Below are 44,244 nucleotides of genomic sequence, written 5' to 3'. Positions count from 1 at the left end.
CCGTTCCGGTGAAGGTCCGGGTCGAGGCATTGAAACTCAGCCAGGCAGGCAGCGCCGTGCCGTCGGCAGACGTTGCCGCATAGGTGAGGGTCTCGCCGCTATCGACATCGGTGAAGGTCGTCGTCGGCAGCGTGAACGAGAAGGCAGAGCCGACGGTGGCGTTCTGGCTAGCCGTCTGGACCGCCAGCACCGGCGCGTCGTTGGCGCCATGGATGGTGATGGTCAGGTTTGCCGTGGCTGTCGCGCCGGCCGTGTCACGCATCGTATAGCTGAAGACATCGCTCAGCGTGTTGCTCGATTGCCGCAATGCCTGGACGGCGGCATTGGTCTCGTTGACGGCATAGCTATAGACGCCCGATGCACTGAGCACGAGACTGCCGTAGGTACCATTCAGTGCCGTGCCGAGCGTGCCTGATGTAGCGCCGAAGCGGATCGCCGTGACCGTCTTGGTATCACCGGCATCCGCATCCGTATCGTTGGTCAGCACATTGCCGCTGGCAACGACGCCGCCCGAACCATTGGCCACGCCACCCTTCTCGGTCGCATCCCCCGCATCGGCAACCGCCGTCGGCGTCGTGTTCGAGGCCGACGGATTGAACATGACATCGACCCAGTAATTCGTCCCATCGAAGGTGGCCGTAGGGTACAGGCTGGTGCTTCCGTATCTATATACGCCATTACCGCTCGCTGGTGCCGTCAGCGGCCCACTCGTCACATTGGAGACAAAGTAGTTGGCGGTGGTCGAGTAACGACCGGCATTCGTATGGTAGGACGCCGTGTAGGTCTGCCCGACCGTCAATGCCACAGGACTGGAGAAATACGCGGTCTGCCAGCCGCTGGCGGTCTCGTTCGTGAAGGTGAGGGTCGCGAGCTGCGTACCAGTGCTCGACCAAAGCGAACCGGTATGGGTACCCGTATCCTGGCTGCCCTTGTAAAAGCGGATGCCGGTGATGGTCCCTGCCGCAGAGGTCTGGAAGCGGACCCCGAGCTCGACAGCCGACGTATCGTTTGTGTTGACGACGGCTGGCGTCGCCGCGCCGAAGAGGGACGTATAACTCGGCCCGCCGACGGTGACCGTGCGTCCTGCCGAGGGCGTTTCAAGGTTGATGTTATCGTCAACGGCGCGGGACCGGATCGTGTAGCTGCCGGCGACCTGCGGCGACCAGGTATAAGTCCAGTTCTCATCGCCTGTCGCCGGATGCCAGCTCGCCCCGTTGTCGGTGGAAACTTCGACGCCGGCGATGACCCCGCCGCCCGTGTCGGCAGCGGTGCCTGTAATCGTCACGGTGGATCCAACGGCCACCGTCGCGGGTACGGTGATGACGGACGTCGGTGCAACAAGGTCCGTGGAACTGGTTGCAGCGACGAGTCCGGATTGCAGTGTTCCCGGCTGAATGCCCATGTCGGCAAGCAGATTGACCATCGCCTGCTGCACGCGGGGATCGGTCGGAGTCGCCTCCTTGTCGTGATTGTCGCTGAGGCCCCATGTCCAGTAGACGGTACCGGCGCCGAACACCAGCGCACCGCTCGGCGCACGATAGAGCGTCAGATTGTGGGTCGAGGTCGCATTTCCGGTCGTGTTTCCGTAGTCGAGCAAGTAGGTGCTGACCGGAACCGTCGTCGACGACAGCTTGACAAGGCCAGCCGGATCGAAGCCATTATCGACCGCTTCGTCCCATTCGTAACCAAGATAGTTCTTGGTGAGCGTTGCCGTCTGGCCAGGCTGAAGATTGGCAACGCTCGTATTGCGCCAGAAGCGCAGGTTGGCGTCGTCATATCCGACCTTGATCGCCTGGAGATTGCTGCCGACATCATCGACCTTGAACAACTGTCCGGTCAGCGAGTTTTCCGGGTTTCCACCGCCGACGGCGGGTGGGCTGAGGCGCGGATCACGGAATGTGCCTGTCCATTCGTTGGAAGGGTCAATGCTCGCGCTGGGCGACCATGTCTCCTTGTACGAGATCAGAGTGCGATAAGGCGTGCCGTCGGCGCTATAGGCATTGCCCCAACGGGTGCGCCAATAGACCTCGTTACCGCTCCAGAACATCAGGTTGACGCCCGCATCGCGCGCGGCTTCGACATTTGTCCGCTGCTGCCCAGACCAGTATTCATCGTGCCCGGCATCAATATAAGTCTTGTGATTGAGCAACAGGCTGCCATAACGGTCGGCGTCGACACCCGACAGGTAGGACACGTCGTAGCCGTTCTGTTCCAGCCAATAGATACCCGCATATTCGGCGCCGAACAGGTAATCCTGCGGACCGGCAAAAGTGCCAACCCCGCCGCGGGTCGCAATCGGTCTGTTGTAGCTGACCGCATAGGCGCGACCAGCACCCTGCCCCGTCGCCGGACCGTTGCCGCCATAGAAGTTTGCGCCGCCCCAGCCGTTGTAAGCTTGCCAGGTCTGATCTGCGGTCTGGAAGACGATGTCGCTCTGGCTGTCGTCGTCGCGCACGATGAACGGGATATGATTTTGGCCGGAGGTGCCATCCTGACGCACGAGCTTGGCGATATAGACACCCGAGACGGAGTCCTCCGGTACAGTCCACGAGGCCGACACGGCCCAGTTGCCGGCATCCACCGTGCCGGTCGAGGCGTTGCGCAACGGATTTGGCTGTGTCTGCAATCCGGTATGCTGAATGGTGTCGACCTTGCGGGCGCCCATGCCGCCATAATAGCCGAGCCGGTATATGTCGATCCGATAATTGGTGGAATTGGTATTGATCTTGAAGCTGATCGTCTTGCCGTTGTCGACGCTGATGTCGGTCGCAAATCCCTCGATGTTGGAGCTACCGGCACCGTCGATGCCCCACTCGCTCTCCGGGTTACCCTGCTTCTGGTTTTCCAGCACGATCAGGTTGCTGGCCGCAGCCGCGGCCGCCAGATTTTGCGTCGTCAACGACCGCTGCGTAGAAGGTGGCGTCGTCACCGAGCCGGAAAGGATGCCGATGCCCTTGGAACCGGCGGTGCCCGTTCCGATCTCACCGCCGCCTGGCAACGCTCCGTTCAAGATCGCCGAGTCCGTCCACGTCGCGGTTCCGCGCCAGCCCGAGAGGGGGGACAAGTCACGATCGAGAAGCGGGTCGCTGATCGAGGCGCCTATGGCCCGCTTGATCGTCGATACATAGTCCGGCCCCTCGGTCAGCCTGGTTCCCGGCAATTGACCGTCCTCTTGAAGCATGGCGCCGCCATGGGCCCAATCGAGAATCCGCGTGGGGGACGTAAAATAGCCGCATCCGCACACACCAAAGGGCATGCCAAACGCCAGTGAGTTAACTCCATCATGCTGCGCGGTCGCCTGCGCTGACGGGCTCGATTCGAGAATGACGACATTGCCCGAATGAGAACGCTCGCCCGTTACCACAGTAGAACCTTGCTCCGAAGCTGTCGGTGCAGGGCTTTGCGGCAGATACGGCGCCAAAGGATCGTCGCCTATGAGGCTCATTCCAGCGTAGGTGCGATAAAGGGACGACTGAGCCCCGAATGCAACTCCATCCGCGTCCCGCTCGGAATCTGCAAAACCACGCATGTGGGCGAACAACCGAGGCGCGGCAGTGTCACCGCTCCGAATCCCCGTCTCGCGATTTGCTGCGAAAGCGTCAGGCGAGGACGGCGCTGGGTGGTTGATATGCGCCCGACCGTGCGCGTCACCGATCACGCCCGCACTCTGTCCAACATCATGCTCATTGAGCGCCGCGTTGTTCTCGGGATTGTCGACAAGCGTACCATAATGCTTGTTTCCATCCGCCGTTTGCACGGATGTCGCAAGTTGAGCACTATCCTCGCGCTTATCGGCAGGCGTGCGAGGCTTTCCCTTTCCGCCGACGGTCAACCATCGGGGAACCAACGAATCCAGCAGGAGTGAGCGTGATGTCCACCGGCGAGCATTGCGATACATGGCAGGCCCTCTCTCGCGAGATTATCGGGATCGAATCTACGGGGATCGTTTGCTACGAAGCCCTGAATGATAGCCCAAAAATAAGCGAGTAGGTCCTACGCCTTTCGCTCTACGGGCGGCATCCTTTGGGCAAACGGCAGTGTTGGCATGGACCACGTGATGGGCGAGACACGCGAAGTGTTCGTTTCGAGGCCTTTTTTTCTTTGCGCCGACCGTTAAGGCGACGCCGCCGGTCAATATCATCGTCTCGCAACATCGACGATCCAAACAACGGCTCTGCCGCAAGGGATCGCTGTGCTTCGCGGCGAGCGCGCCTCTTGCTGCGCGCATGACCGCCTGCCGATGCCTCTGTGCCGCGCCGAGGGTAGATGTTCCTGCTCGATTTAGGCTAAGCACCCTCCCCCCACCTCATCAATAGTGATAAGGCGAAGCAAACAACCGCCACCTTCCTCAAGGCTTCGCCAGATTGCACACTAGCACTACGGCTTCGGACCTCGCGCCCGACGCTCGCGTAGCGCGTAAGGCGTTGAACCAGTGTCCGTTTAAGGATGCTCTTGCAGGCTGGACATGTAAATGAAGCTATCGTATCGCGTTCTCAACGTGTTTTTTCCGGCGACGCTTGTTATCAGTACACTCGTCTTTCTTGCCGGAACTGTACTGCCGGCTCTCGCCGATGACACTCCTTTTGCTCCGCAAACGAAAATCCGTCTGACGATTGTCCAATGGATGCAGTCCAAAGGCCAATATGAACGATGGGATGCGCTTGGCGGCGAATACACCGTCTCGGATGATGGCGCTGTCTTTTTGCCCTTTCTTGGATCCCTTTCCGTCGGCAATCGCGATAACGCCAGCCTCACAACCGAGATTGCCAAGCGTCTGCAAGAAAAAATCGGATTGGTTCAGCCACCCGCGGTCACCATCGAAATTCTCGAATACCCGCCAATCTATGTCGTCGGAGACGTAACCACGCCCGGGGAGTACAAATTCCGCTCCGGACTTACCGTCCTGCAATCCCTGGCAATGAGCGGTGGCCCATTCCGCGCCACAAGTCAGCAGCAATCGCAGACGATCAAACTCGCAGGCGAATTGCGCGACATCGACCACTCGCTGTTGCGCAGCACTGCCAAATTAGCACGGCTCAAAGCAGAGATGACCGGGGCGACGGAGATAACGTTCGATCAGACGCTCGGCGTCGATCAGCCATACGCTGCGGGAATATACAACGAGGAACGGGTCATTTTTCAGGCTCGAGCAAATGCGCTGGAGAGGCAGTCGAAGGCGCTCACGGAATTGCGTGATCTTTTGAACAGTGAAGTCGGCATGCTGGGCGAGAAGGTGCAGGGCTCGGAGGACAATATCAAATCGATCGAGGAGCAGCTGACCAGCGTCAAAACGCTGGTCTCGAAAGGCCTCACACTCTCGTCGCGTCAATTGGATCTGGAACGGTTGCTCACCACCTACCGCTCCGATCGGCTCGACCTTGTCACCGCCATCATGCGGGGCCGTCAGGCGATCAGTGAGACAACGCGAAATCTTGAGGGGCTTTATGATACGCGGCGAAGCGAAGTCGCTTCCGAATTGCAGTCGGAACAGGCAAGCCTCGATCAGTTCAAATTGAAGCGCGAGATGACGCAAAAACTGCTTCTCGATGATCTCGCGGCAGGGGGAGGCTCGACTACCACCGACGAGGCGCTCCCGCTGACCTTTACAGTGAGCCGGCGAAGCAAAGGGCAAATCAGGCAGTTCCAGGCCTCCGAAACAACGGCGCTGATCCCGGGTGATGTCGTGAGGGTCGTTCGAACCCCAATTGCGGATCGGGTGTCTCAGGCCGCGCCCGCCGACCTGCCGCGTAAAACTGAGACACACGCCAGTCAGGCAAGCCAGTGACCCGCGAAAAGCATGTATTGCAACCGAACTCGCAGCGGACGATTGAGCAGCGCCGAGGCGCTCAGACCACCAGCGCCAGAGACGTTGCTCTTGATATAGGCTGGCGTGAATCCGACCAGATCTTTAAGTGCGCGTCCTTCCCCATCAAGACTGCCTGTGCCGCATATCTTCCAGACAGCGTTGGGCAACATGCCGGCGACAGTGCGCCGGAGATCCTGCCCCACAGGATAGCGGCGAAGGATAATTGATGACTTTGCGCATGATCCCAACCAGTGGGGAGACTTATACCCAGATCCTCAAGTCGACGATGCTGATGGGCGGTTCCTCGCTCGTGAACGTCGCTCTGAGCATCATTCGCAACAAGGCCCTGGCCGTTCTGCTTGGGCCAGAAGGCGTGGGGCTCATGGGCCTCTACCAGTCAATCGTCGATATCGCGCAAACGGCCGCTGGTCTGGGACTGGGCGGCAGCGGGGTGCGGCAGGTCGCCGAGGCTGCCGGTACCGGCGACGAAGCGAGGATCGCACAGTCGGCGAAGGCGTTGAGATGCATATCGATGATACTCGGCTTGCTTGGCGCGCTCCTTCTTGCGGCGCTGGCATTTCCGGTCTCGGATTTCACCTTCGGCGACTACCAGCACGCCGGTGGCATTGCGCTGCTCTCGCTCGCCGTATTCTTCCGGATAGTGTCGTCCGGGCAGACTGCGTTGATCCAGGGCTTACGTGGCATTGCAGATCTTGCCCGCATCAATGTGCTCACAGGTTTTTTCGGCACGGTGATCACCGTCCCGCTGATTTACCTGTTCGGCACGCAGGCGATCGCACCCTCGGTCGTGGCGATTGCGGCCGCCACAACGCTCTCCACCTGGTGGTACAGCAGACGGATAGGCGCACACCCGCCGCGAATGTCGGTTCGCCAATTTGGTCAAGAGTGGGCACCTCTGCTGAGACTCGGCGCCGTGTTCATGGCGAGCGGACTTATGACCTTCGGTGCGGCCTATGTCATCCGCATCATCATATTGAAGGACGGAGGCGTAATGGCCGCAGGATTGTATCAGGCGGCCTGGGGGTTGGGCGGTCTCTATGCCGGCTTCATTTTGCAGGCGATGGGAACGGACTTCTATCCGCGCTTGACCGCAACCGCGGACAATCATGTCGAATGCAACCGCCTGGTCAATGAACAGACGGAGATCAGCGTCCTTCTGGCCGGCCCTGGTCTGCTCGCGACGTTGACGCTGGCGCCGCTCATGATGAGCCTATTCTATTCTTCGGAGTTTCATGGGGCGGTGGATCTCTTGCGCTGGATCTGCCTTGGCATGATGCTCAGGATCATCGCGTGGCCGATGGGTTTCATCATCGTGGCGAAGCGTGCCCAGGCTATTTTCTTCTGGACGGAGGTAGCGGCCACGCTGGTGCATGTAGGGCTGGCATGGCACTTTGTATCGAAGTTCGGTACGCCAGGAGCCGGCATGGCGTTTTTCGGCCTCTACGTCTGGCATAGCATCCTCATTTACGTGATCGTGCGGCGGCTTACCGGCTTCCGCTGGTCCGCAGCCAACCGTAGGCACGTGCTGCTTTTCCTACCTGCATCGGTGTTGGTATTCTCGGCGTTTTGGGTCTTGCCGCTATGGCCGGCGATAGGGATCGGCGCCTTGGCCGTAGCTCTGACGGGGATCTACTCGCTGCGCATGCTGGTCCAGCTTCTTCCGCCCGAGATGATGCCCGCAGTGATCAGAGGATGGATCGCGAAATTCGCCTAAAAAAATAATGCGCATCGAGGCGATGCGCATCAGGCCCTGCGGCACAGCAAAGATTGCATCACGCAATCAAGACATCACACAAGAGCGATGTCCCGACCGTGCTGTACGGCGGCGGGTATGCTGGCCGCCTCAGCCAATGCGCTTCGAAGTGCTTCGACAACCCTGACGATGTCGAGATCCGTCATCTGAGCATAAAGAGGCAGGATTATTGTTTGCCGCTGCGCTGCCACGCTTCGCTTCAGGCTTGTGGCAGCACGATGAGAATTCTGGTCGGAATAGGCACCTTCCAGATGAATGTTCATCACGCCGCGCCGGGTCGAGATCCCTTGGTCGAGCAGAGTCTGCATGACGGTCCGCTGGTCGACGGCATCAGGCAGCCTCACGCAAAAGCTCTGCCAGTTGCTACGGGCCCAATGCGGCTCGACCGGTGAGAGTCCAGGGATCGTAGACAGGCGCTCACGATATTGCTCGGCGAGCCGCCTGCGCTGCGCAATCAGCCCCGGCAGCCGCCGCAACTGTTCCCTTCCGACGGCAGCCTGAAGGTCGGTCATACGGTAGTTGTAGCCCAATTCGTCATAGTCTTCGAAAATCACCTGTTTCGAGCCATGGCGAACAGCATCGGTGACGCTCATGCCATGCTGACGCCACAGCCGGAATTTTCGATCATATTCGGGATTGGCGGTGGTCAACATGCCACCATCACCTGTCGTGACGACCTTTCGGGGATGGAAGGAGAAACAGGCAATGTCGCCATGCGGCTTGCCGATCTTTTCCCAACGCCCGTCCCACAAGATTTCGCTTCCCGTCGCGCATGCCGCATCTTCGATGACCGGGAGCTGACGGCGCTTGCCGATCTCCACGATCGACCGGAGATCGCAAGACATGCCAAGCTGATGCACACATAGGATTGCCTTGGTGCGGGGCGTGATGGCTGCTTCGATCAGGCTGGGGTCGATATTGTAACCATCTGCTTCGATGTCGACGAAGACAGGCACCGCATTGCAGTATCGAACAGCATTCGCGGTGGCGATGAACGAATGGCTGACCGTGATGACTTCATCGCCGGCGCCGACATCGACCGCCATCAAGGCGAGATGCAGTGCGGTCGTGCAGTTTGAAACGGCGCAGGCATGTGCAGCGCCGACAAAGGCCGCGAATTCGCCCTCGAAGGCCACGACTTCCGGCCCCTGCGTTACCCATCCTGACATAATAACGCGGCGCGCGGCCTCAGCCTCCTCTTCTCCGAGGACGGGCTTGGCGACCGGAATCGTTGATAGAGACGGGCTCATGCAGCTTGCCCTCCTGCCGCAGCGGTCTTCATCTGCCACCATGCGACAAGGTCGCGAAGCCCTTGCTCCATCGATATTTCCGCCTTGAAGCCCAGAAGCTTCTCGGCCTTGCTGATATCGGCAAGACGACGGGTCACGCCGTTGACCGTGCGGGCTTCCTTATGCTGCGGTTCGAGTGAGACACCCATGATGCTGCTCAGCATCTGCGCAAGTTGCAGGAGGCTTATTTCCTCGCCGCTCGCGACATTGAACACTTCATCCGTGACATCGCTCTTCGCAGCCAGCAGGTTTGCCCGGGCGATGTCACGTGCATCGACGAAGTCCATCGTCTGGCTGCCATCGCCATAGACAAGGGGTGGCATTCCGGTCGCCAGGCGTTCCATCCAGCGGATCAACACTTCGGTATAGGCGCCGTAAACGTCCATTCGCGGCCCGTATACGTTGAAATAGCGCAGCGCCACATAGCGCAGACCGTACATCTCCGCAAAGCTGCGAAGCAGCCCCTCGTTAAACGTCTTGGCCGCCCCGTAGATCGTCCTGTTATTATAGGGATGATGCGCTTCGGTGGTCGGAAAGCTCTCGGCCAAGCCCAGCACAGAGGCCGAAGAGGCAGCGACGACCTTCGACACACCTGCCTTTACGGCAGCTTCGAGAACATTGAACGTGCCTTCGGCCAGTACATCGAAGGCAAGCCGTGGGTCTTCGGCGCACTGCGTGATGCGGATAGCCGCCTGGTGAAAGACGATGTCCACGCCCTCGAAGGTTTTCGCCAACAAGGCTCTGTCACGGATATCTCCCTCGATGATGTTTACGGACCCGCCAGCTATTGCCGTGCTGAGGTTGTCCCGGCGTCCACGCACGAAGTTGTCGAGGATGATAATCTCGCGCGGCTTCTCCAATGCGACGAGATCGGCGATATGCGACCCGATCAGGCCGGCTCCGCCGGTAATGAGTACCCGTTGATTTCTCACGATCTTCCTCCATGCGATATATCCAGCACAGGATCGGCTTCCGTGCGCCAGCGTATGAACTTCGCCGGCACACCCGCCACGACTGAAAACGGTTCGACATCGGAAACAACGACTGCGCCCGCTCCGACGATCGCTCCCTTTCCGATGCTCACGCCGGGAAGAATTGTTGCGTTCGTTCCAATATCGGCCCATGCGCCGATGCGGACCGGCTTGATTTCGAGATCCGTGCGAATGATCGGCACATCTACCGGCAGTGCGGTGTGGGTCGACCCAAGCACTTTGGCGCCCGGCCCCCAGCCGACACAATCCTCGATAACCAGGTCGCGTGCGTCGAAATAGGCCATCGGGCCGATCCAGACATTGTCGCCGATCACGCAAGTGCCGTCGAAGCGGCCCTGGATATAGACCTGGGCGCCGATGAACACGCCATTGCCGATTTCAAACGTTTCCGGATGTTTGAAACCGGCGCCGCCCGCAACCTGCAGTCCCGCGCCGCAGCTCCGCGCGATCGCTTGCCAAATGGCTTTCCGCATCAGTGTGTCGACGACACCGTCGCCTGTGGCGAAACGACCATAGAGGTCTATCAGGCCAGCGCGCCCGTATGATTGTCTGAGCTCTTCGACCAACCCGGTTTGGTAGCCAGGATCTGCCGGTCTTTCATGGCGACCATGGACCGCCTGCACCAGTCGAGCCTCGCCTGCGCCGTTAACTGACATAGGCGTACTCCAACGCGGCGACCACCTGGTCAACGTGTCGTACAGGCATCTCTGGATAGATCGGCAGCGAGAGGACCTCCCGTGCCGCAGCTTCCGAGACCGGGAAATCCCCGGCCTGGTAACCAAGGTCGGCATGGGCCTTCTGCAGATGAACAGGGATAGGATAATGGAGCCCGGACGGAATGCCTTCCGCGCTGAGCAGGCGTTGAAGCCCTTCGCGATCGTGGCTTCTTATGGCATAGACATGATAGACGTGACGCCGGTCGGCTGCTTCAACAGGAGTCGTCAAATCCGTCGATCCGGCAAGCAGCGAAGAGTAGCGGCGCGCATGGCTGCGACGTGCCTCGGTCCAGTCTTCAAGGTGCCGGAGCTTGACACGCAGGATCGCGCCTTGAATGGCGTCCATGCGATAGTTAAAGCCTTTCAGCAGATGGTGATAGCGTTGCTCCTGACCCCAGTCACGCAGCATGCGCATCGTCTTGGCCTGATCATCGTCATTGGTAACGACTATACCCCCCTCGCCGCAGGCGCCGAGGTTTTTGCCCGGATAGAAGCTGAAGCAGCCGGATACGCCGATACTGCCGGCGCGGTGGCCTTTGTATTGCGCCCCATGGGCCTGGCAGGCGTCTTCGATGACGGGTATCCCGTGGCGGTCGGCAATTGCCTTGATCGCATCCATATCGGCCATTTGACCGTAGAGATGGACGGGGACAATGGCCTTGGTCCGGGGAGTAATCTTTGCCTCGACCTCAGCCGGATCCATCGTGAGTGTCACGGGCTCAACATCGATGAATACGGGTTGTGCGCCCGTATAGCAGATCGCCGACACGGTTGCGACGAACGTGAATGGCACGGTAATGACCTCATCGCCGGGGCCAACGCCCGACGCAAGGAGGGCAAGATGCAAGGCACTCGTTCCGGTGTTGACGGCTATCGCATGCTTGACGTTGCAATAGTCGGCGAATTCCTGCTCGAAACGCGCGACCTCGTCGCCCAATACGTACTGTCCCGAGGCAAGGACGCCCAGCACGGCGGCGTCAATCTCGCCCTTGATCGACGCATATTGCGCTTTGATGTCGAGGAATGGGATCATGCGATGCGCCTCGCCTCTTCGAGCTCGACGATGCGACCGCGCTGGGCGAGCGACCGGCTTGCTGCTTCAAGGATGCGAACGACACGCAGGCCGGCATGGCCGTCCGTAATGGGTCGCGAATTCTGCTCGATGCACTCGACGAATTGATCCAGTTCGCGCTTCAATGCTTCGGTCATATCGAGCTTGGGCGCCCACATGTCGCCGCTGCGGTAGCCGACCATCATCTGATGCACCTTCTCGCCATAGGCCTGAGAATTGGGGTTTAGCGTAATGCCCTTGTCGTAGACCTTGATTTTTTCGCTGGGCTCCAGATCGTCGTAGACGACCATCTTGTTGCTGCCGCCGATCAGCGTGCGGCGCACCTTGACGGGAGCCAGCCAATTGACGTGGATATGTGCGATGAGCTTGCTTTCGAAGAAGAGCGTCAGATAGGCGATGTTTTCCGGCTCGCCGAGTACATGGCTCATGCCGGTCGCTGAAACAGCCACCGGCCTTTCCTGCACGACATGGTCCAGGATGGAGAGATCATGCACCGCGAGGTCCCAGATGACGCTGACATCGTGCTGGAAGAGCCCCAGATTGACCCGAACCGAGTCATAGTAATACATGTCACCTAAGCCGCTTTCGACCAGTTCGCGCATCTTGCGGACGGCGCCGGTGTGGACGAAGGTATGATCTACCGCCAGCACCAGGCGTCGGCGTGTGGCCTCTTCGACCATCCGCGAGGCTTCCTCCGTCGTCGATGCCATCGGCTTTTCGACGAAGACATGCTTTCCAGCCATCATAGCCTGCATTGCGAGCTTGAAATGGGTGAAGACCGGCGTCGCGATAGCGATGGCATCCACTCTTGGATCGCGCAGGACTTCCTCGAAATCATCGGTGATCGTCACTGCGGGATACCGGCTTTTAACAGCCGCCAACCGTTCGACATTGAGATCACAGACAGAAATGAGCTGAGCTCCGGCCGCCTCCGAGATGTTGCGAACCAGATTCGGACCCCAATACCCGTACCCGACAACAGCAATGCCGATCATTTCATTCCTCCCAACGCATACATGTCGACTGGCCCGTCATTGACGCGACCGATCACCCTGGCCGGAACGCCAGCGACAATGGCGCCATCGGGCACATCCTTTGTTACAACCGCTCCGGCGCCGACCTGGGCAGCCTCTCCGATGGTCACGCCAGGCAGAATGGTGGCGTTGCTGCCGATCGACGCATGGCGCTTGACCAGGGTCGGGACGACAATCCAGTCGGCCTCCGTCTGAAGGCTGCTATCCGGATTGACGGCGCGCGGGTATATGTCGTTCGTAAACATGACCCCGTGGCCTATGAAAACGCCGTCTTCCAGCGTGACGCCCTCGCAGAGGAAGGAATGGCTTGAGATCTTGCAGCTTTTTCCGACCAGGACGTTTTTCTGAATCTCGACGAAGGTGCCAATACGCGTTCCCGCGCCGATCGTGCAGCCGTAAAGATTCACAAGGTCCGGATGGTGGATAATGGTGCCGTCATCCAGCTTGACGTTTGATGCAATCATCCCTGCAAAACCCCCTACTCTTGAACAGGTCCAGACTTTTCAGTTGAAACAAACAATCGCTTGATTGCACCCGAGGTTTCACACCGACAGGACTAATATTTTTCTACAGTCCAAAGAGAATTGTTTTCTGCATCTGAGTAAAGAAACAAAACGTTTAAGGTTATTCACCTAAAGGCGTATCTACCTATGACGACTTACGCCCTTAATCATACAGCGATCAACGTTGGTGGCGGGCTCACCTGCCGCATCCGTTGCCGGTCCTACGCTGTAGACTGCGATTGTTTCCATGCATTTAGTGGCCTGTCGCAGACTACGGTGTAACGATGAAGTTTATCCTGCAAACTATCTAGTAACACTCAAGACTACTTCAGATTTATCTTTCTATTTCCGACTTATGATGGAAGTTGTGCGCTACTTAGCCTATATTAGCTACTGTAACGTTCCGCGAACTGTGGTATTCGATTCCTACTTTAGAGTTTCCTAAACCCCCGTATTGAGAGGGGTTGGTACTCGGGGCGTAGTTGAGCGTAACGTGTTAGGGGAGGGTGAAGCTGTGAATTCAGCACTTATACCGAATTTGGACCTCAGGCAGGAGAACGTAGCTTTTCCGCTCAGGATGGAAAATAATTCGAACCCACCTGCCGTCCCGGGAGGACACACGCATTCGCTTGTGATTCTCGATAATCGTGAGCTCGATCGTCAATGCCTGGCGCAATGCATGGCTGCCCAAAAAGCGGACTTGCAGATTCTGGCATTTGGAACAATTGAGGAGTGGAAGCAGAAGCGCGATGAATATCCTCCGCTTTCGGCAATCCTCTTGAACGTCGGCGGCAAAAAGATAGATGAACCGGCCGTTTCGGAGCAAATCCGGAAACTTTCATCGGAATTCGTATCAACGCCCCTCATCGTATTGGCTGATAGCGACGATTTCGGTCAAATCGTTAGGGCGCTTGAGTACGGAGCCAAAGGGTTCATACCCGCCTCAGTCAGCGTCAGTGTCTGTATGGAGTTGATCGCGCTGTCAGTGGCGGGGGGAATTTTTGTGCCTGCAAGCGCCCTGTTCGCCATGCGTCACTTGCTGGACTCGAGCACTTCGACCGCACGCCCGCTAGCCGGCATATTCACGGATCGTCAGGTCGAAGTCGTGGAGGCGCTCCGACGCGGAAAGGCGAATAAAATTATCGCCTATGAGCTTAATCTGCGAGAAAGTACTGTAAAGGTGCATGTTCGCAATATTATGAAAAAGGTCAAAGCAACGAACAGGACGGAAGTTGTGTTCAAGCTCAACGATCTTTTTCTTTCGAGCGGCTCTGCAGCAAACAGCCTGTGCTGATGCGGTCGACCGATCAGATCTTGCGTCGCATCACGAGCGCGTTCTCGCTCTAAACATCCTCGGTGGCTGCGCCGCAAATACGCCACCGAGTCCGCGATTTGATGCCAGAACGCCTCAGTTGGAGCACCTTCAGCCTCACCTGGGGCGTAGTCATGCGCGCCTCTCCAGGTGAGGCTGCCTGGACGTGCGATTTCTCCACAGCTAGAGAGCCTTTTCGGGTTAGATTGAAGCATTCTACCGGAGCAGGTTTTCGTCAGGGCAAAGGCGATTGGCGACGGGCATACCCCAAGGTACGTCCGAGCCGTTCGCCTTTGCCCTGGCGGAAAGATGCCCGGCCCACCGGCCGCACTGCTTCGCCATGCGAAGCAATAGGTGCGTCCGGCGATTCTAAGTCTTGCAGATTTGCCAGGCAAATCTGCGGGAAGGTTGGCTGAAACGGGCCGGTCGACCATCCGACTCCGTTTGAGCCAACAGAATGCTTCAATCTAACCCGGAAAGGCTTTAATTGCCGGTGCCCGCAGGAGGCCTGGAAAGCGCCATTCGAATCCTGCGCAACGGGCCTCTCTGCGAATGAGGGACCAGCCCCCGCGCAAGATGCCAGAGATATCGGAACTCCGGCAGAGGCGGTACATTCGGCCTCAGGCCATTCAGGCGCAGTTTGATCATGAGGCCATCGACGCCTGAATATAGTCGCAGGCGCCAGCCAGCATCACGTTTGAAGTGTAGAGACGCTACAGCCCCGCTTCCGCCAACGGGAGCGTGACGAAGAACATTAGCAAGATCTGGCTGCTGACAGCGCTCAAGGATGTCGGAGAACCATGCAAGCCACTCGGAATCGCTCCGATCGGGGATCTGGTGAATACTCTTTCGATCCCTGCCATACCGTCCCGAGACGACCCCATCGCCTGAGCGACCGAGTTGCGCAATGACGAGGCGCGCGCGCCTGAATTCGTCGTGGGATAGCGATGGATAGAAATCTTGCAGCCTCCGCGCCCGCTCGAACTGGCCCCTGCAGATCAAAGAGAGAAGGAAGTACGCCCACTCGACCGGATCCGGGTCGATTGCCCCATATTCGGTCATGGTCACCTTGACCAGGTCCACCAGAAGGCCATAGGCGCGATCGGCGTCACCCTCCTGCAATGCACAGATGGCAAGGCGGAATTTGGCTTCGGGCAGGTAGGATACATAATCCAGGCAGCGTGCGTAGCGTTGCTTGGCGTCCTCCACCCTGCCCTGCTCGAGAAGCAAGTCACCCTGCTTCAGCAAAACGCGATCGCTCGCTTCCCCCACGATATGGACGCTCTCTTGCTTGGAGATACGTTTGACCTTTGTAAGATCGCCGAAGGGGCCGGACTGGATGATCTTTTCGCCGAACTGCAGGCCCTTGCTTAGCATGAACCATCGATATATTTGCGGCCTGTGGTTCAGTGTATGACGCGAATGGATCAAACTGTAACCGGCTGTCGTGATACGCTGTATTTCGTCGGGATGGGCAAAAAGGTAATCTAGTCGCTCGACCACGTTGTGGCCGTCAACAAAGACACAGTTCTCCATGTCGACAAAGCCGGCTGCTTCCACTGCTGCCGTGCGTTCGGTCACGAGACAGGCCTTTGCCCCGGGAATCTCAAAGTGCTTGCGAACGACCTCCCCGCCCATGGTGCCGCATGTGGGGACGACGAGGCTCGCGTTGAGTGCGCGTGCATAAGCCTCTCCAGACAGGAGCTGGGAAGCCAGCTTGCTCTCATAGGCGTGTTGCGGCGAGACCAGGCAGGGGTAACGGTCGCGGATCATCGGAAAGACCGTCTGTCGCCAGGGATAAAGGCCATAAGCTTGACCTGTGAGCATGGCCGGGATGACCTTTTGCTGGCCATAGTCGTGGTAGACTTCGGGATCGATGAAATTTGGCCAGACGAACAGATTCTCCTTCACCGCTGGCATATATTCCGGAGTCATCGTTGCGATCGCGAAATACGTCTCGATGCCCCACTGCTCCATATCGGAAAGGAAGCCCGCGCGTCGATCACACCATGCGTCGGCGTTATGCAGGCCAAGCTTCGGAACGGCGATATGGGTATTGGTGTTGGTGATTTTTATTCGACGTGAGCCATGCGACCGATAACCGCTTTCAAACAGGGTCAGATCCGGCTCGTACCTGTCGCATATCTCTGCATAATCGCAGTCGCGGTTAATGACGACGACATCGAAATGTGTTGCGAGGCATTTGACCTGCTGCTGCATGTGCAGCAGCAGGTAACTGGCCGCGTTCGCATTGGGCTGATGGTCCCATTGAAAAAAAACGAGCCGTGGTTTTCGATGATCAACGTTGCTATTCATGTCCCTATCGAATGGCTTCAGGAGCAGCGAGTTCGACGTTCGCAGACGCCAGATGCGGATAAGCCTCTTGCGAGGACTTGGCGCTAAGCCTGTTCCTTACGCCGCCGGAAAGCTTCCACTCGAAATAAGCGATCGTCCTCTCAAGCCCCTCACGAAGGTTCACCTTCGGCTGCCAGCCCAGTTGTTGCGTTGCGCGGCTGATATCCGGCTTGCGCTGTGTCGGATCGTCAATTGGCAGATCCTTGAAGACGATGCCGGACTTCGATCCGGTCATTTCGACTACCATTTCTGCCAATTCACGGACCTGGAACTCTCCGGGGTTGCCGAGATTAATGGGGCCTGTAACCCCAGCGGGCGCCCCCATCAAACGGATAAAACCGTCGATCAGGTCGTCCACATAGCAGAACGAGCGCGTTTGCGTGCCGTTGCCGAAGATGGTGATCGGCTCGTTTCGAAGCGCCTGAACGATGAAATTGGAGACGACGCGGCCGTCATTTGTCTGCATGCGTGGCCCATATGTGTTGAAGATCCGCGCCACCCGGATTTCCACGCCATACTGACGATGATAGTCGAAGAACAATGTTTCGGCACACCGCTTGCCTTCATCATAGCATGCCCGCGGGCCTATGGGATTGACACTGCCCCGATACTCCTCCGGCTGCGGGTGGACTGCCGGATCGCCATAAACTTCGCTCGTGGATGCCTGGAAGATCTTCGCCTTGGTGCGTTTGGCCAGACCGAGCATATTGATGGCCCCGTGCACATTGGTCTTCACGGTCTGCACGGGATCGAATTGATAGTGAACCGGAGATGCCGGGCAGGCGAGGTTGTAGATCTCGTCGACCTCCACATAAAGCGGGAAGGTGATGTCGTGGCGAAGAATCTCAAAGCGGGGATCGTCGAGAAGGTGCAGTACATTGTCGCGCGAACCGGTGTAGTAATTGTCCACGCAGAGAACGTCATTGCCCTCTCGCAAAAGCCTTTCACACAGGAATGATCCCAGAAATCCGGTGCCGCCGGTTACCATAACTCGCTTTTGTCCGTGCATGAGTATGCTCCGTTGTTGATGGTTGCCTCGCGGAAGCGAGGATCGTCAGTAGGCTCCCCTGCGCTTAAAGAGCGCAGGGATTGTGCTGAGAAGAATTTGGCAGTCGAACCACAGGGACCGGTTGTCGATGTAGAACTCGTCGAGTTGCTGCTGCAGCTCGATATCCGCATTGCTTCGTTCGGATATTTGCCAAAGGCCCGTGAGCCCCGGCGTGACGGAACGGCGCTTGTCTCGAAATTCGCCGTCCATAGCCAGGAGGTGATATTCAGGAAACGGACGCGGTCCGACGATGGCCATCTCGCCCGCAATGATGTTCACCAATTGCGGGAGCTCATCGATGCTCGAAGAGCGCAGCATATGCCCTATAACCGGAAGGACGCGCGGATCCTCCTTGAGCTTGAAGTGGCTCAACCACTCGGCGCGCATGTTAGGGCTGTCTCGGAACACTGCTTCAAGGCGCTGTTCTGCATCCTGATACATCGTCCTCAATTTCAGAACGTGCACCGGCTTGCCGGAGCGCCCCTCCCTGGTGTGCCGGAAGAAGACGGGGCCTGGATCAATGGCATAGATTGCGGCCGCGGCAAACGCGATGAATGGCGCCACCACGATGATTGCAGGGATGGCGATTGCGAGATCGAGGATCCGGCGAACCAGATCCGAGTTCACTGAATTCCCACCAGTGGCGAGGCGAATACCGATCTCTCCGCCGACATCCGCAGGTCGCAATCCGCTTACCTTGAAGCTCGGCGTATCGGACAGCAATATGACTTCAGCGAACTTCCGACGCATCGCCGCCAAATCGGGTATAAGCGAGCCCGTGTCGCCCGCAACCACGGCAATGGAGGGCCCGCCATCGGGCAATGCCTCCAAACTATCGGGGAAATAGGGCTCCGGCCTGATGCCATACTGCCAGTGGTCCTTGAAATGGGCCACGAGCGCGGGAGTAAGGTTGCCTGCCCCTATGACAACCGCGCGCTCCCCCCAGACTCCAAGCTTCCAGCACAGGCCCCGTGCAAGCCAATGCACAAATGACTGAACAATCAGCCCGACAGCGAGGAACCCAATGACGGCAAGCAGCAGTCCTTCCCCCTCCGTCAGGATAATTGCTCCGAACGCCGCCAGGACAGCCACCTTGACGGCAGCTATGGTGCGCCGCCGCAGATGTTCGTGGTCATGCAACCGATATCCGGGATAGAGGCCGGCCGATGCGTAAAGAATGATCGCGGCGAGTGCTGCGATCGTGAACGTACGCTCCGCTAGCGTGCCCTCCAAACCACTGGGGAAAAAGGACAGGAGAACAAAATAGGCAATCAAATAGCCCGCAATGTCGCCGGCGACTAGGAAGGACGAGGTTGCAAGCCGAGCAAGCCGACGCCGTAGTGCGACGGGCATATTCGGCCCTGCCCGGTCAAAGGGATCGGCGGTCTTAGCTGCTATGGGCGGCACGGAACCTGCCGCAATCGCCCGCGCCGTCATATCATTTGATGTGGCTGCCTTCGACGGACGCGGTGTCATTGCTGTCGACGCAAATAAGGACATGATGGCTACACCTTTACAGCTGCTGCTTTTGGCGCGCTTGATCCAAAAACCGCGTCTTCGATCGGAAACTTCCGAAGCCCCAGTCTCTGGAATGCCGTCAGTGAGATGAAGGTCGGCACGACGAGCGCATAGCGCCGCCACAGCCGTCGTGGCTCGCATAAAAGACGAAACGCCCATTCGAAGCCGCTTCTTTGAATGATCCTCGGAGCCTGCCGCTTGAGGCCCGCGTGGAAATCGAATGCGGCTCCGACACCGATGAGCATCGATGCTTCCAGGCGATCGCGCATGCGAGCCATCCAGAGTTCCTGCTTGGGACTGCTCAGCCCGACCCAGATGATATCGGCGCCTGATCGATTGAGCCGGTCAGCAATCTCCGTTTCCTCCCGCGTCGACAATTTGCGAAAAGGTGGCGCATAGGAGCCGACGATCCGTGCTTGCGGAAATTTTGCGAGAAGGCGCGCTTGCAGTTGTTCGAGCGTTTCGGCCGTTGCGCCATAGAGGAAGTGGCGCAAGCCCTTGGAGCAGCCGGAATCGAAAACGGATAACATGAGATCCGGTCCATAGACCCTGTCGCTTTCGGCATGACCAGCACGCTTCAATGCCCATACCAACGGCATGCCGTCGGGAGTTACGAGGAAAGCCCGGTTATGTATCGACCGGAGCTCGGGATCATCCTGACATCGGACGACGCCGTGTGCGTCGCGAACGCAAACATATTCCTTCCTGCCGTCTTCGATCGCTTTTTGAATAAATCCAGTCGCACTTTTGAGATTAACTGCCGAAATGCGAACACCAAGGACATTAATCCATTCCAAAGAACTCGTTCGATTGAGAACTGAATCTTGGCTGCTGTCTGCTGATTGCTTTCTCATGACCTACGCTTTCGCGATCTAAACTGTCATCAGAATATGCTTCCAGGACGATTGCCTCCATACTTGCGGCTCCAACTATTGGACGTAGAAGAGACTTCATGTTTCTACGTCTTATGCCGAGATAGGTTACATGTTCGAAGTAAGGCAACGTACCCCCACGGCTTGCCCCGTTGCTCTTTTTGATGAGCGCTGTCCCGAAAGAGCGGTTTGACCTCCTCAAAGCCGCAGAAGATAGTCGCTTCGCGCATAAAATGGGGAGTTTGAGCGCGAATAAAGCCGGGAGGGGAGCATGCTGAACCCAATGTGCGCGATGACGGCCCCGACCGGCGAGCCTCCAGAGCTACCCGACAGCACCAACCGGCTGCAGAAAGACTTGAGCACTAATGGATATAGTTTCCGCGAGATCTTCGAGCGGATCTGGCCGCGGCTTCGCCTGGACGTTCAAGGCTTTCACCTTGACGCGATCGTCATTCGATGGATCGGCTGGCCCCGCGTGAGCAACTCAGGTTCAACACTAACTTCTGAAGACGGTGATGGATTGCGACGCACATCGAGATGATCAGTTCAGGAGCTTTGTGCCGGGGGGTACCCAAAGGCAAACGGGTTCCTGCACGGATGATAGAACCTTTTTGGAAGCGCTTTTGCGGATGCCGCATCCCGGTTGTCACTGGCCGTCGATATGATTCGCTGCAACGCAGCGAGCAAAACCGGGTACCCTGCAAGCGGCCATTTAGCGGCAAAACGCTGCAAAAATTGTTAAATTTGGAAAAAAATGCCGATTTTTGCCTTTTGCAGGAAGAATCCACCCACGCCACAAAGTTTCCCTAATCTTTTCAATGGGCGCACGTCGCTGTAGTTGCAGAAAGAATAATTCGCGGCATGCGGGACCTTTATACTGCCCCAATTTGGGCGACTCGAAATTCCGCAAATATTTCAAAATGTAACTTTGGAGTGATTTGGATAATGTGGCAGCAATAAGGCTATGCATCTCAAGCACTTACTGCCGAGTTGCTGTTGCGTCCCCAAAAATGTCGCCCTATAACCCGCCGCCGTAACCGCTGATTAACTACAAAATATTAATCGGCAAACGCAACGCTGGGGTTGAGGGATAAGATCATGACAACATACTACGTAGCAACGACCGGCAGCAGCAGCGGCAACGGCAGCGCCTCCTCTCCTTTCCGCACGATCGGCGAGGCGATGTCGGCAAACCTTAGGCCTGGCGACGAGGTCGTCGTAAAGGCCGGGACCTACAACGAGAGCATCAACATCGACAAGGACGGCTCGGCGGCAGGCAACATCACGTTGCGCTCGGAAGTGCCCGGCGGGGCGCTGATCCGGCCGCCCGAGGGCTCGTGGAACGCGATTAGTGTCAACGCCAACTACGTTGTCGTTAACGGCTTTGACATCGGCGGCGCCAACGGCGACGGCATCGAAGCGAACAATGTCCACCACGTCCAGATCCTCAATAACAAGGTCCACGGCAGCGGCGAGTCGGGCATCCAGTTCAACCAGTCGGACTTCATCCGCATCGAAGGCAACGAGACCTACAATAACGCGTCGTCGGGCTGGTTCTCGGGTATCTCGATCTACCAGAACCGGAACATCACCGGCGACACCTCGACGGACGGCTACCGGACGATCGTGCGGAACAACATCTCGCACGACAACGTGACGAAGTCGGGCGCGCACACCGATGGCAACGGCATCATCATCGACGACTTCCAGAGCACCCAGACGAGCGGTCATCCGAACTACACGTTCAAGACCCTGGTCGAGAACAACCTCGTCTACCAGAACGGCGGCAAAGGCGTCCAGGTTACCTGGAGCGACTCCGTCACGGTGAAAAACAACACCGCATACCACAACAATCAGGACCCGCAGAACACCGGCACCTGGCGCGGCGAGCTCAGCAACTCGGCGTCGAGCAACAACACCTGGGTCAACAACATCGCCGTCGCGGACCCATCGATCAACAAGAACAACACCGCGATCGATAACACCTCGACCGACAGCTACAAGAACAGCAACGTCGTCTGGGCCAACAACATCACCTATAACGGCACGGCCGGCCAGGCCTCGGTCAAGACCGACGGTGGCAACGCGATGCCGAGTGCGGCGGACGGCAACAAGCTCGGCGTCGATCCGAAATTCGCGGCCGCTGCGAGCGACAACTTCCACCTCGGCTCGGGCTCGTCGGCGATCGACAGCGGAACCAGCAAATACGGCGTCGCCTCGGTCGATCTGGACGGACACGCTCGCGTCGTTGGAACTGTCGATATGGGTGCCTATGAATCGGGCTCCAGCTCGGCACCATCAACGCCGACCACGCCGACGGAACCGACCACGCCGACCACACCGACGCAGCCAACTACGCCGACAACGCCGACCACACCGACCACACCGACCACACCGACAAAGGTATACACCGGCACCGACGGCAACGACATCCTGCCCCACACCGGTCAGTCCAATGGCGGTAACGAAACCTACAAGGGTCTCGGCGGTAGTGACCTGTTGAAGGGCGGCGCCGGCGCGGATGTGCTCGACGGTGGTAATGGCACCGACACGGCCAGCTATGCAGGCTCCGGCGCGGTCAACGTCAACCTGGCGACCAAAGCCGTATCGGGCGGGCAAGCCGCCGGCGACAAGATCACCAGCATCGAAAACCTGACTGGCTCCAGCTACAACGACGTGCTGACCGGCGGCAATGGCGGCAGCAACGTTCTCAATGGCGGGGCTGGCGCGGACAAGCTCAGCGGCGGCGCCGGCGGAGACGTCATCAACGGCGGTACCGGCATCGACACGGCCGGCTATGCTGGCTCCGGCGGTGTTAACGTCAACTTGGCGACTGGTGCCGCATCGGGCGGCCATGCCGCCGGTGACAAGTTCGTCAGCATCGAAAACTTGACTGGCTCCAGCTACAACGACGTGCTGACCGGAAATGGCGGCAGCAACGTTCTCGATGGCGGGGCCGGCGCGGACAAGCTGAACGGCGGACTCGGCAATGACAAACTGTTCGGGAAAGCCGGCGCAGACATTCTGACCGGCGGCGGCGGAGGCGATACCTTCGTCTTCAATGTGAAGCCCGACAATATCAGCGTCGACCATATCCGGGATTTTTCCTCCGCGGCGGGCGACAAGCTGATGCTCGATCATTCGATTTTCGCCGCGCTCAGCCTATCCGGATTTTCGGATGAGAATTTCGTTCTGGGAACGAAAGCGCTGGAGGCCGATGACAAGCTGATCTACGATCAGAAGAGCGGCATTCTATCCTATGACGCGGATGGAAGCGCAGCGGGCACGGCCGTCCATATTGCGGATCTCGACAATTCCGCAGCACTTCACTTCAAAGACTTCCTGCTTGTCTAACCAGGTCGGCCCGTCGCCTTTCAGGCGGCGGGCCTACAGCTTCACGGGCAGTCGTGTCTTCTCTTTTTGCCGGGACGAAAATCCCTCCCACCTTCTCCGTTGACGCCACTCGTTCCGCAACGAAGAAGCCATTGCCCTGGATCGTCTATATCGCCCGGGGACCGCGTTTGCCTTTGGTCCCACCCGGCACAAAGCCCCTGATACGCTCCCCTTGATTATCTCGAAGTGCGTCGCATCCATCACCGACCTCCAAAAGTCAGTGTTGCATCTGAGTTGCTCCAGCCCGGACATCACCAACCGCTCATCTTCACCACGCCCTAGTTTCGGATTTTGACGTGCATACTCGTAGAGGTCGAGGTCGTTGTCGCCGCCGGAACAGCGCTAGTCACCGCGCCCTTTCGTTACTCGAGCGGCGCAACTACGCTTTCGGTGTCCGCCCCAGCCTTCTGAAGATCCTCTAAACTGCCAAATTCTCCCGAACGCATGATCCTCGGATGTATTCGGAAGCTCTTGTCGTTCAAATTGCCGGTGTAGCGGTTATGCGCGAACTGCACGTATCCAGGCCCATGGTCAGGGGCGTAGACATAGGCTGCAAGCCCGTTGCTACTGTCGATCGACACGATATTGCTCTCGATACGATTAGGACGTGCCCATGGCGGACGCCAACCCCTGCCCGTACCGTCATCAACGCGAAAAGCCGCGCCCGATCCGTGCGTGATGACGTTTCCCGTCACCAAGTTGCTCCAGCCGCCGTTGATGCCGATCGCCGATATATTGTCCGAGAGCGTATTTCCTTCTATGCGCACACCACTGGCCTTGCCATCGGTGTAGATCGCCCAACTGATAGGAGTCGGCCATTCATTGATATTTTCATATCCGAATGGCCAAAACGTCCCATCGGCCCTGTTCATAAGTTGACCTGTCCCAGTGACCAGATTGTAGCGGATGCTGCTGTTCAGGAGGTCTGCCTGCTCGCCCATTAGCTTGATGGCACCGCCATCTGCCGTCCGCTGATTGGCATTGCGGATCTCGTTATGTTCGATGACTGCGTCGTGGACTGCGTCTTGTTCTCCCCACAGTGAGCCGCCGGCGATACCGAACTGCGCAGTATTTTCGACCAGGTTATGGGCGATCCTGATACTGTCGGCCGCCTGGAACCATATCCCCGCCGTTTCAAAGTAGACCCTTCCGATGTCATGAATATGGTTCGACAGGATTCTGGCGCCGTTCGATTTGCCGAAGCTGCCATAGGTCGTGCCAATGTAAATCCCGTTGCCAGCCACATCTTCGATCACGTTACCGGCAATCAAAACATCCTCGCTTTCACTCACGTGGATGCCGACGCCGACATTTTCCACTACGTTGCCGAGCAGCCTGACGCGGTCCGCATGCTCGAGCCGTATGGCGCCGAACCCTCTGGTGTCGGTATAGAACTTGCCGCTGCCCTGCGGAGCTCCGTCACGAAACTCGAGGCCCGAGACAACCATGCCATCGGCCCCGTCCAGCTTGAAGAATGTCGGCAGGACGCCGGCGATAACCGCGGAACTCGGGGACAGTCTATCGGTAGAGATATAGTTGAGCTGTCCCGCAACGGCGTCATACCACCATTCCCCAGGGGCATCGAGCAGGGCCGCTGCCCCTGTCAAGAAATAGCGGCTGCCTTCTGCGGTGAAAAAATAGCTGGTGCCTTTGGTATGAACAGTCCGGGTTGCCGCGTCGACTGAAACAACCGGGAGCGTGTCACTGCCCCATTGGCTTCCCGGCTGGAAGCCGCCAACGATGTGGACGACAAGCCCCGTTGGATCTCCCAACGCCGGAAGATCGCCGGCACGGAAGCAAAAGCGCGTATTACCTTGCCAAACATCGCTGTCCCGCTCGCACTTGGCTGCGAACAACCATCCCTTACGCGGATCTCCGTCAAGAGGGGCGTTGGGAAAGCGGGCCCGAGTTTGGAGGATCCCATCGACGAATAGATCGCCCACCGCCTCATCGGGAGGCAACCTCAGCGGTGCTGTCCAGCGACCATCGGCCTGCGCCGTCCAACCGCCAACGAGCGGGCCACCGTGCAGAACCGGCGTTTCGTTACATCTCGCCGCGATGACCAGGCCCGCATCGCGAGCATCGAAGACTATCGGTTGAGTGAGATAGTAGTCTCCATTGCCCATTGCGATCGTGTTTTGGCCGCCCTTCTGGCGCGCAGCATCCCGAGCTTTTTCAATGCTGGCAAACGGACCGTCGGTACGCTGAGGATTTGGTTTGGCAAGATGCCCACTCCAGGTGTCTTTGCCCTCGGGAGAGACATAGAATACTGCCCGGGCCGCGGATGTTCCGGTCAATATGTTGCCTAGCGAAGTCCCCTTCAGCTTGTCCGAAAAGGTCGCCGGCGAAGCTTCCGCACAAGTCGCTTCCCTGACCGCGGTCTGCACCCTGTCGGGCACATCTGCGTCCGGGTTCACCGATCCCGAGTTGCTCGGCTGTGGAAAGAGCGTCGCAAGCAATATGCTCAAGATCGGTGCGAAGCGCGGCGTCATGAGATTTGCAGCTCCGGCGTTCTGCTGCGTACCGGTGCCCGCAGTTGCCGGCCAGGGGCCGTCGAAACAACAGGCTCGTACAGCGAGAACATGATGATGCCTGTTGTAAACAGAATGAATATCGCGTCATTCTGGATCAGGAAGATGGTCTCGGTCAGGTTCATCACCAAAATCACGACCGTGAAGACATTCAACCAGAGCCAGCCATAACGCGGGTCCCCGCATTGGAGGGCCGCCCCTTGGCGGAGTGCCTGCAAAAGCATCAGAGCGAACAAAGTCATTCCGCTTATTCCGAAGCTCAGCATCGTATCACGGAATCCATTATGGGCGTGGGGAGCCATCCATTGGATCTTTGACCAGATAATCCAGGCTTCGGGATTCGCCTCTGTCCAAAACGCCTGGTAGCCGAAGCCGAGCAGCAGATGATCGGCGATCTGACCATCGACCAACTCCCACAAGGGTACTCGGCCCGTCAAAGTCGCATCCTTGCCAAGCGCCTCAAGGAACGGGACCAGGAATTCGTGAAGCAAAAGGAGTATCCCCACGAACATTTGAACAAAAAACAAGATGAAGACGATGCGACTGATGCCACGGAGTCGCTGCAACACGGAGTAGAACCCGATCAAGCAATATGCCGATACCGTCGCAATTATCGCGGTCATCGATCCGGAGGCCACGAGACAAATCCCACCCGCAATCAACAAAAGCAAAGCGGCTCGCCGTAAGCCCCGGTTAGCGTCCATTAAAACGGCGGTCGCCACCAGTATCATCATGCCGGCATACCAACCGAGACTGTTCTTGTGGATGAAGACGCCCCGCAGCGCGCTGTCCAGCGGCATGCGGGCGAGACCCGGCGACGCTACGAAAATCAGCAGGCTGAGGACGATACATGTTCCGAAGGTCGCAAATGCAAGTAGAAGCAACTGCCTCGGTGTGAAGCGTATCGCCAACACATAGGCCAGAAGTACCGTAAAGAGCAGGCCGATGGCGCGCCTGAATGTCGTTGATGGGCCTACCGACCAGAAGACAGACACAAAAGGCATGGCAACCATCAGGGGGACAAGCCAATTTCGCTTGAGCGCGGTCAGAAATTGCGGAAGATGTCGTACCAGCATCAACAATGTAAACCCGTATACGGGTAGGCAAAGCAGACGCAATATAGACCTGGCATGATCGCTAAGGGCTCCGTCCGCATCCGCCAACAGGAGCGGGAAAAGCGCGCCTGTTTGAAGAAAGAGGCACACGCCGGCGCCCCAGCACTCTATCGCTCGCCAACTGAGGGCCGGCCCATTCGCTATTCCAAGCGTATACGCTCTCATTACCAGTCCCAACTTGCTTAGACGGATGAGAGGCTGTTGATCGCGGCAATTTGGAAAGACATGGGTCCCCTTTCATAGCTGCGCTGCCTACCAACCAACAATCATCCCGCCACATCCCCAGTCAACCAACGCAAACGAAGGCTGGGCTAAGCCTAACGCGCATACCCACCATCCAAGGACGGTGTTCGGTTTAAGCTTACGGTCTACCCCTCCCCCAAAAGTTGGTGCTTGGGGTCTACGGCATTGCCCATAAGAGGAGATGTCACCCGTGACCAATCACCGGTAGCTTGACGATGAAAGCATACCGCGAAGCACGTCGCGCTGATCCGCAGTTTCCGGTGAAGTGAGGCAATAATTCTGGCGCAGCCGGCTGTTGGCAGGTGACGCTTAGAAGGGTTGGGATTGCTATGGTTCTGCGTCATGGTCCTGGTTTGGTACGTTATATAAGGGGAGCGTCACGCATTGCGGCGTTGTCGGCAGTGACCCTACCGGCTCAAGGCGAAATCCTGATCGAGCAGAACTCCTTCCATCAATTCGCGCTGCCAAACGCGCGAGGGTTCGCAACTCTGGCGCAGCGACACGCTTGAGGGGTATCATGGAGCGGCCTACAATCAGCGTCCTTATCAACAACTACAACTACGGTCGCTTCGTCGCCCAGGCAATTGACAGCGCCTTGAGCCAACAGGCGTCCAATGTCGAGATAATCATCGTCGACGACGGCTCGAGCGACCAGTCGCGCTTTGTTCTCGACGGCTATGACAAGCGGGTGAAGGTGCTCTTCCAGGAGAACCAGGGACAGGCCGCCGCCATAAATGCTGCTGTGAAGTTAAGCAGTGGCGACATCCTCTGTTTTCTTGATGCCGATGACTGGTGGGCACCAGGCAAGCTGTCGGCAACAGCCGCTGCTTTCCACTCCAATCCTCAGGCATCGCTTGTTTATCACCGACTTCAGCCAACGCAGACCGATGGCTCACCAGCCTTCAAGCCAATCCCTCGGACCCTGTGTTCAGGAAATTTGCCGCCACGGCTCGCCAGATCGGCTGGTTGGTGGCCCTTCCCGATGACATCAGCCGTCGCTGTAAGACGTAGCGCGTGGGATGCTGCGGGCGATATTCCCGAGCAGTTCCGCATGTCTGCAGATGCTTGGCTCACAGGCATCTATCCATTTCTGGGGAGCGTTGTCGCCTTGTCGGATTCACTCGGGTTCTATCGGATTCACAACAATAATTGGTATCGGCCAGTCGATGACGCCGCCATGCTGCGGAAGCGGATGGCCCATTGGCAGGCTACCGTTGAAGCGACGAACCGGTTTCTTTCCGCGCACGATCTGGCGGGAAGGCTGCGTCTGACTGATCACTATCCGTACCGGGTCGCCTCAGCCAAGCTGCAGGGCGCCGATACACGCACCCGGTTCAGCCTTGCTGTGGAAGGGCTCTTTTTCGCCGGAGAACCAAACTTGCTGAGGCGGACGCGTGATGCATTGCGCACAGCCTACGACTTGCCTCGACTTGGTCAGGATGTCGGCTTGTCGGAGTCAGCACGATGAAGGCACTGCTGCTGGTTTCCGAATTGGAAGACTACACCATCTCCTTCGCTAGCGGCGTTGCGCGACATGCGCACGTCGTCCTAGCGGTTCCGCGCCGCCGCTACGCACACCTTGCTTCATGGATCGATCCGGCTGTCGATCTGCATCTCATGGACTGGCCAAGGCACCGCTCGCTTTCCAACCCCTGGTTCCTGCACCAACTCACACGTCTTATCCGGCAGGAGCGGCCGAGCGTCATTCACCTTCTGAGCAACTCGACGCTCTGGTTGAACTTTGCCGCGCCGTTTTGGCGCCCGATCCCGCTCGTGACCACCGTTCATGACGTGGACGTGCATCCCGGCGATTCCGACACCCGCACGCTGCCAGCCTGGGCTCCCCAATTGATGGTGCGGCAATCGGGTCATGTCGTCGTCCATGGCGAAGGGCTGAAACAAATGGTCCTCGAGCGGTATTCAAAATCGCCTGATTGTGTCCATGTCCTGTCGCATCCAGCCATTCATCGCTACGCGGACCTCGCTCGGCAGTACAAGATGGCGCGGCGCGGCGCAGATGGAACTTTGCGCGTCCTGCTTTTCGGGCGGATTTTTGCTTACAAGGGATTGGAGCATCTGATCCGTGCCGAGGCGATGCTCAAGGACCTGCTACCCAATCTACGCATCACGGTGGCTGGCCGCGGCGATGATCCGTGGATCTTCCAGCCACTTATGGGGGAAGCCGGCCATTATGATATTCGCAACCGCTTTATCGAGGATATGGAGGTCGCCCAGCTCTTTCTGGATGCCGATATCGTTGTCCTTCCCTATACGGAAGCCTCTCAAAGCGGCGTCCTCAATCTTGCCGCAGCATTTGGCAAACCGGTTATCGTGACGGACGTCGGCGAATTGCGAGCCACCGTTTTGCCAAACCGATTGGGAATGGTGGTTCCACCGGGAGACGTGGAACAGCTCGCGAGAGCCATCCGGACATTGGCGGAAAATAACGAGCTCAGAAGCAGTTTCGGGACCAGCGCGCTCGCATGGGCCACAGGTCCGAATTCGCCTGAACGGGTCGGAGCACAGGCTGCGGCGGTTTATCGTGAGGTAGTCGGGACATGCTAATGAATGCGCTCACGGATGGGAATCGGCTAGCGACACGGAACGCAGCAGCAACCGTCCGCCACTACGTCCCGGGCGGCTGCGAAAACGGTGGCGGAATTGGCAGGCTGGTCGGCTATATATCGAACACGGCTAAGGCGGCCGGCGAAACACACCTGGTCACCGACACCAGAGGACCTCGATGGTCCGTGGCGACGTCGCCTGTGCGCTTGCTCGGCGCCGTCTTGATGATGGCGAAGGACCGGATAATGGCTCCGGCACGCATTCACCATATTCATGTCGCTGGTCGCGGCAGTACCACAAGAAAACTGATCCTGACCGAGGCTGCCCGTCTCCTCGGGTGCTCTCACATTTTGCACCTGCACGACTACGACTACGCGAGCGACTTTGCTGCACGCTCGCCACGCCAGCAAATGCTCATACGCCGGATGTTTCAACATGCCGACCAGGTCGTGGCACTGGGCCAGCGCGACCGCATGACGCTAAAGACGCTTTTGGGCGTGGACGAGCGCCGCATAGCCGTCATCCGCAATTGTGTTCCCGACCCCGGGGCACGCACTGTACATGTCGGCGAGATGCCGTTGATCGTATTTCTCGGTCGGCTGAGCGAACGCAAAGGCGTTCAGGAGCTCCTGCTTGCCTTAAGTCATCCGATCATGAAAGAGCTCCGGTGGCGAGCCGTGCTGGCAGGCGACGGGCCTGTAGAAGACTACCGACGCCAGGCTGCCGCCATGGGACTTTCAGATCTGGTGAAAATGCCGGGCTGGCTTGGCGCCGACGAGGCGCAAGCCTTGTGTGCGCGGGCAGATATCCTGGTCTTGCCTTCGCATGCCGAGGGCCTGGCAATGGCTGTCGTCGAAGGGCTTGCCCACGGGCTTGCGGTCGTCACTACGCGCGTCGGAGCCCATGGCGAAGTCATTTCCGACGGTGAAACCGGCGTCTTCGTACCTGTCGGAGACAAGGATGCGCTGGCTGCGGCGCTGGCGAAACTGGTCACCGATCCGGGAATCCGCAACCATCTCTCGGCCAAGGGCCGCGCTCATTATCTCGCCCATTTCAGTATGAAGGCTTACATGCGATCGCTGGAAGAACTCTACGAAGCCGTCTCCGCGCAACCTCAAACAATGGTTGATGAACGATGACAATTTCAACTGTCCCGCCAGACCGCAACAGCTCGCTCTCGTCGATGCGTTACGATCCCCGGTTTCAGGTAGAGACCAGATCGGACGACTTTGATCTGACATCAGGCTTGCGCCTTATCCGGCGAAGGACGGTCATGATAGTGGCGATCGTCGCGTTACTTATGGCGGCTGCCGCAGCCGCGATTTCGGGATTGAAGCCGACCTTTCATGCCGAATCCCGGCTGATTATCCACACCCCTCTGGCGACCACGCTCGGTACGGAAGATTCCGGCCGCAACGATCCGCTGAACGTCACATCGGAGACCGAGCGGCTTCTTTCCAGAAGCATCGCAGAGCGGGTAATTCGCGACCTGCGGCTCGATGAGTGGCCTGAATTCAATCCGGCGCTGCAGAAAACCTCGCTTATCGACGAGATCCGAGCAATATTGCGCGGTTTAGTCGACAGAGAAAAACCGTCCTCGTCGGTACGAAACAGCATCGAGCCCATAATCCCGGAGTACTACAAGGCACTGCGTGTGTGGCGCGATGGCCAGGGTGACGTTATTCAGATCGGCTTCGATGCCAGTGACCCCGAACTGGCAGCCTCGGTCCCGAACCGGCTCATCAGCATCTACCTAGAAGAGCGCAAGGACAGTCTCCGTGGCCGCCTGGACGCAGCAGAAAAATGGATTCTGCAGCGAATCGCCGAACAGCAAAATCGCGCCAAAGCAGCACGCGACGCCGCGGACGAGTATCAGGAAACTATGGACCTAGTCTCCAATGACGACGCTCAGGTTGAACCGGTCAAGTCGATAATGGAGTTGGGCGAGCGGCGAACAAAAATCGAACAAAGTCGCGCTGAAGCGAGAGCAACGATATCTGCACTGGAAGCGGGCGACGACGCCTCGCTTGCCCTGCAGAACATAGCCATTCCCGACAGCATTGGCGCAATGCAACGCGAGCTTCGTGTGCAGGAGCAAGATCTCGAACGCCTTCTTGAAACATATGGCAACACTGCCGAAGCAGTGGTCGATTTCCGCGCGAGGATCCTTAAATCCCGCACCGATCTCAGCCTTGCGGTCGATCGATATCTCCAATCAATACGCGCCAAGCTTGCGACACTTGATCAGGAGGACGACGCCGTCCGATCGGCATTGGCGGCCGCTCACGAGAAACGTTCTCGCTCCGCCCTGGCGCAAACCGAGTTGGTGCGACTCCAGCGCATGGCTGACAAAGAGCAAACGGCACTCGAAAAACTTGAGGAGCAGCGCCGGGGCTTGGCTGGGCAAGCCATGCTGCCGGGGGCGGAATTGGAGGTTTTGTCACCGGCCGCGGTGCCCCTTGCGCCGCAGGGACGGGGACGGCTTTTCTATCTGGCCGGCGCCCTACTGGCATCGATTTCGATTGCGGTAACCGCCGCCTTTGTGGTCGAGATGCTGGACAAGACGGTCCGTAGCTTCGACCAGGTGGCTGGAATGTCGCGGATCATACCCGCCGGATTCATTCCGCGTTTGAAAAGGAAAGACAGGGGAAATCCGTCGACACTCTTCGGGCGCATGCAAGACGGGATGTTTGACGAAGCAATTCGCAACGTCTTGATTTCCCTAAAACAATCCAATGGCGGAAAGTTGCCCAACAGCATCCTTGTAACGTCGGCTCACAGCGGCGAAGGCAAGTCGCTTGTCGCCAGATCGTTGGCAATCGAACTCGCCGCAAACGGAAGTCCCGTGCTGCTTGTTGATGGCGACCTTCGACGCGGAAATCTGGACTCGCTTTTCAAATCGGAGCTTAAGCAGGGGTTGAATGAATTCCTGAGTGGACTGGCCGGATTAAAGGACATCATCCATCACCATCCAAGCGGTATCGACTTCATTCCGGCCGGCAATCCCAGTCTCCATCGGCACGCTCATTCGAGTGATGCGGCTGACATCATCGAGATGGCCCGCGCAAGAGGCCAAATCGTTATCTTCGACAGCGCGCCTGTGCTCGCTTCGCTCGATACGATGCATCTGGCAGCGGTGGCAGAACGAACGCTGGTGGTCGCAAAATGGGGAAGAACGAGCCGTCGCGCCCTGGAATTCTGCTTGCAACAGCTGAAAAGTTCACAGAATTCCGAACTGTGCGTTACTATAAATAATGTCAATCCGAAAAAGCACGCCAATTACAACTTCAGTGACTCAGAATTATTCTCGAGATCGCTGATGAAATACCATGACTTTCAAACATGAATTCGAACAGAGCTCGTACTGACTGATTCCGCCGAGAAATATTGGGGAGACCGCAGTGACAAATGGCAATAAAGTCGCGCTGATTACAGGCATAACAGGTCAGGACGGTGCGTATTTGGCCGAATTGCTCCTAGAGAAGGGCTATATTGTTCACGGCCTAAAGCGACGTTCATCATCCTTCAACACCAGCCGCATCGAGCATCTATACGAGGATCCCCATATCGAAAATCCTCGCTTTATCTTGCATTTCGGGGACATGACCGATTCAACGAACCTCATCCGTGTCGTTCAGGAAACGCAGCCGGACGAGATCTATAATCTCGCCGCACAGAGCCACGTTCAAGTCTCTTTCGAGACGCCGGAATATACAGCTAACGCCGATGGAACCGGCACGCTTCGGCTACTTGAAGCAATTCGCCTCCTGGGGCTGACCAGGAAGACCCGCTTCTATCAGGCATCGACCTCCGAGCTCTACGGCAAAGTTCAGGAAGTCCCACAGAGTGAAACGACGCCTTTCTATCCCCGCTCACCCTACGCGGCTGCCAAGCTCTATGCCTATTGGATCGTGGTCAATTATCGCGAGGCATATGGCATGCACGCCTCGAACGGCATTTTGTTCAATCATGAGAGCCCTATCCGCGGCGAAACATTCGTGACGCGCAAGATCACCCGGGCGGCGGCTGCGATCCATCTTGGCCTACAGGACCGGCTTTATCTCGGCAATCTGGATGCCAAGCGCGACTGGGGTCATGCAAAAGAATATGTCCGCGGCATGTGGCTCATGCTGCAACAGGATGAACCGGAGGACTATGTCCTTGCGACCGGCGAAACGCACTCGGTTCGTTCCTTTGTCGACAGGGCCTTTGCCAAGGTGGGCATGCCGATTGATTGGCGTGGGAATGGGGTTGAGGAAAAGGGATACGATAAGACATCCGGTCAGTGTGTGGTGGAGATCGATCCGGCCTACTTCCGTCCGACTGAAGTTGATCTTCTGATCGGCGATCCGACGAAGGCGCATACCAAGCTTGGCTGGAAACATGAGACCAGTCTTGATCAGCTGGTTGCGGAGATGGTTCGCGAGGATTTGAAAGTCATGGCACGAAATGTTCCGTCGGTCGGTGTCACCAAAGGTTTTGCCTATGCCTGAGGTGATCTACAGCCTTGCCGGAAAAAGGGTCTATGTCGCGGGCCACCGCGGCATGGTGGGTTCTGCGATCGTGCGGCGTCTCGCTTCCGAGGGTTGCGAGATTTTGACGGCCACCCGCGCCGAGGTCGATCTCAGACGGCAGGACCAGGTAGAGGCATGGATGAGTAAGTATCGTCCCGACGCTGTCTTCCTGGCTGCTGCGAGGGTCGGCGGTATTCTCGCGAACGCGACCTATCCGGCCGACTTCCTTTACGACAACTTGATTCTCCAGGCGAACGTCATCCACGCAGCCCATAGAGCTCAAGTCGAAAAACTGATGTTTCTGGGCTCGTCCTGCATCTATCCGAAATTCGCCGATCAGCCGATCGTTGAGGACTCACTTCTGGCTGGATCGCTTGAGCCCACGAATGAATGGTATGCGATCGCCAAAATTGCCGGATTAAAGCTATGCCAAGCCTATCGCAAACAGCACGGTAGAGATTTCATCTCGGCCATGCCTACCAATCTTTATGGTCCAGGTGACAATTTTGACCTCGGGTCAAGCCATGTCATGCCGGCGCTCATACGCAAGACACATGAGGCCAAGGTCAACCGGCAACAAGAGATATGCATCTGGGGTACTGGCACGCCGCGGCGCGAATTTCTGCATGTTGACGATTGCGCCGACGCCTGCCTCCATCTCATGAGGACCTATTCCGCCGAAGGTCATGTGAACGTAGGTTGTGGCGAAGACATTACCATCCTCGAATTGGCATACCTCGTCTCGAAGATCGTTGGCTTCGAAGGCAAGATCACGCGCGACCTCACCAAGCCAGATGGCACGCCACGTAAACTCCTGAGCGTCGACAAGCTTCGCACTCTCGGCTGGTCTCCTAAGATAGGTTTGAAGGAGGGCATCGCAGATGCCTACCGCTCCTTCCTTGATGGCCATCATCTCGAACGCAGCGACAGAGCTGTGTCCAGCGACTTGATCGGTCAAAGCGACATCAGTTTCGAGAAAGCGAAGAGTTCGGCGCCGCACGCGGCCACGCTCTCGACCGTTACGAATCATCCTTCGCCATAGGGAATTGCACGAGGGATAACAGGGTTTTGTCTCGGGGGGACGCATATGCTGGGACGGCGCAAATAATGCAGCCTGTAGAAATCAGGATTGCAGCGCTCATTTTCCTGATAGTCGTGTGGGTGATGATTATCGGTGCGGCAATGGATTTTTTTGCGGTCGAAATGCCGATATCGCTTGTCGCGCTATTGGGCAGATAGTCCACATCGGATGGCTCCACCGGGCTTACCTCGACTGGGCTGGCGGATGACAATTGCTGCAAGAAAGTCGACAGGCGAAGAGAGGAGCCGGACGGTACCCCGCCTCAGTTGATTGGCAGTTCCGCATCGATGTGACCGGGCGGCAACCTGGCTAACCAAGCCCGAAGAACGCGCGCGCGGTCAAGCAAGCGTCATCCCCTGGAACGCAGGCGCGGCAGACGTCAGGCCGAAGATCGTATACTTGACAGCATGTCTCTGAACCGACGCGACCGACCAGTGCGGAGCAGCGCGCACCGTCGCAACGCATCCCTTGCTGGTTCGCGGCTACGAAATGCGCCGGCAGCAAATCGAGGGTAGCGTCTGTTTCGGTGGAAAATCTGGGCCAGGTCGGCGAAAAGGAGCAGCAGGCTCCGCAGCCTTGGCAATCGAAATCGATCAATGATGTCATGGCCCGCTCCTACCACACAGCCCGCCAAGAGCAAAGCCTTCGGCTGTGCGCTTAACCTGGAGCAAGCGCATCCACCGTCATCAGGCTCCTCGAAGGCTCGTTCATGAAGTCGTATCCGTTCAGATACTTTACCGCCGCTGAGGATGACGCGGCTGGCGTGCTCCTGCAAGCCAGTCGCCGCACTCGTTGACTTTCCTGACGAGGCCGGGAATGCGGCGCGGCATTTCCAACGGGGGGCGCGACCTGTCAGGTGGCCTCAAGAATCATGTTGAGGGGCGTCTGGGCGGCACGCCGGATATGAGTGAAACCGCCTGAGCGGATCACCTCGGTCAATCGTCGCTCTCCCGCTTGCGCACCGAGTGCCAGCCCTGTCTCCTGCGCAAGTGAGGTCGGAACGCAGATCATCGTCGAGGCTGAGTAGTAGAGCCGTCCAACCGGATTGATATTCTCCTCCAGCGTATCTCCGGCCATTGGTTCTACCACCATCCAGACGCCGCCCTCTTTTAACGCCTTTCGGATATGAGCCGCAGCGGCTTCCGGGTCGCCCATGTCGTGCAAGCAGTCGAAGCAGGTGATCAAATCGAAATCTCGGCCGTCGAAGTCCTGCGCCCGGCCGACCTCGAAGTGCAGGTTCGTCAATCCGTGTGCTTGGGCGTGCGCGGCCGCAGCGGCGATCGAGCCTGGATGGAAGTCGTAGCCGACAAACCGGGAATTGGGAAACGCCTGCGCCATGAGGATCGTCGATAACCCGTGCCCACATCCGACGTCCGCCACCTTCGCACCCGTTTTCAACCTATCGGTGACACCGTCGAGCGCCGGCAGCCAGTCCTGCACAAGGGCATTGACATAACCTGGGCGGAATAGTCGCGCGACAGCGCAGAACATGCAGCCAGCCTGATCACCCCAGGCAACGCCTCGGCCGGTTTTAAACGCGGACTGCACCTTCGGCTGGTTCTCGACCATCGCAGCAGCGGTATCGAACGCGCCGATCAGATTGACCGGGCTGTCCGGCTCGGCAAACACGTAGGCCTGCTCGGGCGTCAGCGAGAACAATCCTCGCTCATGGTGCACATAACCCGAGGCTGCCTGTGCCGCCAGCCACTCGCGCACATAGCGAGGTGCGCATCCCGAGGCATCGGCAAGTTCGTCGGCCTTCACCGGCCCGACCTCCTTAAGCGTCCTGTAAAGCCCGAGAGCATCTCCGATCCGTACCAGCGGCACGCTGACCGCTCCGCCAAGGTCGCCAAGGACGCGGCCCACCAGTTCATTGAGCGTTGTTTCGTTGATTTCCGTCATCTCGAATTCCTCCCGGTCTTCGGACGGCGTCTTGCCATCCGTGACGCCAAGGATGAAGCTTGCCGCCTCGGCGGGCATGAGGCGGTTGTCCCACGTCTGCGAAGAAATCCGCTCCTTGGAGGGGACACATGTCCCATCGGCACCGGAGGAGGTGTCTATCTACCTGTGGAAGCGGGACTATCGGGAGAGCGCGACGACGATCGCTTGCGAGCGGCTATGCACGCCGAGTTTGGTGAAGATCACCGACAGCTGATTTCGCACCGTCTTTGCACTCTTGCCAAGCCGTTCTGCAATCATGCGGTTGTCTAGCCCTTCCGCGACGAGGTCGAGAAGGGCGGCTTCGGCGGGTGTCAGACCGGCCTCACGAACTGCGCGCGGCTGCACGGCTCGATCCTGTCCGAGAAAGGCGGCAAGTTCGGCTTGAAACAGGTTCCACGCAGGCTCGTCCGGCAAGAGCACATGATTCTTGCTCTCAAGCGGCAAGAAGCGCGCGCCTGGAATAGCGGCGGCAAGCTTGCAACCCTGGTCAAACGGCACGCGCATGTCGCCGCGGCTGTGTGCGATCAACGTTGGGACGCGCAGCATCGCCGCAAGGTCCAGCACATCGATCCCCTGCATCTGCCAAAGCAGTTGTGCGGCGACGTCGGGCGTTGCCGTTTGGCGTTCGAGATCGCCCCACCAGCGATGCTGTTCAGCTGTGCCGTCGGGGATAAAGAGATTGGTGAAGAACCGGCAAAACGCCGGATTATCGCGTCCCCAGCCGATGCGAACGAAATTGACAAGGGTCTCGGCTTCCAGCCGCTCGGCCTCGGTCCGGGCTCTGGCGCGGGCACCCTGACCGTAGGCGTTCAAGAGCACGAGATGCGATACTCGCTCGGGATACTTGAGGGCGTATGCGATAGCGAGTGCGCCGCCCTGCGAAAGACCGAGGAGGACAAAACGCGGCTCCTCGATCGACGCTGCCACGGCAGCAAGGTCTGCGTGCCACGCTTCGACCGAAAGGTCAAAGACATGCCGGTCCGACAGACCGCAGCCGCGCGGATCGTAGCGCACAAACCGGTTGTGGGCGGACAGCGCCTGCAGCCATGGCCGCCACACCGGGCTTTCAAGATCGTAATCGACATGGCTGAGCCAGTGCGCTGCCCGCAGGATCACCTGGCCCTGCCCGCAAGACGCGACGGCAATACGGGTGCCATCCTCCGAAGTACAGAACCGTATGGTCTGGCTGAGTTTCATCGGTTGAGAATATCGCAGCCGAAGATCGCATAACAGACCTATCTCCTTAACGGGCGATTCCCATCGCGTCAGCGATGGCTGCAGGTCGCGAGTTTCATGATCTTCATGAAATCCCAGTCTATGCGAGGATAAGGCCGGCAGCTTTACCTGCCGCAGCCATGACGGCAGCGTTGGTGTTGCCGCTGACGATCGTTGGCATCAGAAACGCGTCTACGACCCGCAAGCCTCGTGTGCCCCGGACCCTGAGGCTGGTATCCAGGACCGCTGCCGGGTCGCTGTCTTGGCCCATCTTGCACGTGCCGACAGCGTGATAGCCGGTTTTAACAGTGCGCTTGCAATGAGCGGCGATGGCCTCGTCACTTGTCACGTCCGCGCCCGAGAATATCTCCTTGTCGATCAGTTCACGCATGGGACGCTTCCAGAACCGTCCGGGCGAACCGGAACCCTGCAATAGTCAGGCGAAGGTCATCGGGATGGCCGAAGATCTGGGTGTCGACGATCGGGGTTGCGAATGGATTGCTCGACGCCAAACTCATGCGGCAGATCGCTTTCGTTGGACGGACCCCTACTATGGAAGTCGACCATGCTTCTTCGCTCCATGTTTGCCCAAAATTACCGCTCGTTACGCTCCATCCGCATGGATCTGGCCGGCGTTAATGTGTTCATCGGCGAGAACGGCGTCGGCAAATCGAACCTCTACCGCAGCCTCCAGCTTGTGCAGGCGGCGGTACGCGGCACGTTCGCGCATGAAATCGCGGCCGAAGGCGGAATGGCTTCGGCGTTGTGGACCGGCCCAAGGCGCGACGAGAAGAATTTTCGCATCAAGCTGGAGGTGGAGGTTCTCGACGAGGAGCGGGCTGTGCCGTGGCGATATTGGGTCGAAGCCGGGCTCAGACCGCCGGCCGCCGCTGCCGGATTTGCCTTCGAGCCTCAGGTCAAGGCCGAAGAGCTTTGTTTTGAGGCCGGATCGCGCCCCGTTACGATGATGAAGCGAAGCGGCCCGGGGATCATGGTTCGCGGTGACCGCGGCCGCATGGAGGATTATCCCGAGCAGGCGATGACGTCGGAAACAGGAATCGCGATGCTCGGAGATGCTGGACATTATCCGGAAATTGCGGCCTTTCGCCGCCTCATCGACGGCTGGCGATTCTTCCATGGATTCAGGACCGATCGGGAGTCGGCGTTGCGGCGTCCCTGCCTGGCTGTCACGTCGACGCTGCTGGACCAAGACGGCGGAAACATGGCGGCAGTGTTCGCGACGCTTGTGCATACCCGCGGGGACACGGTCGAGCTCGACCGGGCCATTTCCTCCGCCTTGGGCGGAGCAAAGCTACATGTGCCGGAACCGGGGGAGCATGCGGAATTCGGACTGATCTTTCCAGATTTCCCGCGCCGGATTTTTCAGCCGCGCGAGCTTTCTGACGGACAGATCCGTTTCCTCGGGCTTGCAGCCGCGCTGATGTCCTATCGCCAGCCGCCGCTGATCGCATTGAACGAGCCGGAAGCAAGCCTGCATCAGGACATGCTGTCGCCGCTCGCCGACATGATCGCCGCGGCGGCACGATTTAGCCAGATCTGGATCGTCACCCATTCCCAACGTCTCGCCTCGGCCGTGGAAGAGCGCTGTGGGGTGCGGCCGAAGCGGGTGATCCGAAAGGATGGCGCCACCTGGATTCAGGGTATGAGGCTGACGGGGGCCGTCGAAGACGAGGGCGATGATTAGCTGCAATCGAGCCGGTTCTTGTTAGGGCGCCAAGTCGGAGGCCACGTATTCTGCGGCCGCATTCGCGAACGACGTCGAGCAATATTCGCCACCGCTTTGGCGCAAGGCCGGTGCGCTTCGGCGACAAGAGCGGCGATTGCGAGCTTCAAGACCTTGACTACGGCCTGGCTCCCGCTGGCTTATTGTCGCCGGCGTTCGACCGCTCCGCAAAAAGCTGAGACAGTGCTTGCGACGCAGCAATGGCACGGGGAAAGCCTGCCGGAACCGTTATCATATAGATCACTTCCTTGAGCTCCTCCTTGGGAACGCCAATGTTGAGCGCATATCCGGCATGGACCTTCATCAAGTCCGTCAGGCCCATTGCCGCAAATGCAGCGACAGCGGCGAGTTGGCGCGTGCGGTTATCGAGACCCGGACGCGACCACACGTCTCCCAGAGCATAGGCTTCGGTCGCTTCGGCGAGGAATGGAAACTCTTGCCGCATCGCTTCCAAATTTGGCTGGGTCGTGCCGTTATTGAGGCTCCGGATGACAGCAGCACCGCGTTCGCGCCGCTCCTCCACAGTCTGAGCGAAGACCACATCCGGCGACACGGCCAAGAGCGCCGCAGCACCCGCGGCTGCACAGTGTGAGCGGATATTCTGATACATGGAAAATTCTCCTTATTCGATCCATTTTTTCGGACGCGAGACCTGAGGACTCGCCCACTCCGCTTTCGTCGCGCCCGAACGTTTGCCAAATGTGACCGGCCAAGTGGGAGCGGTGAAACGACCCCCCGCGAGCAGCGACCGATATCTTGCGAGAGGCGTGGATTTTCATCCGAATGCCCTTTGAACCAAAAGTACGGCGGACACGGCGGCGAAACAATTTACGAATGGTGACAAGCTTGGTAAGCTTTTCTGACCAATGGCCATCGATCTGAAACTCGTATCCGTATTCCTCGCCGTCGCGGAAGCGAAAAGTTTCCGCGGCGCGGCTCAGCGACTCGGCCTCACCCACTCGGCGGTAAGCCAGGCGATCAGACGGATGGAAGACCGGATGGGAGTTGCTCTCATCCAGCGCACGACGCGTAGCGTCAGCCTGACTGAAGCGGGCATGCAGCTTTACGAGCGCGTTGGGCCCGCAGTCGCCGAAGTCGAGTTGGCACTGGATGATGCCCAGGATCGGGGCTCCCAGCCGACAGGACTCCTGCGGCTCGCTGTATCGTCGATTGCCGAGCGGTTTATTTCCGGGCCGCTGCTTGCGAGCTTCACGCACGCCTATCCGGGCGTGCAAGTCGATGTAAACGTCACGGATGAGGAGCTCGATATCGTCGCCGAGGGTTACGATGCGGGTGTGCGGCTCGGGGAAGTGATTGAGCAGGACATGATCGCGATACCGGTCTCTGGTAACCAGCGTCAGCTCGTCGTCGCCGCGCCGTCTTACCTGGAACGCTTCGGAAGGCCCGCAAATCCATCAGAGCTTTCGCGGCACTGCTGTATCGGCTGGCGTCCGGCGCCGGATGTGGCGCCGTATCGCTGGGAGTTCGAGGAGAATGGTCGGGAATTCGACGTTGCCGTCAATCCGAGGATCACGACAAACGACATGGGGGTCATGGTGCGGACGGCGTGCGCCGGCGGAGGCGTGACATTCGGCATGGAAGAAACGTTCAGGCCATATCTCGACCGGGGAGAACTGGTGTCGCTCATGGAGGAGTACCTACCGCCGTTCCCAGGTTTCTTTCTTTATTTCGCGGATCGGCGAAATCTGCCTCCGAAGCTGCGCGCCCTCGTCGACCATGTGCGCTATCGCTCCGACAGAAATGGACATGAAACGTCTTTCGAGGCGGGCTGACGAAGAGGATCGGTCAGCCGGTTCCTGTTCGATACCGGAGACGATCGATCGAGCTACCGCAGCAGCATCAGCGGCAATAGCTTTTCAAATCCTGCAGCCCAGCAGTCATAGTGCCGCCACAGAATTCGGCCCAAACAAGCTTGTTCAACAAGCGGATGGCGACAAGATGAGATTGCTGGCTCTCGTGGCTGCGGCCTTTTTGCTGACGGTCTTTCAGGCTCAAGCCCAGATCTATGGGCCGTATGATGGATATGACGACTTTGGTGGATACGGTTACGACGATCCCTACAGCCCCTATCCGCCACCGCTCGATTACGATCCGGCGCCTCCCTATCAAGAGCCCCTGCATGATCGCAGGCAACCGCCGACAGGACGTGCAAAAGGAACCATCGAAATCGTGACGAGCGAGCATACGCTCATTTACACCACCCCTTGGGGCGAGCAATTCGCTTACCCCATCGCGGTCGGCCGTGAGGGCAAGCAATGGTATGGATCTACGCGGGTCGTGTCGAAGCGAGCGCATCCTGAATGGCGGCCCACAGCCAGTATGCGGCAGAAGAACCCTCGGCTTCCAGCGGTCGTAAAGCCCGGCCCCGCCAATCCGCTTGGAACCCGCGCGATCTATCTCGCCGATGGCCTGTTGCGCATCCACGGCACCAACGACCCCTCGTCCATCGGCACAAACGCGTCGAGCGGGTGCTTTCGGATGTACCGTCAAGATGTCGAAGAGCTTTACGAGATCGTGCAGCCGGGAACCCAGGTCATCGTCCGGCGCTAGCTGGTAGCGATCGCGCGCTCATGGACATCAGCGGATGGGCATTGGGATATCTAACCGTCGATACGCAGCTTGCGCGCCAGAACCTGAAGCTCCTTGAATCCTTCATAGCGTTTATGATGAATATCGGGGATCGGGCCTTCTGATGGCAGGAATGTCGTTTCGACCGCCGAGAGTGTCGTCATCGCTTCGCGCACATCCGCAAACAGCCCGCCGGCGACAGCGCCCAGGATGGCCGCCCCCAGCAGGACCGGTTCCTCCGCCTTTGTCGCAATGACCGGCTTGCCGCTCGCATCGGCAAGCAGCTGGCGAACGAAGTCGTGCTGGCCAGCGCCACCGCTGATGACGATGTTTTCGATGGTAACGCCCGCATCGGCCTGCGTCTCTATGATCTGCCTGAGGCCGTAGCCGATACCGCAAAGCCCTGCGACGTAAAGAGAGACCAGGCTGCCGATATCGTCCTCCATCCCGAGACCGGAAATGATTGCGCGGGCATGCGGATCGGCAAAGGGCGCCCGGTTGCCGAGGAACTCGGGAACGACGTGCAGTCCGCTCGCAAGCGTGACGGCGTCGGAAGAACGGCCCGCCTTTCGGGCGGCCATATCTGCAAGCAGAACCGGCAACGGAACGCCCGCCTTCTTCGAAAGCTCCCTCGCTTCCGCGGCAGCCGGATGGAAGGAGAGCAACTGGTCGATCGCAGCGCCGGCGGCACTCTGGCCACCCTCGTTCAGCCATAGTCCCGGCACCATGGCCGAATAATAAGGCCCCCAGACGCCGGGCACGAACGACGGCTCAGCTGTCGATGTCATCGTGCAAGAGGAAGTGCCGAAGACATAGGCCAGATTGGCTTGTGGACCGGCACCCGTGCCAACGGTTCCGATTCCGCCCGCATGGGCGTCGATCAGTCCGGCAGCGACAGGCGTTTCCGGCTTCAGGCCGAGCTCGCCGGCTGCAGCTGCGGTCAGTCCTCGACCGAGTGCCGAACCGGGCTCGACGATAGCCTGACCGATGCGGGCAAACTTTTCGTCGGCGAGGGTGCCGAG

34 protein-coding genes and 1 pseudogene (1 of these 35 cut by a window edge) are annotated in these 44,244 nt (G+C 58.5%); 15 read left to right on the top strand and 20 right to left on the bottom strand.

The annotated features are described in order from the left end of the window. Positions 1 to 3,181, bottom strand: a 3,181-nt coding sequence (locus G9X64_RS36455) for a N,N-dimethylformamidase beta subunit family domain-containing protein (protein WP_376766392.1), incomplete at its 3' end; no start/stop codon positions are given. 438 nt (positions 3,182 to 3,619) lie between these two features. Here G9X64_RS36455 and G9X64_RS36450 point away from each other — a divergent pair. From G9X64_RS36450 to G9X64_RS08380, 3 genes are all read left to right on the top strand, one after another. Continuing rightward, a complete protein-coding gene (locus tag G9X64_RS36450) occupies positions 3,620 to 3,865 on the top strand; it encodes a hypothetical protein (RefSeq protein WP_246270930.1) in 246 nt (81 codons plus the stop codon). Between the two features lie 606 nt (positions 3,866 to 4,471). Continuing rightward, a complete protein-coding gene (locus G9X64_RS08385) occupies positions 4,472 to 5,785 on the top strand; it encodes a polysaccharide biosynthesis/export family protein (RefSeq protein ID WP_168316182.1) in 1,314 nt (437 codons plus the stop codon). Positions 5,786 to 6,032: 247 nt separating this feature from the next. Beyond that, complete coding sequence (locus G9X64_RS08380) at positions 6,033 to 7,541, top strand: O-antigen translocase (protein WP_168316183.1); 1,509 nt, start codon at positions 6,033 to 6,035, stop codon at positions 7,539 to 7,541. Positions 7,542 to 7,615: 74 nt separating this feature from the next. Here the strand turns inward: G9X64_RS08380 and G9X64_RS08375 are convergent, their stop codons facing one another. Genes G9X64_RS08375 through G9X64_RS08350 form a run of 6 tightly spaced genes read right to left on the bottom strand, consistent with a single transcriptional unit; the run spans position 7,616 to position 13,147 of the window. After that, positions 7,616 to 8,830 (bottom strand): DegT/DnrJ/EryC1/StrS family aminotransferase, encoded by a 1,215-nt coding sequence (locus G9X64_RS08375; protein ID WP_171376359.1) that lies wholly within the window; start codon positions 8,828 to 8,830, stop codon positions 7,616 to 7,618. Beyond that, positions 8,827 to 9,801 carry an NAD-dependent epimerase/dehydratase family protein gene (locus G9X64_RS08370; RefSeq protein ID WP_168307704.1) on the bottom strand — a complete coding sequence of 325 codons (975 nt, stop codon included), beginning with the start codon at positions 9,799 to 9,801 and terminating at the stop codon, positions 8,827 to 8,829. The genes G9X64_RS08375 and G9X64_RS08370 overlap by 4 nt, the downstream gene beginning before the upstream one ends. Next, positions 9,798 to 10,517 (bottom strand): acyltransferase, encoded by a 720-nt coding sequence (locus G9X64_RS08365; protein ID WP_171376358.1) that lies wholly within the window; start codon positions 10,515 to 10,517, stop codon positions 9,798 to 9,800. The genes G9X64_RS08370 and G9X64_RS08365 overlap by 4 nt, the downstream gene beginning before the upstream one ends. Next, complete coding sequence (locus G9X64_RS08360) at positions 10,507 to 11,610, bottom strand: DegT/DnrJ/EryC1/StrS family aminotransferase (protein ID WP_168307702.1); 1,104 nt, start codon at positions 11,608 to 11,610, stop codon at positions 10,507 to 10,509. Before G9X64_RS08360 ends, G9X64_RS08365 begins: the two co-directional genes overlap by 11 nt. Further along, positions 11,607 to 12,644, bottom strand: coding sequence for a Gfo/Idh/MocA family protein (locus G9X64_RS08355; RefSeq protein WP_168307701.1), 1,038 nt, complete (start codon positions 12,642 to 12,644; stop codon positions 11,607 to 11,609). Before G9X64_RS08355 ends, G9X64_RS08360 begins: the two co-directional genes overlap by 4 nt. Then, the gene (locus G9X64_RS08350; protein ID WP_168307700.1) at positions 12,641 to 13,147 is read right to left on the bottom strand and encodes an acyltransferase; all 507 of its coding nucleotides are present in this window, start codon (positions 13,145 to 13,147) and stop codon (positions 12,641 to 12,643) included. The genes G9X64_RS08355 and G9X64_RS08350 overlap by 4 nt, the downstream gene beginning before the upstream one ends. Positions 13,148 to 13,700: 553 nt before the next feature. Between G9X64_RS08350 and G9X64_RS08345 the strand changes: the two genes are divergently transcribed. Beyond that, a complete protein-coding gene (locus G9X64_RS08345) occupies positions 13,701 to 14,480 on the top strand; it encodes a response regulator transcription factor (protein WP_168307699.1) in 780 nt (259 codons plus the stop codon). Between the two features lie 501 nt (positions 14,481 to 14,981). On the opposite strand, the gene G9X64_RS08340 is transcribed toward G9X64_RS08345, so the two are convergent. The 4 genes from G9X64_RS08340 to G9X64_RS08325 are packed head-to-tail and all read right to left on the bottom strand — an operon-like array spanning position 14,982 to position 20,273. Next, on the bottom strand, positions 14,982 to 16,814 hold the full coding sequence (locus tag G9X64_RS08340; protein WP_171376357.1) for a glycosyltransferase family protein: 1,833 nt from the start codon (positions 16,812 to 16,814) through the stop codon (positions 14,982 to 14,984). Between the two features lie 4 nt (positions 16,815 to 16,818). Continuing rightward, positions 16,819 to 17,862, bottom strand: a complete 1,044-nt coding sequence (locus G9X64_RS08335) for a UDP-glucuronic acid decarboxylase family protein (RefSeq protein WP_168307697.1) — start codon at positions 17,860 to 17,862, stop codon at positions 16,819 to 16,821. 45 nt (positions 17,863 to 17,907) lie between these two features. After that, entirely contained in the window at positions 17,908 to 19,401 is a 1,494-nt protein-coding gene (locus G9X64_RS08330; RefSeq protein ID WP_171376356.1) for a sugar transferase, read from the bottom strand. A gap of 5 nt (positions 19,402 to 19,406) precedes the next feature. Further along, positions 19,407 to 20,273 (bottom strand): WecB/TagA/CpsF family glycosyltransferase, encoded by an 867-nt coding sequence (locus tag G9X64_RS08325; protein ID WP_168307695.1) that lies wholly within the window; start codon positions 20,271 to 20,273, stop codon positions 19,407 to 19,409. Positions 20,274 to 20,562: 289 nt separating this feature from the next. On the opposite strand from G9X64_RS08325, the gene G9X64_RS08320 reads away from it, so the two are divergent. Further along, on the top strand, positions 20,563 to 20,832 hold the full coding sequence (locus tag G9X64_RS08320) for a hypothetical protein (protein ID WP_168307694.1): 270 nt from the start codon (positions 20,563 to 20,565) through the stop codon (positions 20,830 to 20,832). 557 nt (positions 20,833 to 21,389) lie between these two features. Beyond that, the gene (locus G9X64_RS08315; RefSeq protein ID WP_171376355.1) at positions 21,390 to 23,645 is read left to right on the top strand and encodes a right-handed parallel beta-helix repeat-containing protein; all 2,256 of its coding nucleotides are present in this window, start codon (positions 21,390 to 21,392) and stop codon (positions 23,643 to 23,645) included. A 401-nt stretch (positions 23,646 to 24,046) separates the two neighbouring features. Here G9X64_RS08315 and G9X64_RS08310 read toward each other — a convergent pair whose 3' ends face one another. Together G9X64_RS08310 and G9X64_RS08305 are read right to left on the bottom strand one after the other, a co-directional pair. Then, a complete protein-coding gene (locus G9X64_RS08310) occupies positions 24,047 to 26,176 on the bottom strand; it encodes a right-handed parallel beta-helix repeat-containing protein (protein WP_171376354.1) in 2,130 nt (709 codons plus the stop codon). Then, positions 26,173 to 27,495, bottom strand: coding sequence for an O-antigen ligase family protein (locus tag G9X64_RS08305; protein ID WP_168316193.1), 1,323 nt, complete (start codon positions 27,493 to 27,495; stop codon positions 26,173 to 26,175). The genes G9X64_RS08310 and G9X64_RS08305 overlap by 4 nt, the downstream gene beginning before the upstream one ends. 595 nt (positions 27,496 to 28,090) lie before the next feature. Between G9X64_RS08305 and G9X64_RS08300 the strand changes: the two genes are divergently transcribed. The 6 genes from G9X64_RS08300 to fcl are packed head-to-tail and all read left to right on the top strand — an operon-like array spanning position 28,091 to position 35,694. Continuing rightward, entirely contained in the window at positions 28,091 to 29,041 is a 951-nt protein-coding gene (locus G9X64_RS08300; protein ID WP_171376353.1) for a glycosyltransferase family 2 protein, read from the top strand. After that, positions 29,038 to 30,138, top strand: coding sequence for a glycosyltransferase family 4 protein (locus G9X64_RS08295; protein WP_168307689.1), 1,101 nt, complete (start codon positions 29,038 to 29,040; stop codon positions 30,136 to 30,138). The genes G9X64_RS08300 and G9X64_RS08295 overlap by 4 nt, the downstream gene beginning before the upstream one ends. After that, complete coding sequence (locus tag G9X64_RS08290; RefSeq protein WP_168316196.1) at positions 30,132 to 31,277, top strand: glycosyltransferase family 4 protein; 1,146 nt, start codon at positions 30,132 to 30,134, stop codon at positions 31,275 to 31,277. The genes G9X64_RS08295 and G9X64_RS08290 overlap by 7 nt, the downstream gene beginning before the upstream one ends. Continuing rightward, entirely contained in the window at positions 31,274 to 33,484 is a 2,211-nt protein-coding gene (locus G9X64_RS08285; protein WP_168316197.1) for a GumC family protein, read from the top strand. Before G9X64_RS08290 ends, G9X64_RS08285 begins: the two co-directional genes overlap by 4 nt. 55 nt (positions 33,485 to 33,539) lie before the next feature. After that, complete coding sequence (gmd, locus tag G9X64_RS08280; protein ID WP_171376352.1) at positions 33,540 to 34,631, top strand: GDP-mannose 4,6-dehydratase; 1,092 nt, start codon at positions 33,540 to 33,542, stop codon at positions 34,629 to 34,631. Then, complete coding sequence (gene fcl, locus G9X64_RS08275; protein WP_171376351.1) at positions 34,624 to 35,694, top strand: GDP-L-fucose synthase; 1,071 nt, start codon at positions 34,624 to 34,626, stop codon at positions 35,692 to 35,694. The genes gmd and fcl overlap by 8 nt, the downstream gene beginning before the upstream one ends. A 301-nt stretch (positions 35,695 to 35,995) precedes the next feature. On the opposite strand, the pseudogene G9X64_RS08270 reads toward fcl, so the two are convergent. The 5 genes and pseudogenes from G9X64_RS08270 to G9X64_RS37385 form a co-directional block, all read right to left on the bottom strand. Continuing rightward, positions 35,996 to 36,339: pseudogene (locus tag G9X64_RS08270) on the bottom strand (YkgJ family cysteine cluster protein). 246 nt (positions 36,340 to 36,585) lie between these two features. Then, positions 36,586 to 37,635, bottom strand: a complete 1,050-nt coding sequence (locus G9X64_RS08265) for a class I SAM-dependent methyltransferase (RefSeq protein WP_168307683.1) — start codon at positions 37,633 to 37,635, stop codon at positions 36,586 to 36,588. 177 nt (positions 37,636 to 37,812) lie between these two features. After that, a complete protein-coding gene (locus G9X64_RS08260) occupies positions 37,813 to 38,871 on the bottom strand; it encodes an alpha/beta fold hydrolase (protein WP_171376349.1) in 1,059 nt (352 codons plus the stop codon). 118 nt (positions 38,872 to 38,989) lie between these two features. After that, positions 38,990 to 39,280 carry a GMC oxidoreductase gene (locus G9X64_RS08255; RefSeq protein WP_376766391.1) on the bottom strand — a complete coding sequence of 97 codons (291 nt, stop codon included), beginning with the start codon at positions 39,278 to 39,280 and terminating at the stop codon, positions 38,990 to 38,992. Further along, positions 39,273 to 39,407, bottom strand: coding sequence for a hypothetical protein (locus tag G9X64_RS37385; RefSeq protein WP_512700252.1), 135 nt, complete (start codon positions 39,405 to 39,407; stop codon positions 39,273 to 39,275). Before G9X64_RS37385 ends, G9X64_RS08255 begins: the two co-directional genes overlap by 8 nt. Positions 39,408 to 39,454: 47 nt before the next feature. On the opposite strand from G9X64_RS37385, the gene G9X64_RS08250 reads away from it, so the two are divergent. Beyond that, positions 39,455 to 40,594 (top strand): AAA family ATPase, encoded by a 1,140-nt coding sequence (locus tag G9X64_RS08250; protein ID WP_171376348.1) that lies wholly within the window; start codon positions 39,455 to 39,457, stop codon positions 40,592 to 40,594. A 157-nt stretch (positions 40,595 to 40,751) separates the two neighbouring features. On the opposite strand, the gene G9X64_RS08245 is transcribed toward G9X64_RS08250, so the two are convergent. Continuing rightward, complete coding sequence (locus G9X64_RS08245; protein ID WP_168307681.1) at positions 40,752 to 41,243, bottom strand: carboxymuconolactone decarboxylase family protein; 492 nt, start codon at positions 41,241 to 41,243, stop codon at positions 40,752 to 40,754. A gap of 256 nt (positions 41,244 to 41,499) precedes the next feature. Between G9X64_RS08245 and G9X64_RS08240 the strand changes: the two genes are divergently transcribed. Next, entirely contained in the window at positions 41,500 to 42,426 is a 927-nt protein-coding gene (locus tag G9X64_RS08240) for a LysR family transcriptional regulator (RefSeq protein WP_171376347.1), read from the top strand. A gap of 166 nt (positions 42,427 to 42,592) precedes the next feature. Then, on the top strand, positions 42,593 to 43,204 hold the full coding sequence (locus G9X64_RS08235) for a L,D-transpeptidase (protein WP_168308095.1): 612 nt from the start codon (positions 42,593 to 42,595) through the stop codon (positions 43,202 to 43,204). A 50-nt stretch (positions 43,205 to 43,254) separates the two neighbouring features. On the opposite strand, the gene G9X64_RS08230 is transcribed toward G9X64_RS08235, so the two are convergent. Next, positions 43,255 to 44,244 carry the 3' portion of an FGGY-family carbohydrate kinase gene (locus tag G9X64_RS08230; protein WP_168307679.1) on the bottom strand. The gene runs 648 nt beyond the window's last position, so the window shows 990 of its 1,638 coding nt (coding positions 649–1,638); the start codon falls outside the window, past its right edge — the gene reads right to left on this strand; the stop codon is at positions 43,255 to 43,257.

The sequence above is a fragment of the Rhizobium sophorae genome (assembly GCF_013087515.1).
Lineage (GTDB): Bacteria > Pseudomonadota > Alphaproteobacteria > Rhizobiales > Rhizobiaceae > Rhizobium > Rhizobium sophorae.
This window is presented reverse-complemented; position numbering and strand designations above follow the sequence as displayed.

Coding starts and splice junctions, on each gene's coding strand:
- G9X64_RS37385 (WP_512700252.1), bottom strand. CDS start 39,407: ATGAGTTTGGCGTCGAGCAATCCATTCGCAACCCCGATCGTCGACACC.
- G9X64_RS08355 (WP_168307701.1), bottom strand. CDS start 12,644: ATGATCGGCATTGCTGTTGTCGGGTACGGGTATTGGGGTCCGAATCTG.
- G9X64_RS08310 (WP_171376354.1), bottom strand. CDS start 26,176: ATGACGCCGCGCTTCGCACCGATCTTGAGCATATTGCTTGCGACGCTC.
- G9X64_RS08265 (WP_168307683.1), bottom strand. CDS start 37,635: ATGACGGAAATCAACGAAACAACGCTCAATGAACTGGTGGGCCGCGTC.
- G9X64_RS08340 (WP_171376357.1), bottom strand. CDS start 16,814: ATGAATAGCAACGTTGATCATCGAAAACCACGGCTCGTTTTTTTTCAA.
- G9X64_RS08380 (WP_168316183.1), top strand. CDS start 6,033: ATGACTTTGCGCATGATCCCAACCAGTGGGGAGACTTATACCCAGATC.
- G9X64_RS08285 (WP_168316197.1), top strand. CDS start 31,274: ATGACAATTTCAACTGTCCCGCCAGACCGCAACAGCTCGCTCTCGTCG.
- G9X64_RS08290 (WP_168316196.1), top strand. CDS start 30,132: ATGCTAATGAATGCGCTCACGGATGGGAATCGGCTAGCGACACGGAAC.
- G9X64_RS08300 (WP_171376353.1), top strand. CDS start 28,091: ATGGAGCGGCCTACAATCAGCGTCCTTATCAACAACTACAACTACGGT.
- G9X64_RS08245 (WP_168307681.1), bottom strand. CDS start 41,243: ATGTATCAGAATATCCGCTCACACTGTGCAGCCGCGGGTGCTGCGGCG.
- G9X64_RS08325 (WP_168307695.1), bottom strand. CDS start 20,273: ATGAGAAAGCAATCAGCAGACAGCAGCCAAGATTCAGTTCTCAATCGA.
- G9X64_RS08240 (WP_171376347.1), top strand. CDS start 41,500: ATGGCCATCGATCTGAAACTCGTATCCGTATTCCTCGCCGTCGCGGAA.
- G9X64_RS08330 (WP_171376356.1), bottom strand. CDS start 19,401: ATGTCCTTATTTGCGTCGACAGCAATGACACCGCGTCCGTCGAAGGCA.
- G9X64_RS08360 (WP_168307702.1), bottom strand. CDS start 11,610: ATGATCCCATTCCTCGACATCAAAGCGCAATATGCGTCGATCAAGGGC.
- G9X64_RS08335 (WP_168307697.1), bottom strand. CDS start 17,862: ATGCACGGACAAAAGCGAGTTATGGTAACCGGCGGCACCGGATTTCTG.
- G9X64_RS08385 (WP_168316182.1), top strand. CDS start 4,472: ATGAAGCTATCGTATCGCGTTCTCAACGTGTTTTTTCCGGCGACGCTT.
- G9X64_RS08235 (WP_168308095.1), top strand. CDS start 42,593: ATGAGATTGCTGGCTCTCGTGGCTGCGGCCTTTTTGCTGACGGTCTTT.
- G9X64_RS08250 (WP_171376348.1), top strand. CDS start 39,455: ATGCTTCTTCGCTCCATGTTTGCCCAAAATTACCGCTCGTTACGCTCC.
- G9X64_RS08350 (WP_168307700.1), bottom strand. CDS start 13,147: ATGATTGCATCAAACGTCAAGCTGGATGACGGCACCATTATCCACCAT.
- G9X64_RS08295 (WP_168307689.1), top strand. CDS start 29,038: ATGAAGGCACTGCTGCTGGTTTCCGAATTGGAAGACTACACCATCTCC.
- fcl (WP_171376351.1), top strand. CDS start 34,624: ATGCCTGAGGTGATCTACAGCCTTGCCGGAAAAAGGGTCTATGTCGCG.
- G9X64_RS08375 (WP_171376359.1), bottom strand. CDS start 8,830: ATGAGCCCGTCTCTATCAACGATTCCGGTCGCCAAGCCCGTCCTCGGA.
- G9X64_RS08320 (WP_168307694.1), top strand. CDS start 20,563: ATGCTGAACCCAATGTGCGCGATGACGGCCCCGACCGGCGAGCCTCCA.
- G9X64_RS08260 (WP_171376349.1), bottom strand. CDS start 38,871: ATGAAACTCAGCCAGACCATACGGTTCTGTACTTCGGAGGATGGCACC.
- G9X64_RS08255 (WP_376766391.1), bottom strand. CDS start 39,280: ATGCGTGAACTGATCGACAAGGAGATATTCTCGGGCGCGGACGTGACA.
- G9X64_RS08315 (WP_171376355.1), top strand. CDS start 21,390: ATGACAACATACTACGTAGCAACGACCGGCAGCAGCAGCGGCAACGGC.
- G9X64_RS08365 (WP_171376358.1), bottom strand. CDS start 10,517: ATGTCAGTTAACGGCGCAGGCGAGGCTCGACTGGTGCAGGCGGTCCAT.
- G9X64_RS08305 (WP_168316193.1), bottom strand. CDS start 27,495: ATGAGAGCGTATACGCTTGGAATAGCGAATGGGCCGGCCCTCAGTTGG.